Here is a 55575-nt window from a genome sequence, read left to right as displayed (position 1 = left end):
CCAGGGCGGGATTAAGCTTTGTTAAATCTTTTAACCAAAGAAAATCTCGCTCCTAAAATCGCCATTCCATGCTGCCTTTCTTATCTTGGTTGGTTTACTGGCTTTTAGCGGATGCTGCTCTAAAAGGTTCAGCACGATACGCCGAAATAGCGCCATCTTCTTCGCGTTTTCACGGTCACCCATTCTTGAGCTGTCTTCCCTAAAGGTGACGTCAAGCACCCAGTGTTGCTGGTTCTCGATGTGCCAATGCTGACGCACCGCTTTGGCTGCAAGTTCGACGTCCAGAGGTAAAGAACTTAAGTAATAATCCGTATTAATGCTTGTAACACCTTTATATGTTCGTTGACGCTCAACGGCAATTAGCGACTTGGCTGATGGCCACTTTTTCGCGAGCGCCTGCGGCAGCTTTGCTGGAATTTGAAATGTCGTGCGACGCTCCTTACGGCCATGCCCCTTGTCATCCTCTTCGATACTCAATATGTCGACGCCGTCGTTATCCCAGTGAGGTTGGAACTGCATCTCTATGGCCTGCCTAAGTAGAGGTTGGTTGCCTTTTACCTGAACAACATAGTCACCTTTAGCTTTGATGATTTGTTGAAGCGTTTCCCGCTGGCAGTGAAGTGCATCAAAGGTTACAACAGCGTCTTTAATGTCTAACATGTGCAACAGCGCTTGAACCGTTGCGATTTCGTTACCTTTGGTCTGTGTATCTTGCTGATACAGCACAATTCCTTGTTCGGTATCAAAGGCCGAAACGAGGTGTAGCGCATTTTTAGCGCCATGTTGATTAACTGCACCCCGCAACGTTTTGCCGTCGATAGCGATTAATGGCTTGGATGAGGCCTCTCTTAAGCTATTTGCCCAACTAAAGAGCGCCAACACCAGTATTTCGGTATCGATGACTTTAATGATCCGAGCAATGGAATGCCGAGTCGGGATCCCTTTGTCAAAATCTCGATGTTTACGTAGCCAAGATAGGTTCTCTTTGCCGAATTCTTCGATAGCTTGCCAGCCATCACAACCTGAAGTGATTGCCGCTAAAACGAGAAAAATAATATCAACTAAATCATGGTCTAGGTTGATGTGAGAGCGAGGGTCTTCGATGAGTTTCAAGTGTTCAAATAAGGACATGGATTAGGTTCAGTAGAATAACATGCCCGATCAGATCATGCAGATACGAAGAAGTTCCCTACTGTTAACAAAGTATGATCCCGCCCTGATCCAGAGGCAGGGCTTAGGCTCTGCTTTTTTATGGGTATAATTATCATTTGAATATCAATACTAAGTTAAACAACAAATTTGTTAACGTTTTATAGCGAATAGTCGGTTTACTCATTATGTTGATAACCGCTTTGTTATATGCACATGTCAACCCTATTAATATTGGAGTCGATTATGCGATAAAGTTAATCATCGTGATAATGTTAGCTTTTTGATTTAGAAGATGTCATCAGTCCTAATACTTCATCATAGGAGATGTTAAACTCTCTCGATAGGTTAATCACTTTTGTTTTGTAAGTTTGAATGTTTTCTTGCATTGCTAATTGATGTTTCTTTTCTTCAACTAAATCGTTAACCGTTTCTTGTAATATTAATAGTCGACGTAAACTATAATCGAGAGATTGAATATATTTGGCCATTTGTTGCTGATTACGTGCTTGTTCAAGATCCGTGGAAACTTTCTTATCGTATCCATATTCATCAAGAGCTGCGAGCGCATTTTTTAAATCAAGATCTGTATTCATTTGGTGTTCGCTATATAACAAAAAAGGAGAGAGAAAAAATTATGAGACTACAAAGGTATCACAGGACGTTAACTGGAGCAGATTATAATGCCAACACCAATATACACCAAATTTTTAGTGCTTCAAATGCAATAAAATTGAAATTGGTTTTCGCTTTGAACTTGTCGAGGTCGATAATTATGCGTAGTCTAAAGTTTTAAGCACTAACGGAGAAACAAATGCTTGATCTATTGCCTGATTTGTTTGACCACTATCCCTCTAAACTTCAATTGTTGCCGTTGGCTTTTAAGGCATTTGGTGGAAAACCACTTTTTTGGGGTGAGATAGTGACAGTGAAATGCTTTGAGGATAATTCCAAAGTAAAAGAAGTTCTGGCGCAAAATGGACAAGGTAAAGTGCTTTTTGTCGATGGTGGCGGTTCCTATAGGCAAGCATTACTCGGGGATTTAATTGCTCAAAGTGCCTTAGATAATGGCTGGCAAGGCGTGGTAATTAATGGTTTTGTACGTGATGTTATGCGAATAAAGACATTTAATTTAGGTATTTATGCTTTAGGTGCTGTCCCAATTAAAACTGAAAAGCGAGATCAAGGGCAAATTAATGTCCCAGTAAATATGGGCGGCGTAATGGTTAAACCTGGCATGCAACTGTATGCCGATGAAAATGGTATTGCAGTGAGTGATGAGCTGTTGGACTGTGCATTTTTAAGCTAAATCATTGTAATAAAAACCTGTTTTTAATAAGGATATTTATATGAAATTCATTAAGTGGCTCTTGGCCTTAGTGGTAACACTGTTTCTTTTGGTTGCTGTTTATCTCAGCGTATTTTTCGATCCTAATGACTTTAAACCTGAAATTGTCGATGCTGTAAAAAAGCAAACTGGCCGTGAATTTGCTATCAGCGATGATTTGTCTTGGACCTTTTTTCCGGTGATTGGCATTAACTTAGGTGGCGTTTCCCTATCGAATCCTGATGGTTTTAGCCCTAAAGCGATGTTAGATGTTCATAAAGCAGTAGCAGAGGTGGCATTAATGCCATTATTTAGTCACAAAATTGAAATTGCAGAATTGAGCCTTGATGGCGCAACAATTAATTTAGTTACCCGTAAAAATGGGAGTTCGAGCCTTGACGGTTTAGTGGGTGAAGAGAGTGGGCAAAAAGCGCCAGTATCTGCTGAACCTTCAACTAAGCGCCAACTTTCAGATATTAATATTGGCGGGGTCTCTATTACTAACACCCAAATTAACATGATTGATGAAGCTAAAAAGCAAACTCAAACTTTTACGCTAGATAGCTTTACCTTGGGTGAGTTTACCTTAGATAAATTTGCTCCAATTGCTTTTGAATTTAGTGCCACAATGCCGGATATGACACTGAGCAGTAAAGGTAAAGGTGAGTTAAAACTTAGCCGCGATGTTAAGCAACTCGTTATCAATGATCTCAACATTGACACTGTGATGGAAGGGGAGAGTATTCCGAATAAGAAACTCGAAACATCGATTACCTTAGCGACTCAAATCGCACTCGATAAACAGCAATTGTCGGTTGATATTACCCAGTTAACTGCTGCGAATATTAGCGCAGTGGGGAAACTTGGCGTCAATTATGGTACCAAAATCCCCAAGATTAATGCTGACTTTCAAATTGGCGACCTCGATTTAGATGCCTTGTTGCCCAAAACTGAAGCCGTTGAGACGACACAACAGACACCGGCAGCGAGTCATCAGGTTGCTGATGAACCTGATTTTTCTGCACTGAAAGGGCTTGATGCAAAACTTAAATTGACGGTTAAGTCGATAAAAGTTGCTAATTTAGCGACGCAGAATTGGTTAATGGATATGAGTATCCAAAATGGTGTCATAGACTTAACTAAGCTGAACGCTGATCTGTATCAAGGTCAATTACTTCTCAGTGCACAGGTTGATGCGCGTCAAGCCGTGGCCAGCTACCAATTTGATAACAGTGTAACAGGTGTACAAATACGTCCTTTATTAAAAGATGCTGCAGACGTCTATTTATTAGCGGGAACGGCTAACTTTAGCGTAAAAGGTAAAGGGAAAAGCCTTATTCCTTTGCAGCTAAAGCAAAATCTATTAGCGAATGGGCATTTTGATATAAATGATGGTGCCTTGTATGGCGTTAATATTCCACAGATGATCCGTAGCGCACAGGCTAAGTTAAAGGGCGACTTATCTTCACAGAATAAGGAAGAACATAAAACTGATTTTTCCAGTTTAACTGGCAGTTTTACCCTTGATAATGGCGTTGCTAATAATCCTGATCTGGCGATGTCGTCACCACTACTGCGCCTTGCTGGTAAAGGTAGTGCAAACTTATTAACCGAAGCGCTAGATTATAGGCTGACGGCAAGTTTAGTGAATAGTTTGAAAGGTCAGGGTGGCGATCAAGAAGCCCTCGCGGGGATTGATATTCCGCTTGCGATTACAGGGACTTTCCAAAAGCCAGAATATGCTTTGGATACTAAAGCCTTACTGAATAATCAGTTCAAGGAAGAAACCGAAAAAGCGAAGGAAAAATTAAAAGATTCCTTGTTGAAAAAACTAGGAGGTTTTTAATGGTAAGTTTGAAGCGTTACGCTTTGCTTGTGTCGGTTAGTGTGGTTGTGAGTGGACAACTTGTTGGCTGCATAGCGCCTAAAACGCCCGCTAACAGTAAACCGACTGAAACCAAAGCCGCTACAGCAGTTAAACCTGAAATTGTACGTGCGGCGGATTTAGCGCTTGATGTTTCTAGTCATAAAAACATTCCAACATTAAAGGTTGAGCCTGTAACTACTGGCGCAGCGCAAGGGCTACTGCGTGGAGAATTAATCTTAGCCTCTTTTGTTGATTTTGAGCATGCAGTAAAAGCAACCTTAAGCGTGACTAATCCACAAACCTATGCCGTTGATTTACGTTATAACACAGGAATGATGGCGGATTTATGGTTAGTGACTCAAGAGGGAAAACGCCTATGGGCTTGGTCAGAAGATATGATGTCCACGCAAGCGTTACGTAATAGCCAATTAGGCGCAGGCAAAGTAATCAGTACATCCTTTAGTATCCCACCTAAAGCGTTTGCAGGCATCCCTGCAGATGGTGCTCGTTTAGAAGCGCATTTTGTAGCTAAAGCGGTAGCGTCAAATGCAACATTAATGGCACCAGTGGTTTTACTATTAACCATGGAGTAAGTAACCATGGAATAAGGCAATTACACAGTAAAAAGGCAGCGTTCCCATCGGTTCGCTGCCTTTTTTATGCTTTAGATCTGAATTAAACTTACGTTTAACGGTAATGCATTATCTAGTATTAATGTTTTTTAAATGCTTATGCACTTAATTTACTCTCATCAACAACTAGCTTAATTACTTGCCCAGGTTGTAAATATTGTGATTGCGCGAGGCTATTCCATTCGAGTAACTCGGCGACACTGACATTAAATTTGTTAGCAATACGAACAAGGGAATCCCCTGTTTTTACCTTGTAGCTCACAGTACGAATTTGTGCTGTTTGTTGGCTATCTGTCGGTGTAAAAATCACTAATTTTTGACCATCTTTTAACTTGTTTTTTTGAGCTAATTTGTTCCAAGCACTCAGTTGTTTCACTGTCACCTTGTGGGCTTCTGCTATTTCACTCAGCGTATCACCCGATTTCACTTGATAAGCTATTTGGTTGGATGTTGTTGCTGTGTGCAATTTTTTGGGTAATTGCTGTTGAGTCGATAGTGCATAGAGCTGCTTATCTTGAGCATCAACAGGAATAATCAAATGCTTACCAGTCACGATAGTATTGCTTTTCATGCCGTTAGCAGCGCGAATTGCAGCAATTGTGGTGTGGTGCTGTTTAGCAATATTGCTAATGCTGTCACCGGATTTTATCGTATAGCGTAGCCAGCTAATTCTATCTTCGCTCTCGGTTTCGGCGAGTGCCTTTTTAAATTCTTCCGATTTATCAATCGGCAGCACTAGCGTGTGTGGTCCTACTGGCGATGTAGCCCAGCGGTTATAACCAGGATTGAGTTTTTGTAGCTCGAGTGTCGTCATATTGGCGAACCCTGCTGCCATTGCTAAATCAATTTGGCTATCGATATCAACCACTTCAATAGAAGGATTATTACCAATTGGCGCTAAGTTAATTCCGTATTCATCGGCATGCTTAATGACTTCGGCTAATGCCAGTAATCGTGGCACGTATTGTTCCGTTTCTCGGGGTAAATCTAATGACCAAAAGTCAGTTTTAAGTCCTTTTTTCTCATTATCTTTAATCGCATTCAGTACCCGTGATTCGCCCGAGTTATAGGCTGCAATAGCATAAAGCCAATTATTATTGGTTTTACTATAAAGATATTCGAGCATGTCCAATGCCGCAGTTGTTGAAGCGGGGACATCGCGACGGCCGTCGTACCACCAGTTCATCTCTAAACCAAAATGGCTGGCCATGGGCGTCGTAAATTGCCATAAGCCTGAGGCGGTTGAACCTGTAGAAGAGGCCGAAGGATCAAAGGCGCTTTCTATGATAGGTAAAAGAGCTATCTCAATAGGAAGATGACGTTTTTCAAGTTCTTCTACAATCAGGTACATATAAGGCACCGCACGCTCGGAGATGATCGCCAGATGCTGCGGATTTTTGATATACCAATCGCGATATTGGTTGACCAACTTTTGATCAGGAACCGGTAATTGCATTCCTTGACGAATGCGTTCCCACACATCGGTAATTTGCGCCGATGGAGCCTCTGTAGCGAGGTAATATTCTGGGACTATGGTTTGGGCGTTGACGGTTTCAACTTTTGTCTGGTTAGTGTCATTGTTGTTTAGGGTTTGACAGCCTGTGAGTAGGGCAAATCCCCCTGCAACAATATAAAGTGATACTCTCATTGAAAACGGTAGTCCTCTGTTAGTGCATTACTCTCTTTACAGTAACGATATGTTTTTTATAAAGATAAAGACAACGCAGCGCGCAAAGTATTCACGCAAAACGAGCCATTCTATGGGATCTTTGCGATCTTGTCCCTTAATTATCGTACATAATGTAAGGCTATTTTTGACTTACATCATCAAAAGTGGAAAAAACAGTTTAAATTTCAATCAATAATATTGCTTTTGTGATCAAAAAATATCTTTCCACTGTCTGAGTAAAGTAAAACAGCTCAGTTCATCCAATTTTGTCGGTTTTATTGCGTTAAAATGCTGCTTGATGCTGGCTACAATGTCAGGATCGGCTGCGCGTAAAAATGGGTTAATAGCACGTTCTAATGCAATGGTAGAGGGGATAGTGGGCTCATCTTGGCTTCGTAATTTTTTAGCTTGTTCGTTGTAGGCTTGTAACTCGATATTGTTCGGATTGACCGCGAGAGCGAATTTGAGATTGGATAGGGTATATTCATGGGCACAATAAACTCGTGTATTTTCCGGTAATTGGCTGAGTTGTTTGAGCGATGCAAGCATTTGCGCTGGCGTGCCTTCAAATAAACGGCCACATCCGCCGCTAAATAAGGTATCACCACAAAATAAGGCATCTTCAATAACGTAGGCGATATGCCCTGCGGTATGCCCAGGCACATCGAGCACTTGCAGTGGTGCGTTTAGATAGTCAAGCGTGAGCATAGGCTGTGTTTTGGCATCAAGTGGATGAGTCATGTCTGCAATGGCTTCATTATTTGGGCCATAAACCGTGAGTTGATTGCCACTATAGGCTTGAAGTTCTGCGACTCCTCCTGTGTGGTCTCTATGGTGATGCGTCAGTAAAATTCCAGCTAACGTGAGCTGATTCGCGTTAAGGTAGTTAATCACCACCTTAGCATCACCTGGGTCGACAACATAAACGTGTGCCTGAGCCTGTTGTAACACCCAGATATAATTGTCATTAAAGGCTTTAACTGCTGTTATAGTGAGCATAGCAATACCTATGTCTGTGTTTGAGTATAAAGATAAGGGTATTATCCATGAGTGTATGACCCTTGGCGATGTTTACGGCCAAGCGGTGTGGCAGTATTTAAGTCGCAGTATGTTAGCATCTGTAGTATTGGATAATGGCCCCAAGCTAACGGAGGAACTCTGTGTCGCATTTCAGTTTTGATCTCAAGCCAAAGCAGTGGGATGACTTACCCAATGGCGCAGCGCTGCAACAAGCGGTAGCCGCACATCTTGAAAACTGGTGGCCAAGAGTATTTGGTTATCATCTATTAAAGTTAGGCCCTTTGAGCGCAGCATTATCGAGCATGGCATCACCGGTAGCGCATCATTTTTCGCTATCATCCCAAGACGCATCAATCATAGGTGATTTCTGTCATTTACCGCTGCAGAATGGGGTTATTGATGCTGTCGTAATGAGTTTGTTACTTGAGTTTGAACCCGATCCTTACCGTATCCTACGTGAAACTGATCGAGTGCTCATAGCTGGAGGCTATCTTTTTATTGTTGGATTTAATCCTTTAAGTCCACTATTTTTGGGTAAATTGTGGCCTAAATACCAGGATTGCCTTCCTTGGAATGGTCGTTTTTTTATGCCATCACGCGTGCGAGATTGGTTAGGATTATTAGGTTATCAAGTTGTCGCAGATGAACGTTTGGTTTATCACCCGTTAATCGGTGAGTTTACCCAAGGGCGATTTTTTCAACAAAGCTTAGCCTCGTGGTTACCCAGTGCGGGTAGTTTATATGTGATTGTGGCACGTAAACTGGAATCGCCACTTACACCTATCCGTGATAAACGCAAGATGCGACAAACCAATTGGAGTACAGCGCCAACGGCTGGATGTGCAGAGCATTTATCTGATAATTTATCAAAGCCATTATCTGAACATACTGAATAACGGGCAGGCTATTTCTATTTTTAACGTGCAGGTTTTTATATGCGTATCACCCTAAGACAATTGGCAGTATTTGAGGCAGTGGCGCGCAGCGGTCAAGTCGCAAAGGCCGCAGAGCAAGTGAACCTATCGCCACCAGCAACATCTATGGCCTTAGCTGAGCTAGAAAAACAGCTTAATGCGCGTTTATTTGAGCGGATTGGTAATCGATTGCAATTAAACTCACAGGGTAATTTGCTGTTACCGCTGGCAACGGATTTATTGCATCGAGTCGAACAAATTGAGCAAGCGTTTACCTACCATGGTGGCGATCTCGTCGGGCGTTTAAGTGTTAGTGCTAGTTCAACGATTGGTAATTATTTGTTGGCGAAAGCGGCGGTGGCATTTTGCCAGCAACACACCCAAACCCATGTGGATGTTGCGATAACTAATACTCAAGATGTTATCCAAGCGGTTGCGCAATTTAGATCTGAAATGGGCTTTATCGAGGGTTATTGTACCGATAACCGTTTACATGTTGAAGCGTGGCACAAGGATAGACTACTGGTGTTTTGTCATCCAGCGCACCCGCTGGCAGGCAAAGTGGTTACCCCCGCGGCTGTTAAAGGACAATCTTGGGTGTTGCGTGAAGAGGGTTCTGGTACTCGAGAGTATTTTGTGAATGCTGCCAATGAGTTGGATATGCGACCCGAAGCTAAGTTCTGTTTTACTACACCAGATGCAATTAAATTGGCGGTCAAACAAGGTGCTGGGCTTGGAGTATTGTCTGAGCTTGCATTGGATAAAGACATCAGTCGTAAAGAGTTGGCATTAGTGACAATCGAGGGATTAGTGCTGGAGCGGCAGTTTTATCGAATTACCCATAAAAGCCGTCAAGCAACTTCTCTTGGCCAAGCATTTGTGGCGTTTTGTGAGAACTTTTTCAATATCACTGCTGAAACTGAATAACCGCTTTGAAATGTTATCTTGATGATAACCACCTATACGCCCAAGTTGTTAACTTGGGCGTGACTCTTATATATCTGACTTGAGCCACTCTCATTTTTGCTGACACAATCTATCGTTGTTACAATCATTTAATGCAGCGACAATCGAACGCAGTCAGTTTGAGTTGGATAACATTGGCGTTAAGGTTGGTAGCCTAAGTCCGGTTGAGTTGGCTTAGATTCTGCGGCAGTACGAGCTAACACATCGCAGCGTTCGTTTTCGGCGTGACCTGCGTGGCCTTTCACCCATTGCCAATCTATTGTGTGCATTTGGGCCGCTTTATCTAAACGTTTCCATAGGTCAACGTTTTTAACTGGAGTACGGTTTGAGGTCATCCAGCCTTTTTTCTTCCAGCCATGGATCCAGGTCATTATACCTTGGCGCATATACTGACTGTCACTGGTGAGCACAACTTGGCAAGGCTCTTTTAAGCTTTCTAACGCTATGATTGGCGCTAATAATTCCATGCGATTATTGGTCGTGAGTGCAAAACCGTCGGACATCTCCTTTGTATGGTCCTTATAATTCATTACAATACCATAGCCGCCAGGACCGGGATTGCCTAAGCAAGAGCCGTCGGTGAAGATGTGGATCAGTTTTAGTTCAGTCATTAAATTGTTACCATCGCCGGGAATTTCGGCCGAGTATAACCAAAAATTGTCATAAGAAGCGCATAAAAAATGAATATTATCTCTAACGCGAGCCGTCAGGTTATTTTAGATACCGAAACCACAGGTATGAACCAAGGCAGCGGCGCCATCTATTTAGGCCATAGGATTATCGAAATTGGTTGTGTAGAAGTGGTGAACCGTCGTTTGACGGGGCGTTATTATCACCAATATATCAACCCAGGTCAGGCGATTGACCCTGAAGCCATTGCTGTTCACGGTATTACCGATGAGCGGGTGGCTAATGAACCTCGTTTTCAACAAATTTCTCAAGCATTTATTGATTTTATCGACGGTGCTGAAATTGTCGCCCATAACGCGAGCTTCGATGTGAACTTCATGGATCATGAGTTCTCGCTATTACAGCCACGCGGGCCGAAAACTGCCGATATTTGTAGTATTCTCGATACCTTAGTTATCGCTAAATACCTGCACCCTGGGCAAAAAAATAACCTCGATGCTTTGTGTAAGCGTTATGGCGTAGATACTTCTCGGCGCGAATATCACGGCGCTTTACTCGATGCCGAGATCCTCGCTGATGTTTATCTGATCATGACAGGCGGGCAAACAAAGTTTAATTTGTCCAACGAAGAAGCGGGCCAGGAAGGGGGCGGGATCCAACGTTTTGATCCGCAATCACTTAATCTTAAAGTGATTGCTGCATCTGCCGATGAACTGACTATGCATGAGCAACGCCTTGATCTCGTCGCAAAATCAGGTAAATGCCTCTGGAGAGGATAGAATAATCACTATGCCGATATCGCGTAATACTCTGTTAACTGTTTACCTGCTTACCACAACCTCGCTGCTTAGCGTCACTGCCGTGTTTGCCGTTGGGTCTGATACAGCTCAAACAAGTGCCCAGCCGCCCAAAGCTGCGCCCAAAGCTGCGCCGATTGCTGCGCCGATTGTTGCGGTGGATACGGCATCTGAGCTCAAAAACCGTTTTCGTATTGATCATATGGTCGATAACATGACGCTATTTGTGGAGCGAGATTACGATTCTGGGCCCGTTATCGTTGTATTGCCTGATGGCAGTAAAATGTACTCAGATCGTCATCCTAAAACAGTCAAATGGGCTGCTGGTATTACCGGCGACATTATTTACATTGAGTCACCCATGCCGGGGCCTTGGCAGCTAATAGGCAAAGTGGTGCCGACTTCGACGATTAAAAAAGTGTCTAAGTTAGAAATTGAAGTTCAGCCATTGCCACAACCTCTTTTTCAAGGTGAGCAAATTAAGCTAGTGGCCCAATTAATGGGTGATGCTCAGCGTATGCGCTTGCCAGGGTTAGATTATCTTGTTGAATGGAATGCTCATTTTGTCAGTAGGCATAAAGCGGGTGATGAAAACTTCGCCGCTGGCGACATTATAGTTGGCTCTTATAAAGACAATGGCGAAGATTATGATGAAAGACCCGACGACGGAATATTTACCAGTAATATTGATATCAGGCAGCCTTGGGGGGATTATCGTTTTGTGGTTCAGGCGCGCAACAATGTCTTTGACAGACAAGTTTCATCTCTATTTAGGTTATCACCCCGACCAATAAATGTTGAGGTTATTACGCCTGAAGACTCATCAATGGCTGAATGGAAAGTGATGTTGCATGTCGATAATAGCGCGCTGCAATTAGCTGAAACACATTTTTCATTTGAATTAACGGGTCCTGCTGGCATGCAAGTTCCCTTGATTGTCGATGGTCTAACACAAGCGGATAGTGAGTTAGTATTACCCACTCTCATTGAGTTTGGCCGTTATAAACTTAAGGGAACTGTCGCCACAACGACAGTGGCCGGCCGTGAAGTTATACTCGATTTACCTGAACAGTTCTTCAGTTTAACTCCACCTCCGCCGCCATTACCTACTGCGAAGGAGCTAGCTGCTGTTGCCGCCATCGCTGCGCAAAAAGCGGCCGATGAGGAAGCACTTGCGAAAAAAGACGCTATATTCTGGATTGTGACCATTAATGTCATTTTACTGATACTGGGTGTTTTAGGTTTAGTTGTATGGCGCAAACGTCAAAGCCTAGCGCAGGCTTTAGCGGCTGCTGAATTACGTGTACAACAGCAAAAACCAGTGAAGCAAGCACCAGCACCCTCGCTGGATGATATCGATCTCACGCTGCCTGATGAAACAGATAACAATAATTAGCTAAGTAACTGAGTTAATTAACCATGTTACTAAAAAATAAGTCTGTCAGATATATATACATTGGTTTTCGGATGTGGGCAAATTTGGATATGTCGTATAGTTAATAGGTCATTTTTTGATATTTAGGCTGTCACATTGAAGCGAGGCGGCCGAATATTGCCTACTCCGCCATAAATAAAAAGGTCTTACTGTTATGTAAGACCTTTTTATTTATCACTTTTTATTAATTAAATTTTACTAATTAATCACAGTCCGCTCTCTGTTATAGTGTGCTCGACAGGGTTATGGTGGCTTACTTTTAGTTCTAATAAATGCCATAGCATTTAGATATTTACTGCTATTGTTAAGCTAAATAGATATTTTTTAACCATTATCATGCTCGTATCATTTATTTTATTAAGATACTTTGAGCCAATCGTTTTTCTCACCTCTAGGATTTTTTATGGTTGAACAAATCACTGGCATGTTGGCATTGATTGGAGTGTTATCACTTTTTTGTCAGTGGCTAGGCTGGAAATTACGCTTACCGGCAATTTTGCCGTTACTACTGTGTGGCTTAACCTTAGGGCCCGGACTTGGGTTCCTTAATCCTGATGCTATTTTTGGTAATTTGCTGTTTCCGATCATTTCCCTCGGGGTTGCGGTGATTTTATTTGAGGGCGCTTTGACCCTTAATTTTAAAGAAATCAAAGATCATGGTCGAATGGTGACGCATCTGGTGACGATTGGGACTGCAATCACCTGGGCTTGCATCACGACAGCGACCTTTTATTTACTGGATTTTAGTTGGGAAATAGCGTTGCTTTTTGGGGCATTGGTGGTTGTTACTGGGCCGACGGTTATTGTCCCTATGCTAAGAAGTGTGCGGCCTAAATCTCAGCTTGCGAGTATTTTACGTTGGGAAGGGATTGTTATCGACCCGATAGGTGCGCTACTAGCAGTGCTCGTTTTTGAATACATCACCGTTTCTGGCGATCCGACTACTCATGTGCTGTATGCCCTTGGTTCTATGCTCTCTTTAGGGCTTGGGCTGGGCGCTGTTGCTGGTTATTTCACTGGGCAAATATTGAGGCGTAATCTGCTACCGCACTATTTACGTAATACCGCGGTACTAACACTTATGTTAGGCATATTCGTTGGCTCGAATCTATTACAAGAGGAATCAGGATTATTAACTGTCACGGTTATGGGAATTTGGTTAGCCAATATGCGTGGTGTTGATATCGCTGAAATCCTTGAATTTAAAGAAACCCTAACGGTATTACTTATTTCAGCATTGTTTATTTTACTGGCTGCGCGACTCGATTCGACTGCCATGCTCGATTTAGGCTGGGGTGGCGTGGGTGTATTGGCGGTGACGATGTTAGTCGCGCGGCCACTGAGTATTTGGGTGTCTGGTGTGGGGACATCATTGTCACGGGCCGATAAGTGGTTTTTATGTTGGATTGCGCCGCGGGGCATTGTTGCTGCAGCAGTATCGTCTCTATTTGCGATTAAGTTGGAGGCTAATAATGTGCAGGGCGCCGATGCGATTGTGCCTTTAGTATTTTTAATTATTATTGGCACTGTGGTGATCCAAAGTCTAACCGCAGGACGCTGGGCACGTTTTCTTGGCGTTAAAGCCGATTCCGCCCAAGGTTTATTGATTTTTGGCGCTTCTAAATTTTCTCGAGAATTAGCTAAAATCTTAAAGTCGAAAGATATCAAAGTGCTATTAGCTGACAACAACTGGGATAACATTCGCCTCGCTCGGATGGATAATATTCCGGTGTATTTTGGTAATCCCGCATCTGAACATGCTGAAACATATATGGATTTAACCGGTATTGGCCGAGTGCTAATCATCTCACCTTATCGTCAACTCAACCCACTTGTCAGTTTCTATTTTCAAGACTTTTTTGGCGAGAAAAAAGTCTTTGAACTCAATAATAGCGAGACAGGCAGTGCTCGACATCAGTTATCTGAGTCCTATAAACAGCGTTTATGTTTATTTGGTGATTCGGTATCCTACGCCAAAATTGCCAGTTTGATGGCAAAGGGCGCTGTACTTAAGGTGACCAATATTACCGAAAACTTCAGTTTCGAGCATTTTTGTAAGCGTTACGGTGAAACTGCAATGCCATTGGTTTATCTCACTAAGGACGGTAAAGTTATGGTTGTTTCAGGCAACGATACCGTATTTCCGAATAGTATTGAGCTGATTAGTTTATTACCTATTGAAGCCTTAGAAGAAGCCAAAATACAGCAAGCTATTGCAGAGGAGGAAGCGCAAGCAGTCCAAGATAAAGCAGTAGAAGAAGCCATGCCGGCGAAATCCTAACTTAGTGAACGCTTTTTAGTAAGAATTATGGCAATAAAAAAGGAGGCTAATTAGCCTCCTTTTAGTGGGTTTACACCTTATGGAGTCGATTACGCAGCACGTTCCTGTGCAGTGCTAGAAACCATTTCTGGGCGCAGTTCTGCGGGATCAAAATCATCAACGTTGATTGATTTCATCCGACCAATCTCAGCTTTTTCCAGTAAGAGCACTTCTGCATCAGTTAACACGCCTAATGCTTTACCTTCAGCGGCAACTTTATCTAACCACATAAATGGCAAGCGTTTACCACTGGCTTTACAGACTTTGTCATGCAAAGGCTCTGACGCGATGATATCAAGCAGGGTTTGTTCTTGGATACCGACAGCATTATGCTCAGAGTTAGTCCAGAACTGACCTTTACCTAAACGGTTACGGCTTTCACATGGTGTTTGCATGATCTTGGCCACTTTATGATCTAACACATCACTTGGACGTTTCAGTGGTCGACCGAATGGGAACATTACCACGCGTAATACGCCGCCAAGACCCGCAGGGAAGTTATCCAGTAAATCGTCTAAAGAAGCCTGTAGTTTGTACAGTGCATCTTCAACCGCCCATTGCACTAATGGCAAATCGTCGGTTTGGCGACCTTCATCTTCATAACGTTTCAGCGTAGCAGAGGCCAGATACAGCTGACTTAGTAAGTCACCTAAACGGGCAGAGATACGTTCTTTACGTTTAAGATTGCCACCCAAGGTTGCCATGGCTAAGTCAGACAGCAGGGCAAGGTTGGCACTAAAACGGTTCATTTGTTGATAGTAACGTTTGGTTTTATCTGAGTAAGGCGCGTTAGAGAAACGGCTTGATGTCAGACCTAGCCAGAAGCTACGAACAAAGTTGCTGGTTGCAAAACCAATATGACCAAAGATGGCCGCATCGAAGTTAGCTAAACCTTGACCAGATTGAGTATCAAACGCAGATTCCATTTCTGCCAGCACGTACGGATGACAGCGAATTGCGCCTTGGCCGTAGATGATCATAGAACGGGTCAGGATGTTTGCACCTTCAACGGTAATTGCGATAGGAGCGGCTTGGTAGCCACGACCTAAATAGTTATTTGGGCCAAGGCACACGCCTTTACCGCCGTGAATATCCATGGCATCAATAACGCATCGTTGCATTCTGTCTGTTAAGTGATATTTCACAATCGCAGAGATTACGGAGGGTTTTTCACCCAAATCAATACCCGTGGTGGTTAACGTTGTTACTGCATCCATAAGATAAGCGTTGCCGCCGATGCGTGCCATTGGCTCTTCAATACCTTCAAGTTTGCCAATAGGCAATTTGAATTGGCGACGAATACGCGCATAAGCTCCAGTTGCTAGTGCGGCAGTTTTCACGCCACCCGCTGAGTTTGATGGCAAGGTGATACCACGGCCAACAGACAAACATTCCACCAGCATACGCCAGCCTTGACCAGCCATTTTAGGGCCGCCAATGATGAAGCTTAATGGTACAAATACTTCGTTGCCGTGAGTTGGACCATTTTGGAACATACAGTTTAGCGGGAAGTGACGACGACCGGTTTCAACGCCATCCATATCGGTTGGGATCAACGCACAGGTAATACCAAGTTCTTCTTTATCGCCAAGCAGATGATCTGGATCGCGCAGTTTAAAGGCTAAGCCTAATACGGTCGCAACAGGGGCTAAGGTGATGTAACGCTTATTCCAGGTCAGTTTCATCCCGAGAATTTCTTCACCTTCCCATTGGCCTTTACACACAATACCAAAGTCAGGAATCGAGCCTGCATCGCTACCCGCTTCTGGGCTTGTGAGTGCAAAACAAGGTACTTCTAACCCTTTGGCTAAACGCGGTAAATAATGGTTTTGTTGCTCTGGCGTGCCGTAATGTTGCAGCAATTCTCCAGGGCCTAAAGAGTTAGGCACACCAACAGTTGAGGCTAATTCGCTGCTTAAGCCTGCTAGCTTTTGTAATACGCGAGATTGGGCATAGGCTGAATATTCTAAGCCGCCAAATTTTTTCTTAATGATCATCGCAAAAAGCCGTGATCTTTTAAGTATTGCCATACATCGGCAGGTAAGTCTGCCAACTGGTGTGATACTTGGTGTTGATTCACCATGCGGCACACTTCTTCAACAGGACCATCGAGGAAGGCTTGTTCATCGGCACTTAAACGAGCAACAGGGTAATTATGCAGTTTTTTCCAGTTAGGATTACCCGCAAATAAGTCTGCTTCCCACCATGTGGTGCCGGCTTCAATGGCTTCTTTTTCTGTTGTCGACATTTCTGGCATGATGCCGCGATAAACTTTCATCAGTGGACGGCTAATCACATTTTGTCTAAATGCACTGATATTAAACGGCAGCGCGATCACCAGGAATACGATCCAAGAGATAGGGCCAACAATATCGAGTGCCCAGCCTGCCGTCATGACAACAGCGGCTGCAATAGTGGTAGTGAGCAAAGATACCCGAAGGTAAGCTAGCGTTCCTAGCACTAAGATCATGGCGATGATCCAAAGTAGGGTAGTCACTGTAATTCTCCTTAAATATGACCGAGTGCCAACCACAGGTCATAGGGTGTTTTATTGATTGTGATCACAATTATAGTTTGTGGTCAGACCTGTGTCGCATAAAAGTTAAACCTTAGTACATTTTAATACAAGCATTTTTCAAACAATTGTTTAAATTATTTGTCGACTTTGATCGTTCCACAAATGTCATCAACTAGTTACAATGCCAGCCAGTGGATGTTTGCTTGATGATAGGCGAGAAATATGTGTGAATTACTGGCGATGAGCGCCAACGTGCCAACAGACATTGTGTTTAGTTTTACCGGATTAGCACAACGTGGTGGGGTAACAGGTCCGCACGTTGACGGCTGGGGGATTACTTTTTATGAGGGTAAAGGTAGCCGGACATTTAAAGATGCAAGTCCAAGTAGTGAATCGCATATTGCAAAATTGATCCAATCTTACCCAATTAAAAGTGAGGTGGTGATAAGCCATATCCGCCAAGCGAATCGCGGTTGTGTGTCATTAGAAAATACTCACCCGTTTACCCGAGAGTTATGGGGACGCTATTGGACCTATGCCCATAATGGCCAACTGACAGATTATCATGCCAAATTTACCGTTTCTCGTTATCAACCCGTAGGTGATACCGACAGTGAATTGGCTTTTTGCTGGATTCTAGAACAAATCGCCCAACATTTTGGGAATACTAAACCTGAGGATATGCTCGCCGTTTTTAAATTTGTCGCGTCTTTAGCGGATGACATTCGTGCCTTAGGTGTATTCAACATGATATTGAGCGATGGCGAACACCTGATGAGCTACTGCAGCAATAACTTATGCTATATCACTCGCAGGGCACCGTTTGGTAAAGCAAAATTGATTGATACCGATGTGGTAATTGATTTTAATAAAGAAACCACAGCCCATGATGTGGTGACTGTGATTGCTACTCGTCCGTTAACGGATAATGAGCAGTGGCATATTATGCAGCCTGGTAACTGGACATTATTTAAACAGGGTGAGGTATTAATCGATATGTGATGTTACCTATAAAAGCGTTTGAGCGGGTTTACAGTGTATTTAACCACTCCCTTAACTAAATTTAAGCTTACTGCTGCAGTGTAATAAACCATCAGCGATACCTACTTAAGCCATGTCTAGCTCCACTCGGTATCGCTGTAGTTAAACGCGATTATGATATGAATTATATTAGGGATGGCTTTGTGGGTTAATCTTCGGCCGTACCCAGAAGCTTAGGCACTTGCGGCTTTTCGACTATCTCGGCCGGTAACACTTCTTGGTTAGCAGTTTCATCAAAGTGATATTTCAATAGCTTAATATCAAGCTGTTTACTGCCTTTTTCAAAGTGAGTTAAGCGTACTGGCAGATATGCTAACTCTGGCGCCATCCAAAAGAAGGTTTGTCGTTTTTTATTATTTTCACGCACGACTTCAATTTTGACCGTGTTATAACTGCCACTTTCAATCGTCATACGTTCTTTACCGACAACGCGGAATTTATATTCATCCAGTTCATTGTCTTTGACCATTTTATAGTCAAGTTCTTCTTTGCCGGCGCTGATATCTAACCTAAATTGCAGTTGCACCATTAGCGGGTCGAAGATGGCCCCGTCATAGGGAAACTGACCTTTTTTATCTTTATAACGGGTATGGATTAAACCCTGATCTCTAGCAAATGCGGTTTGTTCAGTGAAATTAGCCCCAACACCCTTGCGTTGTTGTGAATAACGTAAAGGGTTTAGTTGAGTCTCATTTTGCGTAAACTCACTTAAAAGATGACGTACGTCGGTTAACAACAACAGACTAAGACTGCTATCAAAGCGATACTTAAATATGCCTCCTTCGGCATTAGGTAGGGTGTAGTTGGCTTTACCTAATTCGATATCACCGTAGTTGACTTGATATTCGGCGGTATGCGGCGTTAATGGCGTAGGTGCTGCCATGGCTGACATACTTTGGGTGAGCGCAGTTAGACTAAGCAATAATAGGGGAAGGGTACGCAAAGAATGCTCCTTGGTTCGCAGGTTTTCACCTTGTATCACTACCAACAATTATAAGTAGTGGTTGATAAAAAAGTGTCCAGTAGCATGCTGACTTACACTGTTAAGGTTGCTCGATAATGGCATCGACAGACAGCAGGTTATAGCCGAGACTGACGTTCCTGTAAATAGTTATCTAAATCAATATTAAAAGCAGAATATTAAGCTAAAATGGCATTGCCATAACTAACGTCACCAGATCGGGACGCCATTCATATTCAGACAAGCTAATTTTGCCACAGTTCACTATTACCCCATCCATTCTTAACAATTCCATTTGTTGCTGAAAAGCATGTGAGTTTTTTTCAAAGGAAATTTTACCTTGGCTATTAAGCACTCTATGCCACGGAAGTGATAAATGCTCTGGAGCCAATTTTAGCGCCTTAGACACATAACGTGCTCGCCCTGGTAAACCTGCATAATCGGCGATTTTACCATAACTGCTCACGTTACCCTGTGGGATCATCGCCACGATATGCCATATTTTCGCCATGGGTGACAGTGTTACTGTTTTAACCTGTTCACTCGCCATATCTTTTTCATCTTGCTGAAGATATGCATACAGTGGTGATTTGTCTTTTGGAAACGATGCCATTAAATTGCAGCCTCAAGTTAAATAATATGTGGCACTCACTGAATTTTACTCCAGATAGGTGGCAGTAGTTTACCGGTAATAAGGAAATATTAGGTAAAGTAACGGATTCATCAGCCTGTTAATGGTGCTCAACGCTTAAGTTTTTATCGTTAATTTCGATTACCAAATAGATATTTAACCTATTTTTGGCTTAAATATTGTGTAAATGGTCAAATAGTCCATAATAGCGCCAATTTTTTTGACTCGATGAGAGAAGATAACTGGCATGGCTGTACTCGATATTCTAACAATCCCCGATGAACGCCTTAAACGTAAAGCGCAACCTGTAAAAGATATTGAATCTGTTCAGGGGTTTATCGATGACTTAATCGAAACCATGTATCACACCGAAGATGGTATCGGTTTAGCCGCAACACAAGTTGGTAGCACTGATGCGATAATCGTCATAGATTTATCTGATGAGCGTGACCAACCTCAAGTGCTAATTAATCCGGAAATCGTCGAAAAATCTGGTGAGTTTATCGGTGAAGAAGGTTGTTTATCTATCCCTGGTTATCGCGCCAAGGTGACTCGTTTTGAAAAAATCAAAGTGACCGCGTTAGACAGAACGGGCAAGGCTATTGAAATCGACACCGATGATTTTTTAGCCATTGTATTACAACATGAAATTGATCATTTGCATGGCAAAGTGTTTATCGAACATTTATCTATGCTAAAGCAACAAATAGCACTTAAAAAAGTCCGTAAATACGCCTAAGTTTATTGCATCAAAAAGGGCATAAACGCTTTGTATTAGAATGTATTGCACCTCATGACTCGCCACATTTTACGATGTGGCTTTTTTGTATCTGAAATCTTCTTAATTGGCACCCTGTGCCAATCAGTTTATCTGTCTGGAGTGTTGTCGATTCTTTTTTAGCTTTAGCCCGCTTTTAAAATGCAATTACAATTTTAAAAAATACGGCAGCAAGATGAGGGCGATGCCTATACAGACGAGTAATGCTAAGTTGCTGACAAAATAAGGATATATCATCAGGGTTAAGCCCACTCCGAGTGGGATTAATGCGCCTTGGCGTTTGCCATAGGTGAAAAAACCTAAGCCAAAGATGCCAAAAAGCAGGCTCCAAATCAGTATCGCCGGGTTATCTACTGCAATAGCATCTACCAAGTTGTGCTCCTTATCATCTTCTATTTTTATCTATTTAACCTGACTCGGGATAGTGGCTGTGGTAACTGATTAATCTTATTACCTTACTTTGCAAAGTTAACTCTACAGAGGTCATTTTTCCGTTATCAAGGCAAGTTTGCGTACCTAAATAGTGGGCTATCAGTAGCAAAGTTAACGCAGATAAAGGGAAAAATAACCTGTAAAGACGCACAGAGCTCAGGTTATTTAGTGCTTAAGCATATTCAGTTTAATCCCAAAGCACGCTGCCGACGATGAAGCTTTATTCATGTTTTTACCTGATTTACTACTTATGTTTTAGCTCACTTTTACTTTAGAAGCATAGCTCGATTAAAGGTAAACCTGTTCACTGTAGGTTGAGTTTAAAAGAGGACGTTCTACTCCGAAATATTTGCAGCAGCTTTAGCCATGAATCTAAACATCAACCTAAAATAACCTGCATTCGGAATAGGTTTTGTGTATCTACAGGGGCGTTTCTCTGATCTTTTTTCCACTTTAACCTTCGCTCGGCGCCAGTGTGCTTGCGTATTGAAGCCTGACCTCCTATGATCCTCCGGTTTTATAATCCATGGTGACCTTTTAAATGTTGAATTCTCCGCTTTCTGCCAGTTCGAACGAATTAGTGATCAGTATCTTAACTATGGTGCTGAGCCAAGGAAAACCCTTAGATCGGGCCTATTCTCAGCATTTTTCTGGGTTGCAATTGGTGCCCGCCGAGCAGGCGCGTATCGCATTAACGACGGGTGATATCCTACGTCGTTTAAATTTATATTGTTATCTGGCGGAAATCAGTCCAGATGAGATGGAACGTTTTGGTTCTAAATTGCTTAATGCGTGGCATTTATTCCACGGGCTTGAACTGCCTAAAATGCAATATTCGCTGCAAGTCGATGAGGCACGTTTAGCCGATCGTGTCGAGCAAGCGAAAACTAAGCCGGTATTATGGGATGGTTGTCCAGAATGGCTTGATACTATGGGTCGTGAGCAGTTAGGCGATGCTTGGGAAAAAGAGCGTGCAGCCTTAAGCACTGCACCGAAGCGTTTTTTACGCGCCAATGGTCTTAAAGTGACGCGTGATGAATTGGCCGCAAAACTTGCCGCTGAGTTTGTTAGTACGCTTAAGGTTGATGGGGTGGATTCAGCCCTTGAAGTGACCTCAGATTCTGCTTTGTTTCGTACTCAAAGCTTTAAAGACGGTTTGTTTGAGCAGCAAGATGCAGGCTCGCAGCGCGTAGCGGCGGCGCTCGATGCCAAACCTGGTATGAAAGTGATTGATGCTTGCGCGGGTGCGGGTGGTAAAACCTTACATATTGCGGCGCAAATGCAGGGTAAAGGTCGCCTGTTGGTGATGGATGTGGAGCAGTGGAAACTCGATAAACTCAAAGAGCGTGCTCGACGTAATGGCGCACATAATGTTGAAACCCGCGTTATCACCAGTAGTAAAACCATTAAACGCTTAAAACTCAGTGCCGATCGTGTATTACTCGATGTGCCGTGTTCGGGTTTAGGTGTATTAAAGCGTAACCCCGATGCAAAATGGCGCGATACCGTTGAACGTTTACCTGTGTTAATGGAGCTACAACAACATATTTTAAGCAGTTACAGCCGCATGGTTAAAGTTGGCGGTATTGTTGTGTATGCTACCTGTTCTATCTTCCCCTGCGAGAACCGTGGGCAAGTGGATACCTTTTTAGCTCAAAACCCTAATTTCCGTTTAATTGAAGATGAAAGCATTAGCCCAGCCGATAGTGGCTTTGATGGGTTTTACATTGCAAAATTGGAACGCATTCAAGAATAAAGCGTTACCGTTAAGGTCAGTCGCTTGAGTAAATGTAAGTGCCTAGCGAGTGATTAGCACTTCGACAATTAGTTGTAAAAACAATTAGAGCGCCTAGGGCGCTCTAATTGTTTTAGCAGTTATTGAATTGGTATTAAGCGTTAGCTTTTAACTGGCCGTTAATCACTAGGCTCAAATATTCAGTAAAGTCATGCCCGTGATTCTGTAGCATTTTGGGGAACATCGAAATCGGCGTAGAACCTGGGAAGGTATTGATTTCATTTAGCAGGATCTCGTTATCCGCGGTTAAGAAAAAGTCGATACGCGACAGGTGACGCAGTTTCATGCCCTTAAATGCTTTGATCGCATAGGCACGAATTTGCTCGCTGATCTCAGCTGAAACGTTTTGTGCCACAACATCGGTACGTGCTTTGCTGTTTTTGGCGTACTTTTCATCGAAGGTGTAAAAGTTATTGGTATCACAAATGATTTCACCTGGTACGGTTGCCACCACTTCACCGTTGTACTCGTATACCGCCACTTCTAACTCGCGGGCTTTAATCGTTTTTTCAACTATCACATAGGGCGCATAGCCAAACGCATCTTTAAGTACGGCGGCAACATTATCGCGATCATCGACTTTGTAACAACCAACCGAGGACCCCTGTGACGCCGCTTTAACGAAGATGGATCCCCATTGCGCTAATGCCGCTTGAGTTTGCTCAATCGCCGCATCATCAAACTGATTCAAGAAAATATACGGTGTATTGGGAATGCCTAAGGCAGAGAACCACATTTTAGCGGTGATCTTGTTGAAGCAATTGCTACTGGCTTCGGATTCGCAGCCAAAATAGGGTAGTTGGATCAGATTAAAATAAGATTGAATGTCGCCGGTTTCGCCAGGGTAACCATGAATGCAAGGAATGACGTAATCGACTGGCCAAGGTGCTTTACTTTGATCACGGAAGCGAATTTCACGGCTATTGGTTAGTTCACAGTCATCACCTGCGACGGTGCGGTATTGACCTAATTTATCCAGCTCGACGCGCAATACGCAAAATTTCTCGGACTTTGCCAATGAGGTTTCAAAATAATTGGCCGACATTAATGAAATATCGTGTTCGGCACTTCCGCCACCGCACAGCAGAAGTAGATTGATCTTAGACATTATGATTCCTCAAGTGAGCAAAGTCGGATGATATCGGCCAGTGGCAATATGTATATCATCCAATAGTACAGCCGCTGACATCTTAGTTTTCTTGCCCCTATGAGTGCAAGGCTTTGGTGCCTTGGCGCTATTAAGTGGCGAATTTTAGCGCATTCCTCGTTGGGTTTAACTCGCAAGTGAGCTGGTTTGGGAATTGTTTGACCAGAGTCTATCAGCGAGGCCCGATGCCCGTTGAGTCACTTGGCTACTTGCGCGTTCGAACACTTGTTGGGTACCTAAGCAGGTAAAGTGGGTTTTAGCGCGGGTGATGGCGGTGTAGACCAACTCTTTAGTCAGCAGTTGCCACTGGGCTAAACTTGGATTTGGCGGTAGCACTAAAGCAACGCGGCTGAACTCACTACCTTGGCTTTTGTGTACTGTCATGGCGTAACAGGTTTCATGGCTAGGTAAACGAGCGGGTAAGACTTTTAGCAGGCTGCCATCGGCTTTAATAAAATGCGCCATTAACCGCTCTGGTTTATCTTCATCCTGCAAAATTAGCCCGATATCACCATTAAACAGGCCTAAGTTATAGTCATTGCTTTGGATGATAATGGGCCTGCCTAGGTAAAACTCCTGCAGCGGTTTAATCAGCTTGGCATTGGCAAGTGCCTGAGTCACATATTGATTGATACCTTCGACCCCATAATCGCCTGAGCGCATGGCGCATAAAATACGGTACTGGTTGAAGCGTTCTATGATGTCAGCGGTACTTGGACGAGTGCCTAAATCATTGTTATCTACAGAGTGGTTCAATGCGCGAAGATAGTCGCCATATTGGTTGCAGGCTTGTTCGAGCAATAAATTAAGCCCAGTGTTATTGGCAGGTTCGTTCACTTTCGCTTGGGTTTGGCTTACGAGCATGCTGTGTTCTAGCCAGCTTAATTCCGCAGAGCCTTGTTGCCATACCTGCATAATGCCTTGAAGATCCGCGCGATTGACGGCATTAGCAAGCAGTCCAATACCTGCATCGCCTTTAAATCTGTGACTGTGCATCAACATACACAAGCTATCGCCAAGTTTAGGGACATCACTGATATAAGGCGTTAATTCAAAACCCGTTAAGGCGCACAGGCGCTCAGCTTGCTCTTTGGAATAGCGCATTTGCCACTGAGGACTCTTATTTAACTCATTGTTGTTTAGAAAATTATTGTTTGGAATAGGGTTATTGGGATCTGCTGGTATTTTAAGACCTGCACAAATATCGGCGAGTACAGCACCGGCTTCTACCGAGGCGAGTTGATCTTGATCGCCAAGCAAAATCAAACTGGCGTGCTTGGGCAATGCGCTCAGTAGTTTATACATCATGGGCAAATCGACCATGGAAGCTTCATCGACGATTAACAAGTCGAGCCTAAGCGGATTGCCTTGATGGTGACGAAAGTGCGCTGAATTTGGGATCACCCCGAGCAGTCTGTGCAGGGTTGAGGCTTCTTCTGGAATACGCCCTAACGCTGTTAGAAAGTCTTGGTTATTGGCACCAACACCAGCATGGGCGTTGAGCTCCTTTGCTAGACGGGCTTTTGAGGCTTTAATCGATTCGCTTAGGCGGGCTGCGGCTTTTCCCGTGGGCGCCACTAAGCGTATTTCCTGCATAGATTCCATTTGCAGCAACAATAAAAGCTTAGTCACAGTGGTGGTTTTACCGGTACCCGGGCCGCCAGTGATCACCGATAGCTTTTTGCCTAGTGCTGTGGCAGTAGCCACTTTTTGCCAGTCGATAATCGCGGCGTTTTCATTGTTAATAAGTTCATGATCAGCGAGTGCATTGGCAGGGAATAATTGATCTAAACGTGACCTCAACTTAGTATCTTTAATTTGATCTTGATCTTGAGCGTGAGTATCTACTGATACGTGCTCAGATACGGTGCCAGATAAACGGATTAATGAGGCGGCCACTGAGGTTTCAAATTGATGGTAACGCTGCAAATAGAGCCTGCCATTATCAAAAATAAGCGGTTTATTGCTACCCGCTATTCCAACTGCATCAAAGGTTTGCAAGCTCTGTGTTAACGCCTCTAGACTTAAGCTGATTTTACAATGGCTAGTTTGCTCGGCCATGGGATTAAGCGGCACGATATGGGCTAACACGAGGCAGGTGTGCTGTGAAGATAATTGCTGGCTTAATAGCGCGCACAGCAATATAAACAGGGGTTGCTGGCCATCACTGGGATGCAACTGACTCATCTGGAGCGCGAAATGTCTATCAAGTGGCGTGAGCAGTCGTTCCTGCTCCCACAGCTTCAATAGTTCTGGCAACGCTGCACTAAGCTGGATTGCACCATGGTCTATCCATTTCGCCGCGGTGAGTGAATGTGCATTTAGCCGTTGAGTTGAGCGCATTATGCTATGACTCCTACATCAGTTTTACGGGGTGATTTGCTGTGAAATAAATTGTCATTAAAAAGTGAATCCAGCGCGAGAATAAGTGCCTTCGGCGGCTTGTCGTAATAAATACCATAGCCGGGATATTGCGCCGACATGCCCCGTAAAAATAAATAATAACAACCGCCAATATGGCTGTCGTAGTCGTAACTTGGCAGGCGCAAACTTAAATATCGGTGCAGCGCCAATGAGTAAAGAATGTATTGTAAATCGTACCTGTGGTCGGTGATTGCACTTTGCAGCGCGCTCTGATGATAGGCATTGATATTGTCGCCCAAATGATTCGATTTATAATCGGCGATGTAATATTTACCTTGATATTCAAAGGTTAAGTCGATAAAACCCTTGAGCATGCCCTTAAGTTCATCAAATTTAAGTGTCGACTCATAGCCAAACTGCTGCAGTAGTGCATTGAGTTCAGTATCTTTAAGCTCGCTTAGTGGTAAATAAAATTCCATTTCGACTAAGGTATCTTGCGGTGATAACTTGGCTAAACACAGATTTGGATGTTCAGGTTTGGCCGTCTTGAAATCATTTATAAACACCGATGTTGGTGGCTCTGTTGTTGGCATTAGCCCAAGGGGGGCATGTAGTAAATCTAAATACCAAGTATGTAATACCGTTTGCCACTCGGGGGCGATACCATATTGCAGCATGGCTTTGGGTAATTGCAGCGGTAAGTCGATTTCTGCTTTGGTAAAATCAATCTCTTCTAACACTAAGTGCATAAAGCTACCGGCATTGGCGCCGCGCTCAAAGTTAAAGCGATTGAGCGTACTATCCTGCGGGGGGCTATCTGTGGTTGAAATTTGGACTGTGTCTAGCACACTTAATGCTTCATCATCCGCACCAGGCGCAGCTTTACCATGGCTGGTATTTTTAACTAGACCTGAATAACTGCCAACTCGCCACGGCGTATTGTATTGGCGAGTTAAGGTTTTCGCGCATAACACTTGCGCGCTATCTTGACTTGAGGGCAATGGGCGCTCATCTATGCTATCGGGTACTTTATCAAGACTAATGGCTTCTACATCTTGTGCGAGCTGCTGCGCTGCATTGCAGATACGGGCAAAATCACATTCTGAGTCGCCTATATTTAATAGATAGCCGATAGCGGTTTCATGTAGCTGGCTTTTAAGGCCATTTTTAAGCTGACGACTGTGGTTAGCAATATACAAGTAACATAAATATACAGGGCGAGTGAGCGCAACATACAAGAGGCGCAAATCTTCGGCCAAGGTTTCCTGTTTTGCTTGCTCCCAACCCTCGTCCGTACCTTCTATATCCCACACTAACTCTTGCTCACCAGCATCGTTGATTCTGTGATACAGCATAGGTGTTGGGCGGCGGCGATTGTCACGGGCTAGGCTGACAAAGGGCACAAAACATACGGGATACTCAAGGCCCTTACTCTTATGGATAGTAACGATTTGTACTAGATTCTGCTCGCTTTCGAGGCGCAGCTGCTGTTCATCGGTGCCAGTATTATCAATCAGTTGTTGCTCATACCAATTGAGTAGGGCGCTAATGCCATCAAGCTCGGTGGCTTTTTGCTGTAATAGCTCGGCAAGGTGGCGAAAATCCGTCAAACGACGTTCGCCGTTAGTGGCGTCTTGTTCTTGAATATCAGTACTTGTGGTGTGCAGTAAGCGGTCAATCAGCTTAGTACTATTGGCAAGGCTGAGTAGTGCGGGCATGATGCCGCGTTTTTGCCACACTTGGTGCAAGTTAAAAAACTGTTCTAACAGCAGTTGTCGCTGCTCTTCATCTTGGTTAAAGGCATGAATTTGCTCGGCGCTATAACCTAATAATGCCGTGGCTAGTGCGCTACGCAGCGCCCGTTCATCCTTCGGATCTGCTAATGATCGCAAAATTAACGCCATTTCCCGCGCTTCTAGGGTATCAAACACACTGTCGCGACTTAAAAATACCGCGCCTATGTGACGTTTACTCAATGCCGTTTTCATCACCGCGGCTTCGTTACGATCACGCACTAGGATGGCGATATCTTTAGCAATCAAAGGCCCTTTCGGGCTGTGGCACTTGCCATTGGCGGCATCTGTTAGTAAACGAGTGATTTCTGCCGCCGCATCTTCGGCCAATATGTGTCTGGCAGTGGTCTTGTTGAGGCCGTTATCTTCACTTTCACTCAAGAGTCTTACTCTTAAGGCGGCCGGATTAGCGGTTTTTTCAGTGAGGGTCTTATCTTTAGCACTGCTGGGCGTTTTCACGCTATCAAAGGGGATCGACTGGCTGATAAAAGGATCGGGATGCTGGCTAAATAGATGGTTGACCCCTGCCACCATGTTAGCGCTGGAGCGGTAGTTGGTATCCAGATGATAGTGTGCCTGCGTATGATTACGCGCCTCAATATAGGTATGAATATCTGCGCCGCGAAAGGCATAAATAGCTTGTTTAGGATCGCCAATCATCAATAGACTGAGTTTGTTTTCAGTATCGTCTTTATCTTGCTGCTCAAATGGGTAACGGCCTTGGTAAATACCAGAGAAAATAGCAAATTGCAGCGGATCGGTATCTTGGAACTCATCAATAAGCGCAACCGGGAAACGCACCGCCACGGCTTTGGGCAAGGTTTCATTATTGGCATTTAGCGCGCTTGCTAAGGTCGTGAGTAAATCATCGGGTGTTAGCACGTTTTTTTGCTGTTTTTGCTCGCTAAAGCGCTCGCTGATCCTGAGTTTGGCGCTAAATAAAAATGCCGGTTTAATGGCGGCAATTAATGTAGCTAGCTGCTCCATATGATCCATCAGCGGCGCTTCACTTACGCTTGGGATCACGCCGCCCTTGTTGAGTTTTAATTCAGACAAGGACAAGGCGGCTAACTCTTTCAGTGGCGGCAGCCCATAACCGAAGGCGAGCCAGTTATCCAGCTCATCGAACATGGCGGCGAGTTTGGGGTACTTGTCGCTCGCCTTACCAAAACGGGTGCCATTTAGCGGTAAACTGTGCAGTAATTCTAATAAGTCATCGCGGCCCCGCGGCCAGACTAATTTAAAGCGCTCGACACTCTGGCGCAGTGACAGGGCTAAGACATCAAACTTAAGCGCAGCTTTAAGCGGCTTTGCTTGACTGGCACCAAGGAGTGGCCGCAACTGTTTGACTAATCCATCGGGCTCGCCAAATTCCTTGGCAATGATTTGCGCTAAGTAATCGGGCAGCGGATAACAGGCCTCACGCCAAAAATCCCGCACCGCATGGTGCAAAAATTCGCTATCGTCTAAGGTAAAGTCCGATTCGAACAGCAAAGATGACTCAAAGGCGAGATCCGATAAAATACGCTGACAAAAACCGTGGATGGTGAAAATCGCCGCTTCATCGAGGGACTTAAGGGCGAGATCAAAACGCCGCAGAGCAATGGCGCGATCACGATCAGGGGTGTTGTCATACAATGCCTGCACAAAGGGATCGGCAATCGGTAAACCTAAAAAGCATTTAAAGGCAACTTGAATACGACGACGAATACGATCCCGTAACTCTTCGGTGGCGGCATTAGTGAAGGTTACTACGAGAATTTGTTCGCAGGTCAGCGGCGCTGCTATGCCATCGCCAAGTAATAAGCGTAAATAAAGGCCTGAAATGGTGTAGGTTTTACCTGTGCCAGCACTGGCCTCAATCAGACGGCTACCGCCAAAGGGCAAAGTGAGTGGGTTAAGTGCCTGTGCGCCTACACTTAATTCTTGTGCGTTCAATGGTATAGGTTCGCTCATGCGGGTTCTCCCTGCGTACTATCGCGGTTTAAATGTGCGGCAGTCGCTTGGCCTTGGCTCATACCATCGTTAAGGGCAAACTCCTCAAGCTGATCCAGTGCGCCTTTGACATATAAACTCACCATAGGACGATAGATGTGTTCGGCTAATGCGCCAAAGCTTTCCTCAGCGAAATCCCGCGGGAAGCTGAATACTCGCTGGTAATGAGGTTCGTTCCCTTCACCTAATTGACTCTGCTCATCCAGCCATTCAGGTAATGCTTGCTGTAAGCGTTCATCGTGCTCGCCCTCGCTGCTGACATAGGCTAAAGAGGTGCGCGGCATAAAACACAGTGGGCGTTGCTGGCCTTGGTAAAACAGCACCAATAAATCGGTGAGTAACGCATGGGCGCGCTCAGCTGTGATTGGTGCGAGAGCATGGAAATAACCCATGTCGAGTAGATAGCTTGCATGTGTGTGCCCCATCGCCATTAAACACAGGTGGCGAAGGTACAACCTCAGTACATCGCGGCCATGGGCGCTACCGGGACGATAATTCACTAATCCCTTAGGGCTGATATCATCGATACGACCTTGCAGTAGCACTTTGTAAGATTTATCCGGCGTGATGGGTAAGTCAAAGGCGAGGTTAATATCGGCGTGGCTGCTGGCCTGTTCACCCTTGAGGAACAAGGTTATGCCAATCAATGGTTTAATATCGTGCTGATATTGGCGCAGCAGCAAATCATCGAAGGGCTGCATCGGCAAACTGCCGCTGGCTTTGAGGCGTTTAATCAGTTCGATATCGGGCTCAGTTGTCCCTTTACCTATGGCATCGTCGAGTAACTGAGCTTGCAACATATAGCGCTCTAAGGCATTTAAGCTAAAGGGCTCGTCATTATCATCGGCCTGAATATTAAGGCTAAGGTCGACTTTTAAGGTTCGGTTGAAAAAATACTGCGCCGGATTTCGAAAGAAACGGATTAAGGCAGACACGTCCACTTGTTTGCTTTGCTGCTGTTCGTGCTGTGAAGCGGCCTGTGCATTTGTCTCTAATACTGAATCTTGCTCATCCGCTTCGAGTATGATGCGGGTGTGCGCGTCGATAAAGCGGCTCGCATGTACGCCCGCTTTATCGGCATTAGGTGGACACCATTGCTGGCTGTAACTTTGGCCTATGCCTGATTTATTGCCTGAGCCATCTTTATCATCACTTTTTACTACGGACTGATACAACTTAGGATCGAAGGGTTGTAGTGGCTGGTGGCTAACAATCACTTTATAAAGCGCTTTTTCGGCATCCTCTGGATCTATGGGGCTTGAAGCATTTTGCGATTCAGCCAATAGCGTTTCAGGCAGATAACACAGCTGGCAATATTCTATTAGTTCAGAGACCAGCATAGAGGCGATACGCTCAGAGTTATCCCGTTCGCTACGACCGATATAGCTGATATACAGTTGCTCACGCGCCGATAGTAACGCCTCTAAAAACAAATATCTGTCATCGAGGCGGCGGGAACGATCGCCCCTTCGGGTACCAAAGTGCGCCATTAGATCAAAACCGACAGGATGCTGAACCCTAGGATACACTCCATCGTTCATGCCAAGTAAACACACTATCTTAAAGGGGATAGAGCGCATTGGCATTAAGGTACAAAAGTTCACGCTACCGGCAAGATAACGCTGGCCGACCCGGGATTCAGTTAAGCGTTGATTAAACCACTGCTGCAGCACTTCAATGCTGAGGCTCAGTCCGCTTATGCGCTCTTGAGTTAACGTCTCTAACGGACTTACATCTAAAGAAAAACCCAACAGTGAGGCATCTAATGGCTTTCCCGCCGAGAGCAGCTCTAGCTCTAGGGCGGCGATGGCATCGCGGATTTCTTGTAACTGTTCGTGCTCGTCTTCATCTGTGTCGTAAAAAGCATCTAGTAGTTCAGTTAATTCACTTAGGCGCAGTGCGCCAATTTGCGGCAGTGCGAGTATTTGCGCCGTTTCATCGAGCACTTCAATAAAGTTAAGTAATTTACCCAGCGCTTGCGCTGATTGGCCTTCGATACCGGTTACCACTAATTGGTCTTGATACAGCGGCGCATCATCACTTAAGGCATAGCCTAAAATCAGTCTTTTAATACCAAACGCCCAGGAGTTTTGCTCAAATGCCGGCACGCCTTGTTTAAGTCGGCTTTGTTCATCACGGCCCCAGCGTACACCAGCCTCATCTAACCAACGGCGGATCAGTTGCAACTCATCATCATCGAGTTGGAAACGGCGCAAAATGGCGGGCACTTCGAGTATGCTCAAAATGTCGGTTAGGCCAAAACGGCTCTGATTAATACCCAGTAAATTTAAAAAACTATTGATGAGCGGAGATTCCTGCGCCGCGCCGCGGTCGGCAATGGCGTAGGGAATGTAATGCAGCCCTTGCTTTGCTGAAAAGACGGCATCGATATAGGGCGCATAGGCGGTGACATCGGGCATCATCACCACGATATCTTTGGGAGTTAGGTCTGCATGGTTGCTGAGTAACTCAAGCAAGTGATCGTGCAGGGTTTCGACTTCACGTAGTGGGCTGTGACAACTCTTAACGCGAATCGACTCATCGTCGCGTTTAAATAAACGTCTGTTCTCAACATTCTGATAAAGCTCGGCATCTGGCCCTAGCACTCGGTCTAAGGTTTGCATCTCTAAAATATCGTATTGCACCCCGTGGAGCATGCTGGCCTGACTCATGGGATCGTTAGGGTCGTCACAGGGCTCACAATAAACATCATCACCAAAATCGCAGTGTTCGGTGGGGAGCTCAAGCAGCATATCGAGTAATTCACGGCCCATTTTACCGTTATTAGCCAGTAGCGGATTGCCCACTTCAAGTTTATCCTCCCATAATTCAGCTAATTGGCGTTTACCCGCATATTGCACCGCCATACGGGCACGATTACGGGGGTCGATAATGTCGCCCCAATAATGCTGGCATGGACTTAAACCCAGCACGATCACATCGATACGGCTTGCCAGATGATAAAGCACCTCGAGGGTTTGCGGCGCCATAGATGAAATGCCAAACACAAATAAACGTTGCGGCAATTTGGCGAGTGACGTGTCGGGATTATTCAGCGCGGCAATCAAATCACTGTGCAGATTGGCCCTGTGGTAATGGCTTTGATTAAGCTCATCACGGTTAAAGGTAATAAGCGCTCGCCATAGAATAGGTTGCCAACGTTGATCGTCATTTAGCGATTTTGAAAGTGATTCTGGATGCTCATTTTGCTCCCACGCTAGAATCCAATCGGGGCGATAGACTAAGTATTGGTCGAAAATATCGGCGATGCGGCCACAGAGTTGGTACAGCTTAATGTCATCAGCCGTCATGTTGCTGGTGTTGAGGCGCTCACTCGTATCAGCGGTATTTTCGTTAGAAACATTATTGTCTAACGTATTACCTAGGTAGTGTCTTAATGGCCCAAAGGCATCATCTTGCAACATGCGCGGCAAGAGTTGCATTAGCTTCCACGTCATTGCCGCCTTAGTGAAGGCGTTATCCTTAGGCACATTGGGCAATAAGTCGTGGCACAACTGCCAAGTAAAGCTCGATGGTAGTGGAAACGCTAATGCGGCGGCAATACCATTTTGTTTGGCAATTTCAAGGCGTAGCCAAGTCGACATGCCGGGGCTCTGCACCAGAATATGCTCGTTACTCAGTAGACGTGCAAAAGCAAGGGGTTGGGTCAGGTAAGCGGCTAAATGGGCGCAGAGCACTTCCATCTGATTGGACTGGATTAACTTAAGCATGTGCAACTCGGCATGGTGACAGTAAAACAATTCTATGTGTTTGATTTATAAGATTCAACACTATTGCTGCATCTGTGGGATTTACCCGTAATTTTAGGTATTTACTGGGAGCATTGGTTAGCTTAAACCTCTAAATACTCGCGAGTGTTAGGCTAGATTGAGCTTAGCTCGCACCTTCGCGTTAAATAAGTACCTATTAAGTTGTTTTACCGCCATTTTAAATTCGCTTAAATGCCGTTGATAGTCCTCAGCGGGTAACGCTTGGTATTTCAGTGCCACATAACTTTGCGTCATGGTTTGAACCAGCGCGCAGAGTTTTGGTGCACTGTGCTGGTATTGCTCGATTATCTGCTGGGAAAATTGATTGGGACCATCACTGTCATTGCGTTTAATGCCATGGCGGGCAAGACGATTACAGACGAGTTGGTAGCGGTTACTGATGGGGTCGCCCTGAGTATTAAAATGTAATAGCCCTGCACTGTAGGCGATATAAAGCACGATAAGGCCGATACACAGCCCCATAAATAGTGCAATTTTAGTGTTAGTCACCTTGCCTAAAATCCCGCTGAGCACTTGCTTTTGTTTATCTTGGTTGAAACCGAGCACCCACACACTCCAGTAGTAATCTATGCTGGCAAAACGCTGTCTTAACTCGTTAAGCCAAGGCATAGATTTAAACCGTAGACTACTAAAAGGGCTTGCTTGCAGGTAACTTTGCTCTGGGTCAAACTGAGCGTCAAACCCTTGTTCGATGCGTTCGGGCGCCACCATCGCGGTCGGATCAAAACGCACCCAACCTTCACCTTCAAGCCAAACCTCTGTCCATGCATGGGCCATATATTGATAAACGCTGTAGTAACCCGCCTGTGGATTAAACTCTCCGCCTTGATAGCCTGTCACCATACGTGCAGGTAAGCCCGATGCCCGCGCCATAAAAATAAATGCTGCGGCATAATGCACACAAAATCCGGCTTTATTTTCAAATAGAAAATCATCCACTTGCTGCGGTCCAAGGGGAGGTGGCGTGAGCGTATAGAAAAAGGGTTCACTATTGAAATGGCGCATCATGGCCGACAATCGTGGCTTAGGCTCGGGATGTTGCATCTTAAACTGTGCTGCCAGTGCCCAAGTACGCGGATTACTATTACTCGGCAGCTCGAGGTTAATCTGTCTTTGTTGCGCTGAGAGCATGAGATCCATCTTCGCCTTGGGCCAAGATTCAACTTGATAACTCATGCGTTGGTCGACATTACGCAGGGCTAATAGCCGATAGTCGGGTAGATTGGCCACATTATCATCTTGGCTATAGGCCACATCCAGACCAAATAACCACGGCTGGTGGCTCGGCTCAGCAATCACTTGGTAACGAATGCTGTGGCTATTATCTTGCGCAGCATTTTGAGGCTTGCTGCTTATAAAAGTAGGGTTATTAATCATCAACGCGGGGCTGGGCCGTGATGGCGGAAACTGCAGCGCCTCTTTTTGCAGCTTTTTAATTTCTGCATCTTGGCGCCAAGTGACACCGTCATAGTTTTCCATTACTAGGGCGCGCCAATATAACTCGGCATTGGTGGGGGTTGCATTGGAAAGCCCCGCCCTAAAGGCAAGTTCGGTCGAACGGGTGAGCTTGCCGATATCACCAATAGCTAGATTATCGGACAGACCCGTTTGTGCTTCTTTCATGTTAGGCACTGACCAGAGCGGCGCAAATCGCGGTAACACTAAAAACAACAGCAGCGCGAGAGGCACACTCTGCAGTAAAAATTTACCACCGAGCCAAGCTGTATGTTTGAAGGAGTGTTTATCTTGGTATAACGTCACCAGTACGCAAGTGTTGATTAGCGTAACCACCAGTAGATGCATAGTGCTCAGTAGGGATTGATGATCAATAAATGTCAGCGCGATAATAAAATAGCCCGCGAGCACGACAACGCGCACATCCCTTTGATTACGCATTTCAATGTATTTTAAGGCATAACCTAAGAGTAATAGATTCACTAGCGCATTCAGTAAGCCAATTTGTTTTGAGACTAATGCCAATGTGGTGACGGCGCCTATTGCAAGACTGGTTACCAGAAAACGCGGCGGCTTTGCCACTTTGCCGACATAAATACCTATGCGCCACAGCAAACAAATCGCGCAAATCCCTAACGTCCAAGGCGTGGTTTTATCAAATAATGGGCTTAATACAGCGATATTGGTGATCAATAACCAAAAGAGTGTATGACGGCCGATATTTTCGCCGATTTGCGGTGTCGTGCTGTTGGCAAGTAATTTCATGCCTGTTCCCTCGAGATAGGGATATGACGCTTCTTGCTGGTGGCTTTATCTGTTTTATTCGAGTCTGACGACTCATGTGGGTAATGAACAGCTGACGGCGCTTGTGGATACAAGGCGAGGGCTTTTTGACAGGCGATCCTATGGTTATTGCCGATAGCGGGCGCAATCAGGATATCCTCGCCCATCAGCATGGGTAGGTGTAAACCGAAATACTGCTCGAGTTGCGTAAGTTTATTAACTTGCCAGCTTAACTGACTCAACTGGGTTTCGAGCCGTTTAGCATCGGGTCTGAGCCTTAACCAAACAGGCTCGCCTTGGGGCTGTTGAAATTCTTTACTGAGCATGCCGCGCCCTTGCGCCCATTGTTTCCACGCCACTTGCTTAAGGGATTCACCGAGCACATAGGGTTTAAGGCCTTTAAATTCATCGATACCCGCCACATGTTTACCCGCAAGTAACAGCGGATCTTGCTCTGATTGAACATTGTCTGCCTCAAGTTGTAACGGCGCTTCCATTGGTTTTGCAAAAACTAAGTGGCTAATGGCTAAATCGACATGGGACCATGCGCGGCACAGCCCTAAGGGATAAAAGGATTCAATTTTGAGCCGCCCCGGTGACATATTTCCCCGTTGATGATACTCAAAAGGCACCAGCGCTTGCTGTTCATCGGCGTTGACGTTTTGCACTGTATAAGTGCGATTATGCGGATAGTTAAGCTGGATACTATGGCTACTGTGATGGGTACTAATGAGGACGGGAAAGGTTAATGTTTCGCCCGCATAAGCTTCTGGCGGCGTCATGGCGCGTAAATGTAGGCCAGCCAGATTTTTATAACTGTAGAGAATACAGGTATTAAACAGGCTTAAAAGTAAAATACTGAGGCCAATGACTAAGTTATTTTGATAGTTAGTACCAAACAGATATAAGAGTAAAATCAGACTAAGCCAAACTAAGCCAAAACCGCTCGGCAAAATAAAAATGCTGCGATGGCTTAAGATGATTTCAGGACTCGGTGGTAAGCGCCTTACTAACCAACGCTGCCAAATCGGGGCTAAAATTGTAACCGCCAGTCGTTTCACGCTTGCATCACTTCCTTATTTGAATAGCTTACCCAAATGCCTTGGTTTATTCGTTTAATGACATACTTTAGCGATATCGTTTATCACAACGGCTCGCTACATGATGGGATTCACGCTGGCAAGGATTAGCTCAGATAACGCTTCACCCTGTAATTGGCTACTGGTTCTCAGTCTGTGCTCCGCCACGCAGCAAAATACCGCTTGTACATCTTCGGGGACTAAATAATGTCGGCCCTCTAAAAAAGCCCATGCTTTAGCGGCTTGCAATAAAGCTTTAGTGGCGCGCGGTGATAAACCCACACTGTCACTTTGGCTGCGCGAAAAAGCGACTAAGGCCAAAATGTAATTTAGCAGAGCATCGGAAGCGCTGACTTTGTCGCACTCTTCTTGCAGTTGCATCAAGGCTAGTGGTGCCAGGCACTGGGGCAATTGTTCTAAGGTCAAGTGGTTATGATTACTCTTAAGCATCGCAAGCTCAGCGTCGTGGCTTGGATAGCCAATAGATAGACGCATCATAAATCTGTCTAGCTGCGATTCTGGTAGCGCAAATGTACCCGATTGATCGGTGGGGTTTTGCGTTGCGATGACAAAGAATGGATTGGGTAATCTGTGGGTAATGCCATCGACGGAAATTTGTTGTTCAGCCATTGCCTCGAGCAAAGCACTTTGTGTTTTAGGGCTGGCGCGGTTAATTTCATCGGCCAAAATCATTTGCTTAAAAATCGGCCCGGGATGAAAGATAAATTGCGCCTGATGTTGATCAAAAATCGACACGCCAAGAATGTCTGCCGGCAGCATATCACTGGTAAATTGGATCCGCTGGTAACTCAAACCCAAGCTTTGGGCTATAGCATGGGAAATACTGGTTTTACCCATGCCAGGTAAGTCTTCAATCAATAGATGGCCACGGGCGAGAATACAGGCTAATGCAAGCCGAATTTGCCTAGGTTTACCCAGTAATACTTGTTCAAGTTGTTGTAGTAATGCGCTGATCCCAGATTGTGTCACGGGCGACTCCTAATACATTTGAAAACGCTGCTGAATGTATATGTGAAAGCAGACAAGCTTTACCACTATGGCGGATAGTTGCCTGCTTATCCAGTGGCATTTTTGCAGTGAAATCAATTGCTCGACTGAGTGAAGTTTAGGCTTGAGTGTGCTGGTGGCGCAAAACCAAAGGACAGCGGTCGATCTATGCAAGACACAGCGTTTGACTGCTGCTGGGGCGAATAAACCAAGATTTAAACAAAAAGCCTTGGACTAAGTGGACGCCGATGTCTCGCGCAAATGCTAAGTGAGCTTCAGTTTCTATACCTTCTAGAATGCACTTCTTATTGGTTTGTTTGGCAAAGTTAATCAGTGCTATGAGTAATTGGACTCCCTCAGGATGCGTGATGTGGGTTAACCAATGGCGATCGAACTTGAGATAATCCACGTTCATCATCAGATCGACACACAGCAAGGAGTGGGGCGCGCCAATATCGTCTAGCGCTACTTTGATATTCGCTTGTTTAAATTGGCTGAATAGTTGATTAGCAAGCATGGCATCGTTAACACAGGTATTTTCAATGATCTCGACCGTGACTTGCTGGTACTGTGATAACAGCTTTATAAGCTTGGCAGTATTTGGCCCATCGACGGCATGGGGATCGACATTAATAAAAATACGCTGCTGGTGGGGCGCATGGGCGAGTTGAAATACCTTGGCTTGATATTCAACCGCGGCGAGCAACTCTATGGATTCATGCAGTTGCTCGAACACTATATTGGGTGCAATCGCATCGCCATTCGGTTGATAAAAACGCGCTAAGGCTTCATAGCCGTCGATAGTAAACGTATGGGGATCGACAAAGGGTTGGTATTCGCAGCTGAGCGTTAACAAACTAAGGTTAATCATGGGCCTAATGGGAGTATTAATGCATTAATACTAACTATTCGCATTTAATGCCTTTTAGTGCAAACAAATTTACGAGAAAACGGCGTGATTGCTGAATAATTATTCGCTTTGCTAATTATTTGAATTTAGTGAACATCATTAAGAGTTTTTGGCGGTTAAAGTGTGAGCATTACGCTAAGATATGCTGAAAAGTAGGAACTCGATACTGCTGAGCATCGAGTTCCTTTTATGCCGCGAGTTAGTAAGCAAACTTCAGTTCAGCTTCGCTGAATAATGGCTGCGCTTTTTGCTCCTGCGCCTCATAAATCAATCGATAGCTGAGGACGGCTTGCACATATTCACGGGTTTCGGTAAACGGAATCGCTTCAATAAAGCCCATAGCATCGAGTTTACCGTCTGAGTTCGCTAACCAGCGACGCACTCTTGATGGCCCCGCATTATAGGCTGCGGTGGCGAGGATACGGTTTTGGTTAAACTCTTTTAATAACTGCGCATAGTAAGCACTGCCAAGGTTGAGATTAAGCTCGGCACTATAAAGATCTTTTGGATCGCTATATTTTGCACCCTGCTTTTTAGCGGTTGCTTTGGCCGTAGCAGGCATAATTTGCATTAACCCACGGGCACCCACGCCAGAGGTCGCATAAAGGTAGAAGGCGCTCTCGCGGCGACTAATAGCACGAATTTCATCGATGTTCACTTTGTGCTTTTTACTGGCATGTTCAAAGCCTTCTTGGTGTGCCATAGGGAAACGTAGCGGTATATCATCCCACAATTTACCTTGGATACTGGCTTCAACGCCAAAGTCGTACCAACCTTTCTCGTGGGCATAACGGCCGTAACGGGCTCGCATAGTGTTGTCACTGCGTCTGAGTAGTGACATCCATTCGTAGCGCGCATCAAAATAACGATCGAGCGCCATTAATTCTTGCACTCTAACAAAGCCTATATCGTCAGTTAACTTTTGGCTGTTAGCATCAACAACGGGCTCGGGGCTTTGATTAAGCGATACCGGTTTATTTAAATACTGCGCCGCGGCAAAACCGTAAAAATTACGTTCATTACTGATACTGGCAAGTGCCTTGGTGGCACTTTCTGGCGCATCCTTGGCATTAGTACGATAGAGCCAATATTGCCAACGTTCTTTAGCTAAAGTTTCGGGTTGTAACAGGTTCAAATATCGCGCAATGCTGCGCATATCATGATCGCGAATCGCCCATCTTAAACGACGCTCAAACAAATCGTCATTTTTTAGCGTGGCTATTTCGGCGTCGGCATAGTCTTTATGGTCATCATCTTGTTCTATTAATACACGGCGAACCAAATATTTATCTAATTGTTCAGCTTGAGCTGGCGTGAAACGATGGGATTTTTGATACCGGGTATACAAATTGATCGCTTGATCGAGATCTTTACGAGCAAGGCGTTTTAGTCCTGCGGCAACAATGTCACCAACAATGGGATTTTTATCATTAAATTTTTCGGTATGGCGCAGGCTATTAGGATCTTTAAATACGGCGACTAAGCGTTTTGCTTCGTTAATGTGGGTGGTGATTTTTTGTGATAAATAACTCAGTAGGCTTGTTTCTCCAGCTTCAAAACTCAGCATCATCCGCGCCCAGACGACATCTTGCGTACGTTTACCTGCTTTGGTCCAAGTATTAAATAGCGGATCACATTCCTTTGGTCGTGAACCACCATAAACCCACAGAGATTGCGCGGCAGCATAGGCGGTTTTAATATCGCCTTGTGCCAGTTTTGCCTCATAGAAGTAACATTGCAGGCGAATATCGGCGGGGGCTTCTTGAGCAATAGTCAGGTAGTCAGTCCAACGATTTTGGCTACCAGCATTGTATAAATATTTAGACCTTAACCTGTTGTACATAGGCGTGGTCTCATATTTTTCAATTAATGATTTAGCCGCAAAACCAGATAGACCATTGAGATTACCAATATCAATATCGTGGTCTAAATAGATTGCCAGCGGGTAATCACCGAGTTTTGCTCGCAGAGGTTTATAAACTGCATAGTCTTGTTTTTTTAATGCTTTCTCAGCTTCTATAAAGGTTTTTTGCGTTGATGTTAGCGCCAGTGCAGCAGGGGCGTTGAGTGCGCCTGCAAGCAATATTGCGCTAGAGATAACCACATTCATAACGGCTTTGCACATGGCGCATTTGCCTCCGGGCATTCAGGTTGAATCGATATTTCTGCATCGATTCAAGATAATTAGTCTGTATGTTGTTTATTCAGCAGCGCATTAAGCGGGTTCAACTTCGGTATTGCTGCGCTCTGGCTGCAAATTGGCATCAAGCTCATCGTCTTGTGTTTCATTATCATCTTGGGCTTCATTGAGCGCTTTTTCGAGCAGCATTTTATCTAGTTGTTTACTGGTATCGACACCAAGTTGTTGCATTAAATGGGCTTGGCGTACAAGGTTACCTTTACCCGATGACAACTTGTTCATCGCACTGTGATAGGTTTTTTCGGCGTTATCTAAGGCGCGGCCGAGTTTTTCCATATCTTCAATATAACCACATAACTTGTCGTAAATCCGGCCCGCTTGCTTGGCAATGGTTTGCGCGTGTTGATTTTGATATTCGTAGCGCCAAATGTTGTTAATGGTGCGCAGGGCCACCAATAAATTGGTTGGGCTGACTAACATAATATTCTGCTCAAGTGCAAAGTTCACTAGGCTAGGATCATGCTCTAGCGCCAGTAAAAATGCTGGTTCAATCGGAATAAACATTAACACATAATCAAGGCTCTTAAGCCCATGAAGATGTTGATAATCCTTTTGACTCAATCCTTTAATATGGCTGCGAATTGAAATCACATGTTCGTTAATCGCCTGTTGGCGCAGGGCTGGATCTTCGCTATTGAAATAGCGCTCATAACTGACCAGCGACATTTTAGCATCGATGACCACATCTTTATTTTCCGGCAGATGGACAATGACATCCGGCTTAAAGCGTTTGCCGTTATCGTCTTTTAAATCTTGCTGGGTATGGTACTCATGGCCTTCACGTAGGCCACTTTCTTGCAATACGCGATCGAGGATTACTTCACCCCAGTTGCCTTGCTGCTTGTTATCACCCTTAAGCGCTTTAGTCAGGTTGATGGCGTCTTGGCTCATCTTAAGATTGAGATCCCGCAGGTGCTCAAGTTGATGTTTGAGGGCGCTACGCTCTGATTGTTCATGGGTATAAGACTCACGAATTTGTTGTCTAAACCCTTCAAGCTGTTGTTTTAATGGCCCAAGCACACCTTCAAGTTGACTGGCATTTTGGTGCTTAAAGTTTTCACTACGTTCTTCAAAAATCCGATTGGCGAGGTTTTCAAATTGGGTCTGGAGGCGTACTTCAGCCGATTCGAGACTGGCAATTTTATCCTGCAGTGACTCTTGCTGGGCATCGGCTTTAGCTTGAATCGTTTGTTGCATGGCATTGGACTTAGACAGCGCGAGTTGGATTTCTAGCTGACGGCGCTGATTGTCATTTAATTGCTGCTCTAAAGTAGGAACGCGTTCGGCTAAGGCTTCGGCTTTACCTAATTGCTCAATTTTAAGCTCGAGACGCTGTTGGTATTGACGTAATTGCGCTTCTTTGTCGTCGAGCAACACTTGCTGCTGTGCCAAGGATAATTCGGCATCTTCGTTCACTTGACGCATTTCTTGTTCAAGTTGGTTTTTGTGTTGTTGCCAGCGTTGGCGTGTGAGCCTTTGATTGAGTAGAGCACCCATTAACAGACCTAAAAAGGCAACCGCGAGAAGGCCGATGATATCGGCAACAGAAAAAGATTCAAAAAATGGCATGTTCAATAGCACTCCTTTAGCATTGACGCCTAGGTTCGCATGCTCAATAACAGGCTTCAAGCCCTTTAAGCAACTATATCTGTGCTTAATGCCTGAATGAGCAAGTCTTATACGTTTAAAATGAAATTATTTACGGGTGGAAATTTTTTAGGGCTTTTACCTGTCTATATATGCAAGTAGCGACGGGGTTGATTACGACTCGATAGCTTAAATTATTAGATTGCAGAGGTGTCAATTGGCTAAAAACTCCCGTTTTACTTCAGGTATTCTCAAAAAAGCGCAGTGGCACATGCAAGATAGCCAAGTGACGCCCGAAGCAGTGTTTCGCTCGCGCAGGCAAATAGTCAAAGCGATGGGCCTCGGTGCCATTGGCGCCAGTGTGCCAGGTAATGTGCAAGCTGGATTATTTGATTTATTTGGTGAGCAGCCAAAATCTTCCTTTATTACTACGCCACTGACTTTTCAAACCAATAAACACTACGGTGACACCGATGTGTTAACCCCGTTTGATAAGGTCACCCAGCACAATAACTTTTATGAGTTTGGTACGGACAAGCAAGATCCCTCCAATAATGCCCAAGGCTATAAAGTCGATCCTTGGCAATTGCGTATTGAGGGTGAAGTCGAACGGCCCATGACCTTAGATTTCAATGATCTGACAACTATGTTCCCGCTTGAGGAGCGTAACTATCGTCTACGCTGCGTTGAAGCGTGGTCTATGGTCGTTCCTTGGGTGGGCTTTCCCTTGGCAGCGTTATTAAAAAAAGTTGGCGTCACTAATAAGGGCAAATATGTTGCTTTTGAAACGGCCTTTGATCCCGAACAAATGCCGGGCCAAAAGAGTCGATTAATGGGCGGGGGCATCCATTACCCTTATGTTGAAGGGCTCACGTTAGCCGAAGCCATGAACGACTTAACCTTAATGTCGGTTGGTCTGTACGGCAAAACCCTGCCACCGCAAAACGGTGCGCCCATTCGCTTAGTGGTGCCATGGAAATACGGTTTTAAGAGTATTAAATCAATTGTGCGGATTCGGGTGATGGATAAACAACCGCCAACCAGTTGGAACCAGCTTGCTTCACATGAATATGGATTTTATGCCAACGTTAATCCTGCGGTGGATCATCCGCGCTGGTCACAGGCGACTGAGCGCCGCATTGGTGAGGGTGGATTATTTTCTGCCACCCGTATCGATACCCAACCGTTTAATGGTTATGGCGAGTTTGTCGCTTCGCTTTATGACGGCATAGATTTGAGGAAAAACTATTAATGATGTGTTTGTTGTCTCGTTTGCAGCTAGGTGGGGATTATCTATGTTGAGACTAACCCCTAAGCACTTATTTTGGCTAAAGGTGATATTTCATTTGTTAGGTTTACTGCCTATCGGCTATTTAGTGTTAACTGTGATATTGGGCCGTGCGGGCGGCGATCCGGTGCAGCATATTATTCACTATACAGGCATAGGCGCCTTAAATGCGTTAGCCGCGACTTTGCTAATTTCACCGATTGCTAAGCTGACAAAGCAAGGGCTATTGATGCAAACCCGCCGCTTGGTGGGTTTATACGTGTTTGCCTATGCAACCTTGCATATTGTGGCGTTTTTCAGTTTAGATCTACTGTTTGCTTGGGGATTATTGTTTAGTGAAGTGGTAAAACGGCCGTACATTTTAGTGGGTGCAGTAGCTTATCTTATCGTGACAGCTTTGGCGGTAACCTCGTTTAACGCCTTGATGCGTAAGATGGGACGTCGTTGGCAAATTTTACACAATGGCGTGTATTTGGTCGCTATCTTAGCGCCAATTCATTTTTACTGGTCGGTAAAATCAGAAATCATCGAGCCGAGTTTGTATATCTTGGGTTTTAGTGTGTTATTGCTGTGGCGCATGCCTTGGTTTAAACGCAGGTTTAGCCGAAAAGGGGGAAATAATATGGCGCAAAAGGTGAGTGGTGTTGCAAAATAAAAATGGTTCTAAACTAATGGCGGGGCGTAGCTTGAGTCATTAATCCTGAACGAGTTTTACGAGTTTGAATACCAACGCGAAATATGCAGTATAAAAACAAAAATGCCGAAATTAACTTTCGGCATTTTTATTATTCAGTTTTATTCTCAGTGAATAGGGCGGTTTAACCTAAACCTTGTGTTATTGATTTCATTTGAATGAACTCAATTTTATAACCGTCTGGATCTTCAACGAATGCAATCTCAGTGTTACCACCTGCGACAGGACCTGGGGCGCGAGTGACTTTGCCACCGGCTGCGGCAATCGCAGCACAACGGGCGTAGATATCTTCATCGCCTATGGCTAAATGGCCAAAACCAGTGCCTAAATCGTACTTGTCGGTGCCCCAGTTATAGGTCAGTTCCACTACGGCTTGGCCGGTAGATTCTTCACCGAACCCTACGAAAGCTAAAGAATATTTGTATTCTGGATTTTCAGAAGTGCGAAGGAGTTTCATACCAAGCACGTGGGTATAAAAAGCAATACTGCGCTCTAAGTTACCGACACGGATCATAGTGTGTAATAGTTGTGACATAGGGTTCTCATGATAAATAAATTACCCGTCGAGTATATCAAAAATGCTTCAATGGATGATGGAAAATGTCGTTTATAGCGAACTTTATTATGCTTGACTCGATTGAGCATAGGGGCGTACCGTTTATCTGTTAGATTGATTTTTTAACGTATTTTGACAAGAGAATAGCGGATAAATTGGTAGTCGCTCACAAAATACAGATCCATATATGGGTTTTTGTCATGGGCTTGATGATAATGTCATCAAGCCCACTAGGAGAGTAAAAAATGAGTATCGAACTAAAAATGGCCTTAGGCACAACGGTTGTGGTCGCTTTATTTTTAAGCGCGTTCTTCGTTTCACTTTTTTGATGAGTTTTACAATTTTTTGCTAAGCTTGTACCCCGTTAAACAAAAAGCCGCATTAGCGGCTTTTTGTTTATCTGTGATTTAATACGATTGTATAATGCACGTAAAACTTAACAGGGATTTGAAGATGTTGTTTAGCAAAACTGAAATAGCATTAATTGCATCGGCTAAGCGAAAAGTACAGATGGCACAGAAAGTGCGGTTAGCTGTGATTGCATTAGTTGTGCTGGGTACTGGGCTGACGATATCTGGTTTGTGGGTTAATGAGTTCGCTATTTATATGATCTTTGGACTCGTAGTCTTTGCAGTGGCCTTGCCACAATTTGGGCAAGGGCCAAAATATGAAGAGTTAGTCAGCTTGCTCGAGAAAAAAAGCCAAGGTTAACTCACTTGAGGTTTATTCATCAGGATAAATTTTATCTTTAAATTCACATAAATCTTCAATGATACAGCTGCCGCAGCGCGGTTTACGGGCGAGACAAGTGTAGCGTCCGTGTAGGATAAACCAGTGATGCACATCGACTTTAAACTCAGCAGGCACGACTTTTAGCATTTTATCTTCCACTTCGACCACGTTCTTGCCGGGCGCGAATTTAGTGCGATTGGCGAGGCGGAAAATATGCGTATCGACGGCGATCGTTGGCCAACCAAACGCAGTGTTGAGTACCACATTAGCCGTTTTGCGCCCAACGCCGGGGAGTGATTCTAGCGCTTCTCTATCCTCTGGTACTTCACCATGATATTTCTCAATTAAGATCTCACACGCTTTGATGACATTGACAGCTTTGTTGTTATATAAGCCGATGGTTTTTATATATTGTTTTAAACCATCCACCCCTAGGGCATAAATACTGCTGGGAGTATTAGCAACCGGAAAGAGCTTATCAGTTGCCTTATTCACACTCACGTCCGTTGCCTGTGCCGATAAGGTCACAGCGACCAAAAGCTCGAAGGGGCTAGAAAAATTGAGTTCGGTCTCAGGTTTTGGATTGTTATCGCGAAGACGAGTGAGAATTTGAATGCGCTTTACTTGGTTCATATTAGCTAACCTTAGTAATCCGTGCGCGGGTAACACTTGGCTCAGTAGCGACTTCTGGCTGGCGTTCCTTAAGTTTTTTATCAATCACATTTTTGAGGGCAATAAGTAATCCCATGATGATAAAAGCGCCCGGTGGCAGCATCGCCAATAGGAAAGGCGTGTCTACTTGCCATAGATGGATAGTTAACGATGTTGCCCAAGGACCAAGTAATAAATCGGCACCCTCAAACAGCGTACCTTGACTTAATATTTCCCGCGTAGCGCCCAGCACTGTCAGCACTAAGGTAAAACCAAGCCCCATCATTAAGCCATCAAAGGCGGCACTAAAAGCATTATTGCGTGAAGCAAAGGCTTCGGCGCGGCCAATGATAATGCAGTTTGTTACAATCAAAGGCAGAAATATCCCCAGTGATACATACAAACCGTAGGCGTAGGCGTTAATCAGTAATTGTACAGTGGTAACAAGCGCCGCAATGATCATCACAAATACAGGAATACGGATTTCTTTCGGTACATAATCGCGCACCAAAGACACCAATATGTTAGAACCTATCAGCACCAACATGGTAGCGATACCTAATCCTAGGGCATTAGTTATCGTGGCGGTCACTGCAAGCAATGGACACAAACCTAAAAGTTGCACTAGGCCAGGGTTATTTTTCCACAGGCCTTGCCAAGCGATTTCGCGATAATTAGTCATGTTTGGCCTCACAATTCAATGGCTGGCTGAAAATTTGCGCTTGGTTATTATTGAAATACCAGACGGCATTTTTTACTGCTTTAACATAAGCGCGTGGGGTGATGGTTGCGCCGGTGAATTGATCAAAATCACCGCCATCTTTTTTGACTAACCATTGTTTATCATCTTGCGAATCTAACCTTTTACCGACAAATTGACTGACCCAATTGGATTTACGTAACTCGATTTTATCACCTAAACCCGGTGTTTCTTGGTGGGTTAAAGTACGAACACCTAATACTTCACCTTGGGTGTTAACCCCAACAATCAGCTTAATATTACCGTTATAGCCATCGGGCGCTATGGCTTCAATGGCGATAGCAACCGGCTTACCCGCCATTGTTGCAATGTAGGCTGGCATGGGATTATCAGTGCCTAAGGCTTCTTTATCTAACAATAAAGTACATTGCGCCGTGAGATCGTTATCGTGCATCTCATCGGGAATTAATTGATGTAAGACTCGCATTAACTCTTGCTGTTCTTGTTGCGTTATTTTGTCGGCAGTTTGCTGATTCACTACAGCGACTAAACCTGTACAAATCAGGGCAAACAGTGCCAATAAAAACCCATTTCTAATCATCGGATTATTCAAAACGATTTCCTTAAACTCTTGTTACTCACGCCGTCATGTATGTTCGATAATGACGTTAGCCCGCAGAGTGGCCATAGGCCCGTGGCCGCACATAATAGTCAATAAAGGGCGCACACAGGTTTGCCAGTAATACGGCAAAAGCAAAGGCGTCAGGGTAACCGCCTTTGGTGCGAATGATATACACCAGCACCCCAATTAAGGCGCCAAAGATAATACGGCCGCGAGGGCTGGTTGCTGCTGTGACGGGATCGGTGGCGATAAAAAACGCCGCTAACATGGTCGCACCAGAAAATAAATGTAACACAGGGCTGGCTTGTGTATCAGGCGACAGTAAAAATCCGATACTAGATGCTACAAACAGCCCTAATAAGACGCCAGTGCTGATGTGCCAGCGGATAGCTTTAAGCTTGAGCAGCACTAAACCGCCAGCAAGATAAGCTAGATTCACCCAGAACCAACCTACGCCTGTGCTGCCATCAAAAATCGTTTTAGTCATACTTTCAGTACTGGTTAATCCCATTGATAAATCGGTTTTGAGGGTATCAAGTGGCGTGGCCATGGTGGTGCCGTCAATGCCTAAACGGAATTGATTAATGTCAATGTGAGCACCAATATTGAAAATAATTTGCAGGCTATCGATAACGCTTGGCGAGTTTAACGCAACGCTACTGGGCGCAATCCAAGTCGTCATTTGCAGTGGAAAAGACACTAAAAGTAATACGTAAGCCGCCATCGCCGGATTAAACAGATTATGGCCTAAGCCACCATAAAGGTGTTTAACAATGATAATGGCAAAAGCTGCGCCCATCACTATCATCCACCAAGGCGCAAGAGGGGGAATAGCGACGCCAATTAAGATGGCGGTGAGCATGGCACTGTTATCGCTTAAGCTTGCCTTGATGTTGCGTTGGCGAAGTCTCATTATCATGGCTTCGCAGCTTAAAGCGACAATAATTGCCAGTAATACTTGGATGAGAGTGCCCCAGCCAAAAAAGGCACATTGCAGCACAATTCCTGGCAGTAAACATAAAATCACCCGTTGCATAACGGTTGAGGTATGCAGGTTGTGCGTTACATGGGGTGATGAGGCAATTTTAAACGCCATCGTGATTCCTTTTTATCATTCTATTCTCAGTCATTGCCAACACTTGAGTCGCTTGACGTTGTGGCTTCATGGGCGAGCGCCGCTTTTTTGGCTTTTGCCTTGGCGATGGTTGCCGCAATTCGCGCTTTTTTAAGTTCTTCGCTAGATAAAGGCGCCGTTTCAATGGGGTTTGTAGTGGGCGCAGCAGAGGACGAAAGAGTCTCGGCTTTCGCTACGCCGCTTTCAAGCGTGTTTTCTATCGGCGGCGTATTCACTTTAGTTTGAACATGCTCAACTGACTCAGATTTAACTGCAGGCTCGGATTTAACGGCTGACTCAAGGTCAGGCGCTGTTGCCATTAATGCCGCTTTCTTCGCTTTAGCGCGCGCTACCGCTGCGGCGACTTTGGCCTTTTTAATCGTTTCAGCATCATCAATATCTGTAGCGGCTTCAACATCAGTACTCGCATTGATTTGTGCGCCAGAAGTTGATTGCAAATCTGGAGTAACGGTTTGGCTTAAATCATCTCCAGTATTAGCTTGTGCTTGTTGAGCGGCTTTTTTTGCCTTCGCGCGGGCAACGGCAGCCGCTACTTTGGCTTTTTTATCTGTATCCGCAGTGGGTTGCGCTGCGCTGGCGGCTTCACTGGTTTCACTGGTTTCAAGCGGCGTGTTATCGAGCTGCTGTGCGGCCTTTTTGGCTTTGGCGCGGGCAACGGCAGCAGCAACTTTTTCTTTTTGAGTTAACGGCGCTTCTTGCGTTGTTACGACACTTGTTGCCGTTGGTGCGTGATTAGCTTCAACATTCACTGCATGGCTTAGGTCTGTATCATCGGTATTAGCTTGTGCAGCTTTTTTGGCTTTAGCCCGTGCAATTGCTGCAGCAACGGCTTGGTTTTTAGGCGTTGCTGTCGAAGTCGTCGTTTCTACCGTATCTATGCTTGGCGCTGCATTTGATGGTTGCGCTGCGGCAGCTTTTTTTGCTGCGATACGCGCCATGGCTTCAGCGACAGCATTTTTGTCTGTGCCTGTCATGGTGGCTTGTCGGCGCTCAGCGGCTTCTTTAGCCTTAGTTTCGCGGGCGATTTTTTCTTCTTCAAGACGCATTAAACGAGCATCAAAACGTTGCTTGGCGCGTTCTGCTTGTTGTTTTTCATCGGCGCTGTGTTTTAGGGCCGATTTTGCAATACGATAATATTCGACTAAGGGAATATCACTTGGGCAGACGTAACTACAGCAACCACATTCAATACAATCCTTTAGATTGAAACTGGCGGCCTTGTCGTACTCTCCGGCTTTGGCGTGCCAAAATAGCTGTTGTGGTAACAAGAGTGCAGGGCAGGCAATAGCGCATTCGCCGCAGCGAATACAGGCTTTTTCCTCTGGCGTAGTCCCAATTTCTTGACTACTTGGTACCAAAATACAATTGGTGCCTTTTAAAATAGGTACTTGGATATTCGCCAATGCGTGACCCATCATAGGCCCGCCAATAATCACTTTTTGCTCGGGCTCAGGGGTAAACTCAGTCGTGGCGAGTACGTGTTCAACGGGTGTCCCTATGGGGATCCAGTAATTGCCTGCTTTACCTACATTTTTGCCCGTTACGGTAACGACTCGTTCAATTAAAGGTTTGCCTTGGGCTACTGCTTGATAAATAGCAAATGCAGTACCCACGTTATGAACCACTATGCCGAGTTTGGCAGGGATTGCGCCCGAGGGTACTTCGCGACCAGTAATTATTTGTATAAGTTGTTTTTCGCCGCCAGAAGGATATTTAGTCGGAATGACGGTCACGCGAATACAGCCTGCAGGAAGACCGCTTTGCATCACCGCAGTTTGCATAGCGTTTATCGCTTCGGGTTTATTATCTTCAATCGCGATAATAATGCGTTTAGGCGTTAATAGCCGATGAATAATGCCAATCCCCGCGAGGATATCGTGGCTGTACTCACGCATTAATCTGTCATCGGCGCTGATATAAGGCTCACATTCGACGCCATTGATAATGACTACATCAATCTCACTGACCGGATTGAGTTTTATATGGCTTGGAAACGCTGCGCCGCCCATTCCTGCAATACCAGCAGAGCGAATTTTATCGATCATTTGTGGATTGCTGAGATTCTCAAGCTCACTTTTGGCTAGCTCGCACCAAGTGTCATTGCCGTCGGCTTTGATAACGCAAGTGTTAACGGGTAAAGCCGAGGCATGATTACTGACCCTCGGCTCAATCGCAACAATTGTGCCCGATGTGGGCGCGTGCACAGGTAAGTGCCAAATAGAGGTGCCTTGAGTTAACGCTGCGCCCTTTAATACTTTATCGCCAACCTTGACGATTAAAGTGCAGTTTTCGCCTACTTGAGGGACGGGCACTAAAAACGTCGAGGCCAATGGCAGTTGCCCAATTGGCGTGGTATTGGAGAGGGATTTGACTTCAGGAGGATGTATTCCACCGGGTGAGCGCCAAAGGGTTCCTTTATCTAATTGATCTAATAAAGTTAACACCGCTTATCCTCTTCTAACTGGGCTTTTGGGGCCATCGTATTTTTAGCCGTAGCATCTTGAGCAGTGCCGTCTTGAATCATCGTCACTGGAATGGCATTTAAACGCCAATCCCAATTTTTAATATTCTGGGTCACTGGGATCATATCAATACAATCGACAGGGCAAGGTTCAACACATAAATCACACCCAGTACAGTCGGTTGTCAGTACTGTATGCATTAGTTTACCGGCACCGATAATGGCATCGACAGGACAAGCTTGAATACACTTAGTGCAGCCAATGCATTCGTCTTCACGAATATAGGCGACCTTTTTAACTTGCGATTGCGCTTCGGCGTTGAGTGGCTCGGGATCAACCCCCATTAAGCTGGCGAGTTTTTCCATAGTGGCAGTGCCGCCTGGAGGGCATTTGTTGATTTTTTCGCCATTAGCGATGGCTTCAGCGTAGGGACGACAACCGGGATAACCACATTGGCCACACTGAGTTTGCGGTAGAATCGCTTCGAGATCCTCGACAATTGGATTGCCTTCAACCTTAAATTTAAGGGCGGCAAATCCGAGGATGATCCCAAAGACTAAGGCTAATAGGGTTAATAATATTACAGCAATTAAAATTCCGGACATCTTACTTAACCAATCCTGTGAATCCCATAAAAGCGAGGGACATAAGGCCTGCGGTAATCATCGCAATCGCGCCGCCTTTGAAGGGTAAGGGCACATCAGCTGCCGCTAAACGCTCACGCATTGCCGAGAACAGAATTAACACTAAGGAGAAACCCACCGCAGCACCAAAACCGTAGACTGCCGATTGAATAAAATCGTGCTTCTCGTTGACGTTAAGTAAGGCCACCCCGAGGACTGCACAGTTGGTGGTGATAAGCGGCAGGTAAATCCCTAAAGCGCGGTGTAGCGTCGCACTGGTTTTTTGTACAACCATTTCAGTAAATTGCACCACAACGGCAATTACTAAAATAAAGCTCATCGTACGCAAGTAGCTTAAATCAAAGGGTAGTAATAAATATTGATTAACGAGATAACTCAAAATAGAGGCTAAAGTCAGCACAAATGTGGTTGCCATACACATGCCAATAGCGGACTCCAATTTACTGGAGACCCCCATGAAAGGACACAAGCCTAAGAATTTCACTAAAACGAAATTGTTAACCAGCACTGTACTGATCAACAGGAGGAGATATTCGGTCATCTCAATACTTTTCTAAACGGATCTTAACGGTATTATCGACTTTTCCGTTTGCATAAACAACATATAGAATGCAGGGTTAAATACCTTTACTGTAAATTTTGGCGATGAATTAACCTATTGAAGTATTAAATTCGATCTGGGATTGTCATGGGCTCTGGCTGAGCGATGTAATAACCTTGCAAGCCATCGACAAGCATTTTCTCTAAGATCAGTTTTTCTTCTTGGCGCTCAACACTGGTCGCGATAACGCGAATGCCTATACGCCTTGCAACATCTACCATCATACGAACGAAGAACTTATTATTGCTATCCTCATCAATGTTAGCGGTGTAGCTGCCATCAAGTTTAATGTAGTCAGGGCGCACTTCACTGAAGAATTTGAAGGAGGTAAAACTCATGCCAAAGCGTTCAATCGACACCCGTGAACCGACACTATGTACCTCGCGAACAAATTTATGACTCGCCCCTAAGTTGGATTGCATGCCTGATTCATTAATCTCAAATACTAAGCGTGATGCTATGTGCTTTTGGTTACTTAACCTATCTTTTAACCAAGCGATAAACAGATCTTGATGGGCTGAAAATGCACTGATATTAATGCCGAAATGACCTGAAATCGCTGGGTTTTCCTTAAGTATTTGTAATACGCTGATCACTACTAATTTATCTAGCTCAGTGCTCATGCCATGGCGCTCTGCCATCGCAATGACGGTCGTAGTGGGTAACATCTTACCTTCACTGTTGTAAAATCGTGCCAGTAGCTCGCGGTAAAGCTCTATATTGGTATGACAGGGTTGAATCGGTTGCTGGTAAAACTTTAATGCTCGTCGAGTCACTAAATCATTGAGGGTTGTTTTCCACCTATCATCGCCAAGCTGTTCATTAACAGCGAGTTTTTCTTGAATATGATAACTATTAGGGCCTAGTGTCTGGGCTATGCTGACGGCAGTATCGGCGATGGTTAATAAATTTACTGCATCTGTACCTTGTTGATAAGGAACTAGCCCGATATGGGCGACAGATTCCAACTCAGTGACTTGTAGATATTCATCAAGATAAACTTTTAATTGGTCTAAAAATTTTGGAGCATCCTTGAGCATGATGTCAGGGATAAACACTGCAAAATCAGCACTCGATACTCGAAAACACTCAGCATCAGGATATTTACTGCAGGCTTTACGGATGCTGGTTGAGATTTTGATTAAATAATCATCGCCCGCTGTACGCCCTTGTTTTTGGTTGATTTGCGCGAGCTCAGTTGCCTTAACCATTGCCATTATGCCCAATTGAGGCATATCTGGAGTGCTAATATTTTCTAGCTTTTGGGTAAAGCGTGGGCGACTAGCAAAGCCTGTTACAGTGTCTTGATAAGCCGCTTTTTGCAGTTTCTCATTTTCTTGGTTGAGTTTATCAATTTGTACTTTGAGTTGAGAGCGGCATTCTTCAAGTGATACAGCAATGGGCTTTAGTTCACCGGAGAGTTTTGATGAGGCAACGGCTGAAAAGCTTAGATCAGGTATTTTTGAAATATAATCAGCAGCATAGCGTATAGCCGTTTTCTGCTTTGACATTAATAACACAAATACAGCAAGTAATAGGAGGTAGCTGATTAAGAGTATAGCGCCAAACATTTCAGTCATACTGATGGCTGTATCTATGGCTTGGTTGGTACTGAGTTTGACCTGTAAACGACCCGTGGCTAATTTTTCTGTGTGGCTGAGATCAATTAAAAAAAGGCTCGAAAAAGGGTGGGTATGCTGGCTGGTTAAGCTGCCTTCGGTATGGTTTTGCGAACCATCGGTGTCATCCACATACTGAAAAAACTGGAATTGGTAATGTTCACTGAGTTTTTTGAACAGCTCTACGCCATTACCCTGCCATTGTTGATATTGGGTTAAGCTGGTTTTAAAGCGAGCAAGCTCTTGTTGCTGTTGAAATTGTAATTGACTATTTTCGCTTTGATATACCCAAGCAAAGAGACCTAAAAAGATAATCAGTAAAAAAATGGGATATGATTTTGAAATAGCCATAACAATCCGTTCTTTATTTAGGTGAGTTTGAACCGCACAAGTTTAAGCGAAGGGGGCTTAAATCGTTATTAGTGTGCAAAAAGTCATCCATTAATTTAATCGTGGACAGTAGTGTAACTGCATTTAAACAAAAACAAAATGTTGGTTATAGTGATTTTACAATGTGACGACAAGAAGGGGATTATGTAAAGCGTAGAGCCATGAATGGCTCCCCTGACTGGACTCGAACCAGTGACATACGGATTAACAGTCCGCCGTTCTACCAACTGAACTACAGGGGAATTGATGGTGCGATATACTATCGACTTTTTTAAAATATACCATTTTTAAAATGGCTCCCCAGACTGGACTTGAACCAGTGACATACGGATTAACAGTCCGCCGTTCTACCGACTGAACTACTGGGGAATAGAATATGCGATATTGCTATCGACTTTTGTTATCAAAAATACTTACCTACTTTAAATTGGCTCCCCTGACTGGACTCGAACCAGTGACATACGGATTAACAGTCCGCCGTTCTACC

Annotated in this window: 42 protein-coding genes, 2 tRNA genes and 1 pseudogene; 15 read left to right on the top strand and 30 right to left on the bottom strand. The window is 44.6% G+C overall.

Annotation, left to right across the window (positions count from 1 at the left end):
• Positions 1 to 30: 30 nt before the first annotated feature.
• Positions 31 to 1131 carry an ISAs1 family transposase gene (locus tag BW947_RS14265; RefSeq protein ID WP_076499763.1) on the bottom strand — a complete coding sequence of 367 codons (1101 nt, stop codon included), beginning with the start codon at positions 1129 to 1131 and terminating at the stop codon, positions 31 to 33.
• Positions 1132 to 1424: 293 nt separating this feature from the next.
• Positions 1425 to 1745 carry a hypothetical protein gene (locus BW947_RS14260; protein ID WP_076500662.1) on the bottom strand — a complete coding sequence of 107 codons (321 nt, stop codon included), beginning with the start codon at positions 1743 to 1745 and terminating at the stop codon, positions 1425 to 1427.
• 218 nt (positions 1746 to 1963) lie between these two features.
• Here BW947_RS14260 and BW947_RS14255 point away from each other — a divergent pair, with 218 nt between their 5' ends.
• Genes BW947_RS14255 through BW947_RS14245 form a run of 3 tightly spaced genes read left to right on the top strand, consistent with a single transcriptional unit; the run spans position 1964 to position 4936 of the window.
• On the top strand, positions 1964 to 2458 hold the full coding sequence (locus BW947_RS14255) for a putative 4-hydroxy-4-methyl-2-oxoglutarate aldolase (protein WP_076500660.1): 495 nt from the start codon (positions 1964 to 1966) through the stop codon (positions 2456 to 2458).
• A gap of 40 nt (positions 2459 to 2498) precedes the next feature.
• Positions 2499 to 4322 (top strand): AsmA family protein, encoded by a 1824-nt coding sequence (locus BW947_RS14250; protein ID WP_076500658.1) that lies wholly within the window; start codon positions 2499 to 2501, stop codon positions 4320 to 4322.
• Entirely contained in the window at positions 4322 to 4936 is a 615-nt protein-coding gene (locus BW947_RS14245) for a BsuPI-related putative proteinase inhibitor (protein ID WP_076500656.1), read from the top strand. The genes BW947_RS14250 and BW947_RS14245 overlap by 1 nt, the downstream gene beginning before the upstream one ends.
• A 136-nt stretch (positions 4937 to 5072) precedes the next feature.
• Here BW947_RS14245 and BW947_RS14240 read toward each other — a convergent pair whose 3' ends face one another.
• On the bottom strand, positions 5073 to 6623 hold the full coding sequence (locus BW947_RS14240) for a LysM peptidoglycan-binding domain-containing protein (protein WP_076500654.1): 1551 nt from the start codon (positions 6621 to 6623) through the stop codon (positions 5073 to 5075).
• Positions 6624 to 6854: 231 nt separating this feature from the next.
• On the bottom strand, positions 6855 to 7643 hold the full coding sequence (gloB, locus tag BW947_RS14235; protein ID WP_076500652.1) for a hydroxyacylglutathione hydrolase: 789 nt from the start codon (positions 7641 to 7643) through the stop codon (positions 6855 to 6857).
• 10 nt (positions 7644 to 7653) lie between these two features.
• Here gloB and BW947_RS18735 point away from each other — a divergent pair, with 10 nt between their 5' ends.
• Genes BW947_RS18735 through BW947_RS14225 form a run of 3 tightly spaced genes read left to right on the top strand, consistent with a single transcriptional unit; the run spans position 7654 to position 9505 of the window.
• Positions 7654 to 7824: a hypothetical protein gene (locus tag BW947_RS18735; RefSeq protein ID WP_159436988.1), complete on the top strand. Its 171-nt coding sequence runs from the start codon at positions 7654 to 7656 to the stop codon at positions 7822 to 7824.
• Positions 7805 to 8560, top strand: a complete 756-nt coding sequence (locus BW947_RS14230) for a class I SAM-dependent methyltransferase (protein ID WP_076500650.1) — start codon at positions 7805 to 7807, stop codon at positions 8558 to 8560. The genes BW947_RS18735 and BW947_RS14230 overlap by 20 nt, the downstream gene beginning before the upstream one ends.
• 39 nt (positions 8561 to 8599) lie before the next feature.
• Positions 8600 to 9505 carry a LysR substrate-binding domain-containing protein gene (locus BW947_RS14225; RefSeq protein WP_076500648.1) on the top strand — a complete coding sequence of 302 codons (906 nt, stop codon included), beginning with the start codon at positions 8600 to 8602 and terminating at the stop codon, positions 9503 to 9505.
• A gap of 179 nt (positions 9506 to 9684) precedes the next feature.
• Here BW947_RS14225 and rnhA read toward each other — a convergent pair whose 3' ends face one another.
• Positions 9685 to 10155 carry a ribonuclease HI gene (gene rnhA / locus BW947_RS14220; protein ID WP_076500646.1) on the bottom strand — a complete coding sequence of 157 codons (471 nt, stop codon included), beginning with the start codon at positions 10153 to 10155 and terminating at the stop codon, positions 9685 to 9687.
• Positions 10156 to 10224: 69 nt separating this feature from the next.
• Here rnhA and dnaQ point away from each other — a divergent pair, with 69 nt between their 5' ends.
• From dnaQ to BW947_RS14205, 3 genes are all read left to right on the top strand, one after another.
• Positions 10225 to 10953, top strand: coding sequence for a DNA polymerase III subunit epsilon (gene dnaQ, locus BW947_RS14215; protein WP_076500644.1), 729 nt, complete (start codon positions 10225 to 10227; stop codon positions 10951 to 10953).
• A gap of 10 nt (positions 10954 to 10963) precedes the next feature.
• Complete coding sequence (locus BW947_RS14210) at positions 10964 to 12367, top strand: TIGR03503 family protein (protein WP_076500642.1); 1404 nt, start codon at positions 10964 to 10966, stop codon at positions 12365 to 12367.
• A gap of 442 nt (positions 12368 to 12809) precedes the next feature.
• Positions 12810 to 14687, top strand: a complete 1878-nt coding sequence (locus BW947_RS14205; RefSeq protein WP_076500640.1) for a cation:proton antiporter — start codon at positions 12810 to 12812, stop codon at positions 14685 to 14687.
• Between the two features lie 89 nt (positions 14688 to 14776).
• Here the strand turns inward: BW947_RS14205 and fadE are convergent.
• A pseudogene (gene fadE / locus BW947_RS14200) lies at positions 14777 to 17223 on the bottom strand (acyl-CoA dehydrogenase FadE).
• A 243-nt stretch (positions 17224 to 17466) separates the two neighbouring features.
• Here fadE and BW947_RS14195 point away from each other — a divergent pair.
• A complete protein-coding gene (locus tag BW947_RS14195) occupies positions 17467 to 18246 on the top strand; it encodes a class II glutamine amidotransferase (RefSeq protein WP_076500638.1) in 780 nt (259 codons plus the stop codon).
• A gap of 187 nt (positions 18247 to 18433) precedes the next feature.
• Here the strand turns inward: BW947_RS14195 and BW947_RS14190 are convergent, their stop codons facing one another.
• Together BW947_RS14190 and BW947_RS14185 are read right to left on the bottom strand one after the other, a co-directional pair.
• Positions 18434 to 19228 carry a DUF3108 domain-containing protein gene (locus tag BW947_RS14190; protein ID WP_076500636.1) on the bottom strand — a complete coding sequence of 265 codons (795 nt, stop codon included), beginning with the start codon at positions 19226 to 19228 and terminating at the stop codon, positions 18434 to 18436.
• Between the two features lie 202 nt (positions 19229 to 19430).
• Complete coding sequence (locus tag BW947_RS14185) at positions 19431 to 19859, bottom strand: MGMT family protein (protein WP_076500635.1); 429 nt, start codon at positions 19857 to 19859, stop codon at positions 19431 to 19433.
• A gap of 265 nt (positions 19860 to 20124) precedes the next feature.
• Here BW947_RS14185 and def point away from each other — a divergent pair, with 265 nt between their 5' ends.
• On the top strand, positions 20125 to 20616 hold the full coding sequence (gene def, locus BW947_RS14180) for a peptide deformylase (RefSeq protein ID WP_076500633.1): 492 nt from the start codon (positions 20125 to 20127) through the stop codon (positions 20614 to 20616).
• 186 nt (positions 20617 to 20802) lie between these two features.
• Here def and BW947_RS14175 read toward each other — a convergent pair whose 3' ends face one another.
• On the bottom strand, positions 20803 to 21027 hold the full coding sequence (locus BW947_RS14175; protein ID WP_244153259.1) for a hypothetical protein: 225 nt from the start codon (positions 21025 to 21027) through the stop codon (positions 20803 to 20805).
• A 601-nt stretch (positions 21028 to 21628) separates the two neighbouring features.
• Between BW947_RS14175 and BW947_RS14170 the strand changes: the two genes are divergently transcribed.
• Entirely contained in the window at positions 21629 to 22843 is a 1215-nt protein-coding gene (locus BW947_RS14170; RefSeq protein ID WP_076500631.1) for an RsmB/NOP family class I SAM-dependent RNA methyltransferase, read from the top strand.
• Positions 22844 to 22976: 133 nt separating this feature from the next.
• Here the strand turns inward: BW947_RS14170 and BW947_RS14165 are convergent, their stop codons facing one another.
• From BW947_RS14165 to rmuC, 10 genes are all read right to left on the bottom strand, one after another.
• Positions 22977 to 23990, bottom strand: a complete 1014-nt coding sequence (locus BW947_RS14165) for a D-alanine--D-alanine ligase (protein WP_076500629.1) — start codon at positions 23988 to 23990, stop codon at positions 22977 to 22979.
• A 165-nt stretch (positions 23991 to 24155) separates the two neighbouring features.
• Positions 24156 to 26375 (bottom strand): exodeoxyribonuclease V subunit alpha, encoded by a 2220-nt coding sequence (recD, locus tag BW947_RS14160; protein WP_076500627.1) that lies wholly within the window; start codon positions 26373 to 26375, stop codon positions 24156 to 24158.
• Positions 26372 to 30142 (bottom strand): exodeoxyribonuclease V subunit beta, encoded by a 3771-nt coding sequence (recB, locus tag BW947_RS14155; protein ID WP_076500625.1) that lies wholly within the window; start codon positions 30140 to 30142, stop codon positions 26372 to 26374. The genes recD and recB overlap by 4 nt, the downstream gene beginning before the upstream one ends.
• Positions 30139 to 33912, bottom strand: a complete 3774-nt coding sequence (gene recC / locus BW947_RS14150) for an exodeoxyribonuclease V subunit gamma (RefSeq protein ID WP_076500623.1) — start codon at positions 33910 to 33912, stop codon at positions 30139 to 30141. Before recC ends, recB begins: the two co-directional genes overlap by 4 nt.
• A gap of 147 nt (positions 33913 to 34059) precedes the next feature.
• Positions 34060 to 36192, bottom strand: a complete 2133-nt coding sequence (locus tag BW947_RS14145; RefSeq protein WP_076500621.1) for a transglutaminase TgpA family protein — start codon at positions 36190 to 36192, stop codon at positions 34060 to 34062.
• The gene (locus BW947_RS14140) at positions 36189 to 37271 is read right to left on the bottom strand and encodes a DUF58 domain-containing protein (RefSeq protein WP_076500619.1); all 1083 of its coding nucleotides are present in this window, start codon (positions 37269 to 37271) and stop codon (positions 36189 to 36191) included. The genes BW947_RS14145 and BW947_RS14140 overlap by 4 nt, the downstream gene beginning before the upstream one ends.
• 96 nt (positions 37272 to 37367) lie before the next feature.
• On the bottom strand, positions 37368 to 38279 hold the full coding sequence (locus BW947_RS14135) for an AAA family ATPase (protein ID WP_076500610.1): 912 nt from the start codon (positions 38277 to 38279) through the stop codon (positions 37368 to 37370).
• A gap of 184 nt (positions 38280 to 38463) precedes the next feature.
• Entirely contained in the window at positions 38464 to 39168 is a 705-nt protein-coding gene (locus BW947_RS14130) for an EAL domain-containing protein (RefSeq protein WP_076500608.1), read from the bottom strand.
• A 238-nt stretch (positions 39169 to 39406) separates the two neighbouring features.
• Positions 39407 to 41332, bottom strand: a complete 1926-nt coding sequence (locus BW947_RS14125; protein ID WP_076500606.1) for a transglycosylase SLT domain-containing protein — start codon at positions 41330 to 41332, stop codon at positions 39407 to 39409.
• Between the two features lie 90 nt (positions 41333 to 41422).
• Positions 41423 to 42976: a DNA recombination protein RmuC gene (rmuC, locus tag BW947_RS14120; protein WP_076500604.1), complete on the bottom strand. Its 1554-nt coding sequence runs from the start codon at positions 42974 to 42976 to the stop codon at positions 41423 to 41425.
• A 235-nt stretch (positions 42977 to 43211) separates the two neighbouring features.
• Between rmuC and msrP the strand changes: the two genes are divergently transcribed.
• Positions 43212 to 44246, top strand: a complete 1035-nt coding sequence (gene msrP / locus BW947_RS14115; RefSeq protein WP_076500602.1) for a protein-methionine-sulfoxide reductase catalytic subunit MsrP — start codon at positions 43212 to 43214, stop codon at positions 44244 to 44246.
• 43 nt (positions 44247 to 44289) lie between these two features.
• Positions 44290 to 44937, top strand: a complete 648-nt coding sequence (gene msrQ / locus BW947_RS14110; RefSeq protein WP_076500591.1) for a protein-methionine-sulfoxide reductase heme-binding subunit MsrQ — start codon at positions 44290 to 44292, stop codon at positions 44935 to 44937.
• A gap of 163 nt (positions 44938 to 45100) precedes the next feature.
• On the opposite strand, the gene gloA is transcribed toward msrQ, so the two are convergent.
• Positions 45101 to 45511, bottom strand: a complete 411-nt coding sequence (gene gloA, locus BW947_RS14105; RefSeq protein WP_076500589.1) for a lactoylglutathione lyase — start codon at positions 45509 to 45511, stop codon at positions 45101 to 45103.
• Between the two features lie 474 nt (positions 45512 to 45985).
• On the opposite strand from gloA, the gene BW947_RS14100 reads away from it, so the two are divergent.
• Positions 45986 to 46243, top strand: a complete 258-nt coding sequence (locus tag BW947_RS14100) for a hypothetical protein (RefSeq protein ID WP_076500588.1) — start codon at positions 45986 to 45988, stop codon at positions 46241 to 46243.
• A 12-nt stretch (positions 46244 to 46255) separates the two neighbouring features.
• Here the strand turns inward: BW947_RS14100 and nth are convergent, their stop codons facing one another.
• The 10 genes from nth to BW947_RS14050 form a co-directional block, all read right to left on the bottom strand.
• Positions 46256 to 46897 carry an endonuclease III gene (gene nth, locus BW947_RS14095; protein ID WP_076500586.1) on the bottom strand — a complete coding sequence of 214 codons (642 nt, stop codon included), beginning with the start codon at positions 46895 to 46897 and terminating at the stop codon, positions 46256 to 46258.
• Position 46898: 1 nt separating this feature from the next.
• The gene (locus tag BW947_RS14090; RefSeq protein ID WP_076500585.1) at positions 46899 to 47597 is read right to left on the bottom strand and encodes an electron transport complex subunit E; all 699 of its coding nucleotides are present in this window, start codon (positions 47595 to 47597) and stop codon (positions 46899 to 46901) included.
• A complete protein-coding gene (gene rsxG, locus BW947_RS14085; protein WP_143562256.1) occupies positions 47590 to 48228 on the bottom strand; it encodes an electron transport complex subunit RsxG in 639 nt (212 codons plus the stop codon). Before rsxG ends, BW947_RS14090 begins: the two co-directional genes overlap by 8 nt.
• A gap of 55 nt (positions 48229 to 48283) precedes the next feature.
• The gene (gene rsxD / locus BW947_RS14080; protein WP_076500583.1) at positions 48284 to 49333 is read right to left on the bottom strand and encodes an electron transport complex subunit RsxD; all 1050 of its coding nucleotides are present in this window, start codon (positions 49331 to 49333) and stop codon (positions 48284 to 48286) included.
• A gap of 26 nt (positions 49334 to 49359) precedes the next feature.
• Complete coding sequence (gene rsxC / locus BW947_RS14075; RefSeq protein ID WP_076500580.1) at positions 49360 to 51816, bottom strand: electron transport complex subunit RsxC; 2457 nt, start codon at positions 51814 to 51816, stop codon at positions 49360 to 49362.
• Positions 51810 to 52439: an electron transport complex subunit RsxB gene (gene rsxB, locus BW947_RS14070; protein WP_076500577.1), complete on the bottom strand. Its 630-nt coding sequence runs from the start codon at positions 52437 to 52439 to the stop codon at positions 51810 to 51812. The genes rsxC and rsxB overlap by 7 nt, the downstream gene beginning before the upstream one ends.
• Position 52440: 1 nt before the next feature.
• Entirely contained in the window at positions 52441 to 53019 is a 579-nt protein-coding gene (rsxA, locus tag BW947_RS14065) for an electron transport complex subunit RsxA (protein WP_076500575.1), read from the bottom strand.
• Between the two features lie 125 nt (positions 53020 to 53144).
• Positions 53145 to 55049, bottom strand: coding sequence for a bifunctional diguanylate cyclase/phosphodiesterase (locus BW947_RS14060; protein WP_076500572.1), 1905 nt, complete (start codon positions 55047 to 55049; stop codon positions 53145 to 53147).
• A gap of 205 nt (positions 55050 to 55254) precedes the next feature.
• Positions 55255 to 55330, bottom strand: a tRNA-Asn gene (locus tag BW947_RS14055).
• A gap of 51 nt (positions 55331 to 55381) precedes the next feature.
• A tRNA-Asn gene (locus BW947_RS14050) sits at positions 55382 to 55457 on the bottom strand.
• Between the last annotated feature and the right edge of the window lie 118 nt (positions 55458 to 55575).

The organism is Shewanella morhuae (genome assembly GCF_900156405.1).
Taxonomy (GTDB): Bacteria; Pseudomonadota; Gammaproteobacteria; order Enterobacterales; family Shewanellaceae; genus Shewanella; species Shewanella morhuae.
This window is presented reverse-complemented; position numbering and strand designations above follow the sequence as displayed.

Excerpts from the sequence above, each read along its gene's own strand:
- gloA (WP_076500589.1), bottom strand. The coding sequence starts at position 45,511 with ATGTCACAACTATTACACACTATGATCCGTGTCGGTAACTTAGAGCGC.
- BW947_RS14195 (WP_076500638.1), top strand. The coding sequence starts at position 17,467 with ATGTGTGAATTACTGGCGATGAGCGCCAACGTGCCAACAGACATTGTG.
- def (WP_076500633.1), top strand. The coding sequence starts at position 20,125 with ATGGCTGTACTCGATATTCTAACAATCCCCGATGAACGCCTTAAACGT.
- rsxD (WP_076500583.1), bottom strand. The coding sequence starts at position 49,333 with ATGGCGTTTAAAATTGCCTCATCACCCCATGTAACGCACAACCTGCAT.
- recC (WP_076500623.1), bottom strand. The coding sequence starts at position 33,912 with ATGCTTAAGTTAATCCAGTCCAATCAGATGGAAGTGCTCTGCGCCCAT.
- rmuC (WP_076500604.1), bottom strand. The coding sequence starts at position 42,976 with ATGCCATTTTTTGAATCTTTTTCTGTTGCCGATATCATCGGCCTTCTC.
- BW947_RS14130 (WP_076500608.1), bottom strand. The coding sequence starts at position 39,168 with ATGATTAACCTTAGTTTGTTAACGCTCAGCTGCGAATACCAACCCTTT.
- BW947_RS14170 (WP_076500631.1), top strand. The coding sequence starts at position 21,629 with ATGTTGAATTCTCCGCTTTCTGCCAGTTCGAACGAATTAGTGATCAGT.
- BW947_RS14260 (WP_076500662.1), bottom strand. The coding sequence starts at position 1,745 with ATGAATACAGATCTTGATTTAAAAAATGCGCTCGCAGCTCTTGATGAA.
- BW947_RS14185 (WP_076500635.1), bottom strand. The coding sequence starts at position 19,859 with ATGGCATCGTTTCCAAAAGACAAATCACCACTGTATGCATATCTTCAG.
- rnhA (WP_076500646.1), bottom strand. The coding sequence starts at position 10,155 with ATGACTGAACTAAAACTGATCCACATCTTCACCGACGGCTCTTGCTTA.
- BW947_RS14240 (WP_076500654.1), bottom strand. The coding sequence starts at position 6,623 with ATGAGAGTATCACTTTATATTGTTGCAGGGGGATTTGCCCTACTCACA.
- BW947_RS14090 (WP_076500585.1), bottom strand. The coding sequence starts at position 47,597 with ATGACTAATTATCGCGAAATCGCTTGGCAAGGCCTGTGGAAAAATAAC.
- BW947_RS14210 (WP_076500642.1), top strand. The coding sequence starts at position 10,964 with ATGCCGATATCGCGTAATACTCTGTTAACTGTTTACCTGCTTACCACA.
- BW947_RS14165 (WP_076500629.1), bottom strand. The coding sequence starts at position 23,990 with ATGTCTAAGATCAATCTACTTCTGCTGTGCGGTGGCGGAAGTGCCGAA.
- rsxB (WP_076500577.1), bottom strand. The coding sequence starts at position 52,439 with ATGTCCGGAATTTTAATTGCTGTAATATTATTAACCCTATTAGCCTTA.
- BW947_RS14100 (WP_076500588.1), top strand. The coding sequence starts at position 45,986 with ATGTTGTTTAGCAAAACTGAAATAGCATTAATTGCATCGGCTAAGCGA.
- BW947_RS14205 (WP_076500640.1), top strand. The coding sequence starts at position 12,810 with ATGGTTGAACAAATCACTGGCATGTTGGCATTGATTGGAGTGTTATCA.
- msrQ (WP_076500591.1), top strand. The coding sequence starts at position 44,290 with ATGTTGAGACTAACCCCTAAGCACTTATTTTGGCTAAAGGTGATATTT.
- nth (WP_076500586.1), bottom strand. The coding sequence starts at position 46,897 with ATGAACCAAGTAAAGCGCATTCAAATTCTCACTCGTCTTCGCGATAAC.
- BW947_RS14255 (WP_076500660.1), top strand. The coding sequence starts at position 1,964 with ATGCTTGATCTATTGCCTGATTTGTTTGACCACTATCCCTCTAAACTT.
- BW947_RS14265 (WP_076499763.1), bottom strand. The coding sequence starts at position 1,131 with ATGTCCTTATTTGAACACTTGAAACTCATCGAAGACCCTCGCTCTCAC.
- BW947_RS14060 (WP_076500572.1), bottom strand. The coding sequence starts at position 55,049 with ATGGCTATTTCAAAATCATATCCCATTTTTTTACTGATTATCTTTTTA.
- BW947_RS14225 (WP_076500648.1), top strand. The coding sequence starts at position 8,600 with ATGCGTATCACCCTAAGACAATTGGCAGTATTTGAGGCAGTGGCGCGC.
- gloB (WP_076500652.1), bottom strand. The coding sequence starts at position 7,643 with ATGCTCACTATAACAGCAGTTAAAGCCTTTAATGACAATTATATCTGG.
- BW947_RS14145 (WP_076500621.1), bottom strand. The coding sequence starts at position 36,192 with ATGAAATTACTTGCCAACAGCACGACACCGCAAATCGGCGAAAATATC.
- dnaQ (WP_076500644.1), top strand. The coding sequence starts at position 10,225 with ATGAATATTATCTCTAACGCGAGCCGTCAGGTTATTTTAGATACCGAA.
- BW947_RS14125 (WP_076500606.1), bottom strand. The coding sequence starts at position 41,332 with ATGTGCAAAGCCGTTATGAATGTGGTTATCTCTAGCGCAATATTGCTT.
- BW947_RS14245 (WP_076500656.1), top strand. The coding sequence starts at position 4,322 with ATGGTAAGTTTGAAGCGTTACGCTTTGCTTGTGTCGGTTAGTGTGGTT.
- BW947_RS14250 (WP_076500658.1), top strand. The coding sequence starts at position 2,499 with ATGAAATTCATTAAGTGGCTCTTGGCCTTAGTGGTAACACTGTTTCTT.
- recB (WP_076500625.1), bottom strand. The coding sequence starts at position 30,142 with ATGAGCGAACCTATACCATTGAACGCACAAGAATTAAGTGTAGGCGCA.
- rsxA (WP_076500575.1), bottom strand. The coding sequence starts at position 53,019 with ATGACCGAATATCTCCTCCTGTTGATCAGTACAGTGCTGGTTAACAAT.
- BW947_RS18735 (WP_159436988.1), top strand. The coding sequence starts at position 7,654 with ATGTCTGTGTTTGAGTATAAAGATAAGGGTATTATCCATGAGTGTATG.